42 protein-coding genes and 3 pseudogenes are annotated in these 43,012 nt (G+C 32.6%); 43 read left to right on the top strand and 2 right to left on the bottom strand.

Annotation, left to right across the window (positions count from 1 at the left end; translation table 11 throughout):
* From HKO22_RS08920 to HKO22_RS08800, 25 genes and pseudogenes are all read left to right on the top strand, one after another.
* Positions 1-587 (top strand): DNA topoisomerase (locus HKO22_RS08920; protein WP_235932846.1); only part of this gene is annotated, 587 nt, incomplete at its 5' end.
* Positions 580-1,545, top strand: a complete 966-nt coding sequence (locus tag HKO22_RS08915; RefSeq protein ID WP_169970126.1) for a DNA cytosine methyltransferase — start codon at positions 580-582, stop codon at positions 1,543-1,545. The genes HKO22_RS08920 and HKO22_RS08915, both read left to right, overlap by 8 nt.
* A 1,786-nt stretch (positions 1,546-3,331) precedes the next feature.
* Positions 3,332-7,744, top strand: a pseudogene (locus tag HKO22_RS08910) (Eco57I restriction-modification methylase domain-containing protein); the annotation flags it as partial.
* Between the two features lie 111 nt (positions 7,745-7,855).
* Positions 7,856-8,068: a helix-turn-helix domain-containing protein gene (locus HKO22_RS08905; RefSeq protein ID WP_008902116.1), complete on the top strand. Its 213-nt coding sequence runs from the start codon at positions 7,856-7,858 to the stop codon at positions 8,066-8,068.
* Positions 8,069-8,070: 2 nt separating this feature from the next.
* Positions 8,071-9,801, top strand: a complete 1,731-nt coding sequence (locus HKO22_RS08900) for a site-specific DNA-methyltransferase (RefSeq protein ID WP_211660234.1) — start codon at positions 8,071-8,073, stop codon at positions 9,799-9,801.
* Positions 9,798-12,002, top strand: coding sequence for a DEAD/DEAH box helicase (locus HKO22_RS08895; RefSeq protein ID WP_169970121.1), 2,205 nt, complete (start codon positions 9,798-9,800; stop codon positions 12,000-12,002). Before HKO22_RS08900 ends, HKO22_RS08895 begins: the two co-directional genes overlap by 4 nt.
* Before the next feature lie 12 nt (positions 12,003-12,014).
* On the top strand, positions 12,015-12,632 hold the full coding sequence (locus tag HKO22_RS08890) for an SAP domain-containing protein (RefSeq protein WP_169970119.1): 618 nt from the start codon (positions 12,015-12,017) through the stop codon (positions 12,630-12,632).
* A gap of 185 nt (positions 12,633-12,817) precedes the next feature.
* Entirely contained in the window at positions 12,818-13,198 is a 381-nt protein-coding gene (locus tag HKO22_RS08885) for a GntR family transcriptional regulator (protein ID WP_328700355.1), read from the top strand.
* Positions 13,195-14,073 carry an ABC transporter ATP-binding protein gene (locus tag HKO22_RS08880; protein WP_169970117.1) on the top strand — a complete coding sequence of 293 codons (879 nt, stop codon included), beginning with the start codon at positions 13,195-13,197 and terminating at the stop codon, positions 14,071-14,073. Before HKO22_RS08885 ends, HKO22_RS08880 begins: the two co-directional genes overlap by 4 nt.
* 3 nt (positions 14,074-14,076) lie before the next feature.
* A complete protein-coding gene (locus tag HKO22_RS08875; protein WP_169970115.1) occupies positions 14,077-14,721 on the top strand; it encodes an ABC-2 transporter permease in 645 nt (214 codons plus the stop codon).
* 217 nt (positions 14,722-14,938) lie between these two features.
* Positions 14,939-15,229 (top strand): DUF3847 domain-containing protein, encoded by a 291-nt coding sequence (locus HKO22_RS08870; RefSeq protein WP_169970113.1) that lies wholly within the window; start codon positions 14,939-14,941, stop codon positions 15,227-15,229.
* A gap of 344 nt (positions 15,230-15,573) precedes the next feature.
* Positions 15,574-17,208 carry a MobQ family relaxase gene (gene mobQ / locus HKO22_RS08865; protein WP_169970111.1) on the top strand — a complete coding sequence of 545 codons (1,635 nt, stop codon included), beginning with the start codon at positions 15,574-15,576 and terminating at the stop codon, positions 17,206-17,208.
* Between the two features lie 73 nt (positions 17,209-17,281).
* Positions 17,282-17,455: a hypothetical protein gene (locus tag HKO22_RS08860; protein WP_169970109.1), complete on the top strand. Its 174-nt coding sequence runs from the start codon at positions 17,282-17,284 to the stop codon at positions 17,453-17,455.
* Positions 17,456-17,638: 183 nt separating this feature from the next.
* Entirely contained in the window at positions 17,639-18,166 is a 528-nt protein-coding gene (locus HKO22_RS08855; protein ID WP_169970107.1) for a PcfB family protein, read from the top strand.
* A gap of 102 nt (positions 18,167-18,268) precedes the next feature.
* Positions 18,269-19,012 (top strand): phage replisome organizer N-terminal domain-containing protein, encoded by a 744-nt coding sequence (locus tag HKO22_RS08850; protein WP_169970105.1) that lies wholly within the window; start codon positions 18,269-18,271, stop codon positions 19,010-19,012.
* Between the two features lie 157 nt (positions 19,013-19,169).
* Positions 19,170-19,331 carry a hypothetical protein gene (locus tag HKO22_RS08845; protein WP_019213949.1) on the top strand — a complete coding sequence of 54 codons (162 nt, stop codon included), beginning with the start codon at positions 19,170-19,172 and terminating at the stop codon, positions 19,329-19,331.
* 78 nt (positions 19,332-19,409) lie between these two features.
* Positions 19,410-21,029, top strand: coding sequence for a recombinase family protein (locus tag HKO22_RS08840; protein ID WP_060457848.1), 1,620 nt, complete (start codon positions 19,410-19,412; stop codon positions 21,027-21,029).
* A 20-nt stretch (positions 21,030-21,049) separates the two neighbouring features.
* Positions 21,050-22,522, top strand: a pseudogene (locus HKO22_RS08835) (DNA helicase); the annotation flags it as partial.
* Between the two features lie 43 nt (positions 22,523-22,565).
* Entirely contained in the window at positions 22,566-23,222 is a 657-nt protein-coding gene (locus HKO22_RS08830; RefSeq protein ID WP_062810424.1) for a hypothetical protein, read from the top strand.
* A gap of 145 nt (positions 23,223-23,367) precedes the next feature.
* Positions 23,368-23,577 carry a helix-turn-helix domain-containing protein gene (locus HKO22_RS08825; RefSeq protein WP_062810425.1) on the top strand — a complete coding sequence of 70 codons (210 nt, stop codon included), beginning with the start codon at positions 23,368-23,370 and terminating at the stop codon, positions 23,575-23,577.
* Positions 23,570-24,691 (top strand): methyltransferase domain-containing protein, encoded by a 1,122-nt coding sequence (locus HKO22_RS11235; protein ID WP_178085409.1) that lies wholly within the window; start codon positions 23,570-23,572, stop codon positions 24,689-24,691. Before HKO22_RS08825 ends, HKO22_RS11235 begins: the two co-directional genes overlap by 8 nt.
* Before the next feature lie 32 nt (positions 24,692-24,723).
* Positions 24,724-25,587: an aminoglycoside nucleotidyltransferase ANT(6)-Ia gene (locus tag HKO22_RS08815; protein ID WP_002294505.1), complete on the top strand. Its 864-nt coding sequence runs from the start codon at positions 24,724-24,726 to the stop codon at positions 25,585-25,587.
* A gap of 43 nt (positions 25,588-25,630) precedes the next feature.
* Complete coding sequence (locus HKO22_RS08810; protein WP_002294507.1) at positions 25,631-26,158, top strand: phosphoribosyltransferase family protein; 528 nt, start codon at positions 25,631-25,633, stop codon at positions 26,156-26,158.
* 131 nt (positions 26,159-26,289) lie between these two features.
* Complete coding sequence (locus HKO22_RS08805) at positions 26,290-27,099, top strand: ANT(9) family aminoglycoside nucleotidyltransferase Spw (RefSeq protein ID WP_002294509.1); 810 nt, start codon at positions 26,290-26,292, stop codon at positions 27,097-27,099.
* 217 nt (positions 27,100-27,316) lie between these two features.
* Positions 27,317-27,568, top strand: coding sequence for a hypothetical protein (locus tag HKO22_RS08800; protein WP_002294510.1), 252 nt, complete (start codon positions 27,317-27,319; stop codon positions 27,566-27,568).
* 50 nt (positions 27,569-27,618) lie between these two features.
* Here the strand turns inward: HKO22_RS08800 and HKO22_RS08795 are convergent, their stop codons facing one another.
* Positions 27,619-28,077 (bottom strand): hypothetical protein, encoded by a 459-nt coding sequence (locus HKO22_RS08795; protein WP_169970103.1) that lies wholly within the window; start codon positions 28,075-28,077, stop codon positions 27,619-27,621.
* Positions 28,078-28,138: 61 nt separating this feature from the next.
* On the opposite strand from HKO22_RS08795, the gene HKO22_RS08790 reads away from it, so the two are divergent.
* The 18 genes from HKO22_RS08790 (at position 28,139) to HKO22_RS08705 (ending at position 42,693) form a co-directional block, all read left to right on the top strand.
* Positions 28,139-28,723, top strand: coding sequence for a recombinase zinc beta ribbon domain-containing protein (locus HKO22_RS08790; protein WP_002294511.1), 585 nt, complete (start codon positions 28,139-28,141; stop codon positions 28,721-28,723).
* 442 nt (positions 28,724-29,165) lie between these two features.
* Positions 29,166-30,650, top strand: a complete 1,485-nt coding sequence (gene lsa(E) / locus HKO22_RS08785; RefSeq protein WP_002294513.1) for an ABC-F type ribosomal protection protein Lsa(E) — start codon at positions 29,166-29,168, stop codon at positions 30,648-30,650.
* 53 nt (positions 30,651-30,703) lie between these two features.
* Positions 30,704-31,507, top strand: a complete 804-nt coding sequence (gene lnu(B), locus HKO22_RS08780) for a lincosamide nucleotidyltransferase Lnu(B) (protein ID WP_002294514.1) — start codon at positions 30,704-30,706, stop codon at positions 31,505-31,507.
* 840 nt (positions 31,508-32,347) lie between these two features.
* Positions 32,348-33,016 carry a zinc ribbon domain-containing protein gene (locus HKO22_RS08775; protein ID WP_002303394.1) on the top strand — a complete coding sequence of 223 codons (669 nt, stop codon included), beginning with the start codon at positions 32,348-32,350 and terminating at the stop codon, positions 33,014-33,016.
* 142 nt (positions 33,017-33,158) lie between these two features.
* Positions 33,159-33,383 carry a helix-turn-helix domain-containing protein gene (locus tag HKO22_RS08770; protein ID WP_002303393.1) on the top strand — a complete coding sequence of 75 codons (225 nt, stop codon included), beginning with the start codon at positions 33,159-33,161 and terminating at the stop codon, positions 33,381-33,383.
* A gap of 14 nt (positions 33,384-33,397) precedes the next feature.
* A complete protein-coding gene (locus tag HKO22_RS08765; protein WP_002303392.1) occupies positions 33,398-34,267 on the top strand; it encodes a nucleotidyltransferase domain-containing protein in 870 nt (289 codons plus the stop codon).
* Positions 34,248-34,982 carry a class I SAM-dependent methyltransferase gene (locus HKO22_RS08760; RefSeq protein ID WP_000662263.1) on the top strand — a complete coding sequence of 245 codons (735 nt, stop codon included), beginning with the start codon at positions 34,248-34,250 and terminating at the stop codon, positions 34,980-34,982. The genes HKO22_RS08765 and HKO22_RS08760 overlap by 20 nt, the downstream gene beginning before the upstream one ends.
* A gap of 32 nt (positions 34,983-35,014) precedes the next feature.
* The gene (locus HKO22_RS08755) at positions 35,015-35,923 is read left to right on the top strand and encodes an aminoglycoside nucleotidyltransferase ANT(6)-Ia (protein WP_001255864.1); all 909 of its coding nucleotides are present in this window, start codon (positions 35,015-35,017) and stop codon (positions 35,921-35,923) included.
* Positions 35,920-36,462: a streptothricin N-acetyltransferase Sat4 gene (sat4, locus tag HKO22_RS08750; RefSeq protein ID WP_000627290.1), complete on the top strand. Its 543-nt coding sequence runs from the start codon at positions 35,920-35,922 to the stop codon at positions 36,460-36,462. The genes HKO22_RS08755 and sat4 overlap by 4 nt, the downstream gene beginning before the upstream one ends.
* A gap of 92 nt (positions 36,463-36,554) precedes the next feature.
* Positions 36,555-37,349 (top strand): aminoglycoside O-phosphotransferase APH(3')-IIIa, encoded by a 795-nt coding sequence (gene aph(3')-IIIa, locus HKO22_RS08745; RefSeq protein ID WP_001096887.1) that lies wholly within the window; start codon positions 36,555-36,557, stop codon positions 37,347-37,349.
* Between the two features lie 275 nt (positions 37,350-37,624).
* Complete coding sequence (locus HKO22_RS11230; protein ID WP_001079938.1) at positions 37,625-38,197, top strand: helix-turn-helix transcriptional regulator; 573 nt, start codon at positions 37,625-37,627, stop codon at positions 38,195-38,197.
* Positions 38,198-38,220: 23 nt separating this feature from the next.
* Positions 38,221-38,577, top strand: coding sequence for a WYL domain-containing protein (locus tag HKO22_RS11225; RefSeq protein WP_000374054.1), 357 nt, complete (start codon positions 38,221-38,223; stop codon positions 38,575-38,577).
* Positions 38,578-38,687: 110 nt separating this feature from the next.
* A complete protein-coding gene (locus HKO22_RS08730; protein ID WP_000802831.1) occupies positions 38,688-39,347 on the top strand; it encodes a dihydrofolate reductase family protein in 660 nt (219 codons plus the stop codon).
* 661 nt (positions 39,348-40,008) lie between these two features.
* Positions 40,009-40,260: a recombinase family protein gene (locus HKO22_RS08725; RefSeq protein ID WP_000582200.1), complete on the top strand. Its 252-nt coding sequence runs from the start codon at positions 40,009-40,011 to the stop codon at positions 40,258-40,260.
* Positions 40,261-40,378: 118 nt separating this feature from the next.
* Complete coding sequence (locus HKO22_RS08720; protein WP_235932845.1) at positions 40,379-40,663, top strand: hypothetical protein; 285 nt, start codon at positions 40,379-40,381, stop codon at positions 40,661-40,663.
* Entirely contained in the window at positions 40,632-41,306 is a 675-nt protein-coding gene (locus tag HKO22_RS08715; RefSeq protein WP_169970101.1) for a hypothetical protein, read from the top strand. Before HKO22_RS08720 ends, HKO22_RS08715 begins: the two co-directional genes overlap by 32 nt.
* Positions 41,307-41,317: 11 nt before the next feature.
* On the top strand, positions 41,318-41,839 hold the full coding sequence (locus tag HKO22_RS08710; protein WP_062810429.1) for a hypothetical protein: 522 nt from the start codon (positions 41,318-41,320) through the stop codon (positions 41,837-41,839).
* Complete coding sequence (locus HKO22_RS08705) at positions 41,836-42,693, top strand: Kiwa anti-phage protein KwaB-like domain-containing protein (protein ID WP_062810430.1); 858 nt, start codon at positions 41,836-41,838, stop codon at positions 42,691-42,693. The genes HKO22_RS08710 and HKO22_RS08705 overlap by 4 nt, the downstream gene beginning before the upstream one ends.
* A gap of 19 nt (positions 42,694-42,712) precedes the next feature.
* Here the strand turns inward: HKO22_RS08705 and HKO22_RS08700 are convergent.
* A pseudogene (locus HKO22_RS08700) lies at positions 42,713-43,012 on the bottom strand (relaxase/mobilization nuclease domain-containing protein); the annotation flags it as partial.

Here is a 43,012-nt window from a genome sequence, read left to right as displayed (position 1 = left end):
CATGTTCGGGTAACTTAAAGGAATCTAGTAGAAAAATCAGATATGAATATGATAAATTTAACTTCAATGCAAGTGGCAAGACTGTAATCGATGAAGGTTATACAAAGTATCTAAAGACTTATGGAAAAGAAAAACAGGAAAATGAATTACCAGATATAAAGACTGGAGATAAAATTAAGCTAACTTCTAAAAATCTATCTGAGAAATTCACCAAAGCTCCAAGTCATTATAATGAAGATACACTTTTAAAGGCTATGGAGAGTGCAGGAGTAGAATCCTTGGATAAAGATGTAGAAGTGGAGAGAAAAGGCTTAGGAACACCAGCTACAAGAGCAGGAATTATTGAAAATCTTATCCATAAGGATCTTATAAGAAGAGATAAGAAAAATCTACTTGTAACAGAAAAAGGCAATAGGCTTGTATCGATTGTAGAGGATAAGTTTAAATCAGCAGAAACAACTTCTGAATGGGAAATGAAACTTGCAAAGATTAGCTCTGGAGAAGTAGATAAAGAAGACTTTTTAAGAGAAATAGAAAATAATATAAGGGAGCTTGTAGATAGGTACAAGAATAATCTAAATGAATAAGGTGAAGATATTAGAGCTTTTCGGTGGCATAGGTGCTATTAGAAAGGCTTTTATTAATTTGAAGATACCTTATGAAGTTGTTGATTATGTAGAAATAGATAAGGCTTGTGTTAAATCATATAACGCTCTTTATGGAGGAGAATATAGAGCAAAATCAGTAGTAGGATATAAAGCTCCTAATGAAAAGATAGACTTAATTATGCATGGAAGTCCTTGCCAAGACTTTTCAAGAATTGGAAAAAAGCAGGGAGGAGTAAAAAACTCAGGCACTAGATCAAGCTTACTATTTGAAACAATTAGAATAATTAAAGAAATGAAAGAAAAACCTAAATGGATAATTTGGGAAAATGTAAAGGGAGTTCTTGATAGAAATATGAGGGACTCCTTTTTTATTTATCTAAAAGAGCTAGAGAGTCTAGGATATGAAAGCAAGTATAAAATCTTAAATGCAATGGACTTTGGCATACCTCAAAAAAGAGAAAGGATATTTGTTGTTTCATGTCTTGGAAAAAATAACTTTTCTATTAATAAATTGGAGAGGAAAGAAACTAGACCACTAAGTGAATTTTTAGAAAAGGATGTAAGTGCACTTTATACAATGACCCAACCTTATATGCTGAAATTTTTAAATAAAGGCATAGATAACAGTTTTAGAGGGCGATTAAAAGTGATTAAAGCTTTTTCTTATACTATTTCTACAAAACAGATGAGAGTTCCTAATTCTGGAATAATAGATATTGGAAATGGTAAATATAGGTATTTAACAGAAAGAGAATGTTTAAGACTCATGGGTTTTGATGATAGTGATATAGATAAATTAGAGGAAGTACATCCAAGAAGAAAAAATTGCACTTCAAGCAAACTATATAAGCAGGCAGGCAATTCTATTGTGGTTGATATTTTAATGGCTATTATAAAAGAAATTCATAGAATGGAGGTAGGAAATGCAAGTAAATGATTTTAAGAATATACAAGAAGCAATAAAGTATGAGGTTTTACAAGATGAAAAAGAATATTTAAAACTCTTAAAAGTTATAGGTAACAATCAAAAATATGATTTTTCTAGCCAACTAAGTATATACAACAAAGAACCTGAAGCTAGAGCTTGTGCGACTTTTGATATGTGGAAAAAATATTTTGGTCGAGTTGTTATGAGAGGGGAGAAGGGTATTCCAATTTTAGTTGGAAGTGATGTAAACAAAAAAGTTTCATATATTTTTGATATTAGTCAGACCACATCAATGGATAGGAATATTAATGAGGTTAGCTTATGGCAGTTTGACCACGAAAATCATAAGGAGGCTTTAAAAGAAATAATAAGAGATTCTTCATTTGAAGCTAGTGATTCACTCAATGAAAATATATTTTCTTTGAGCCGAATTTATGGAGATGAATACATTAATTTGGCACTTGCTGATTTGAGAATAGATATAGAGGATAGACTTAGTTTTGAAAAGTTTATGAGAGACTCAATATCCTATGCGGTAGCTAATAGGTTTAATACAGTCTATCCTATGGATATGGAAAATTTAAAAAATAATTTTTCTAGGATTAATACAATTTCTTTAGAGCAGATAGGTCTTGTAATATCTAGGGTTAGTGAAGATATTATAGATAGCACAATAGAAAAATCTAAGGAAGTAGATCGCGCTAGGCTGCTGACAGAAAGGGCTGGTGGCGACTATAATAGAGATATAGAAAATACAAATGAAGATAGAGGAGGTCAAAATGATTTATATAGACGAGATGATAGGTCAAGAAGTAGAGATGGACGAGTTTTCACAGATGGAAGCGACAGAGGAAATAGCAATGAAGATCGAAGAGAAAACCTTGGACATGATGGAGAAGGATCTGGAATTTATGGAGAAATTTCCGAATCCGACTTACGCAGTTCTAAGACTGTCTTACCTGGTAGGGAGCGAGGACATGGAGAATTGGAAGAAACTTCAGGAAATGTACGAGGAGAAAACACTTTTGAACCACCTGAAGGAAATTCAGACTCAGGCAGTGGACTATATCAAGAGAGAGAAAGTCAAGATGATGAAAGCACAAGGATTGACAGAGAAGATGATGAGAGAGAATCCAGAGGAATACCAAGGACAGATGAACAACTTGATGGCAACAGTGAAGAGAATGGCAATCAAGGAATACGTGGAAGCTTAGAAAATGAAATAAGCCAAGAAAAGGAAGCTGATGAAGCTTCTTTTTTTGATGGCAAAAACACTGAAAATAGAAAAGATTACTGGATTGTAGAATTTAATGAAAACCACGAATTAGTTCCCGATTATAGTGGGCAGATAGTAACCAAAGAATTAATAAATGTCCTAAGACAAAAAGATATCAATGTTAAAGACCATAATCAAACTCTTGGAGAAAATGAATTTGGAGAAATGACTGATGATTATATCGGATATTTCAAATTCTATTTTGACCATTATGTAGACGGCGAAGTTGTCGAGCATTATAGGCTTGACCTTGGTGATGGTGAAGAAGTAAATGAGCGTGAATTTTCATATTTAGAAGAACAAGTTGCACTAAGTGAGGAAAAATCTTTACAAGAAGAAGTTAAGGAAAAGATAGAGCCTAAATTTAAAATAGGTGATCAGGTTAGATATAAGGATAAGGACTTTACCATTACAGATTTTGATGAACTAAGTGGCGGACTTAAAACTGTCACTATCAGAGATAATATGGAATATATGGGAGGTATGATTAGGGGTTCGGAAGTAATTCCATATAGAAACGATTCATATCTTGAAGAAATCTTTGAAAATCTAAGTCAAACACCAGAAAAACTAGCAGTAAAAGTTGGTAAGGAATTTATTTTAGAAGATGAGAATACCTTTGATAGAATTAACTTAATTGAAACAGGAACTTATGTAGAAATTAATGGGGAAGAATATCCTTTATATAAGGGTGAAACATTTGAAGAAAGTAGGAAGATTGATGACCTTTTAGATAGTGGAAACTATGAGATATATAATTTATCTGAGCATGAAAAACAAATTGAAAGACAAGTAGAACAAGAAAGCTTTATTGATGACCACAATCCTGAAATTGATCAAATGATGGATAGATACAATGTCCCAAGAGAAGCAGCCGAAAACTTATTGAGAGGTAAAGAAGATTTAAAGAATCTAGGCTATGAACCTAATAAGGAAAGACTAAGTTTTGCTAGAAATTATGACTTGAAAAATCATATTTACTTAGAATACCTAACACCATCAGAAAGACTAGATAAAAATATCAAAGCTATTAAAATGCTAAAAAGACTTGAAAATGAAAATAGGAGTCCAAGAGAATATGAACAAGCCTATCTTGCTGATTATCTTGGTTGGGGTGGTCTTGCTGATGTCTTTGATGAAGAAAAGGGGGGTCAATGGCTTGAAGCAAGGAATATTTTAAAGGAAAATCTAACAAATGAAGAATATATGAATGCTAAAGAGTCTACCTTAACATCGTTTTATACACCTAGAGAGGTAATGGATGGAATATATAAGACTCTAACAGATATGGGTTTTAAGACTGGGAATATCCTTGAACCGTCTGCAGGAGTTGGTAACTTCATTGGTAATATGCCAAGTGAAATGCAAAGCTCTAAAGTCTATGGAGTAGAAAAAGATAGCCTAAGCGGAAGAATAGCAAGAGAGCTCTATCCTGAAGCAAATATTCAAATTAAAGGCTTTGAAGAAACAAACTTCTCAAACAATTTCTTTGATTTAGTAATTGGGAATGTTCCCTTTGGAGATTTTAAAGTTAACGATCGTAAATATAACAGAAATAAATTTCTGATCCACGATTATTTTTTTGCAAAGTCAATAGATAAGGTTAGGAATGGAGGAATTATTGCATTCATAACTTCATCTGGAACTATGGATAAAAAAGATGAATCTGTTAGAAAATATATTAATGCAAGATGTGAGTTTTTAGGAGCTATGAGGCTTCCTAATACAACATTTAAAGGACTTGCTGGTACAGAAGTTACTTCAGATATTATTTTATTAAAAAAGAGAGATTCAGTTATAGAAAGAGATGACGATTGGATACACCTAGCAACTGATAAAAATGGTTTGACATACAATAAATATTTTGTAGATAATCCTCAGATGGTATTAGGGAATATGAAAGAAGTATCTGGTAGATTTGGCAATACTATTACTTGTGATGAAAAAGAAGATGAAAAGTTAAAAGACTTAATGGATATTGCAAGTAAGGAAATATCTTCAAATTCAAAATATGAAGAGGTCGAACTATTGGAAGATGAAGAATTAAGTCTTCCAGCAACAGATGATGTTAAGAATTTTTCTTACACTATTATTGATGAAGAGGTCTACCTAAGAGAAAACTCAGTCTTAATCAAGCAGAATATATCAGATAAAAATAAAGAAAAGATAAAAGATTATCTTGATGTAATGAATGCTTTAAAAGATGTAATAGAAAAACAAAAGGACGATTTTTCTGATGAAGAAATAAAAGAGTCACAAGCAAAGTTAAATGAAGTATATGATAATTTTTCAAAGAAACATGGCTTTATTAACTCCTTATCAAACACTAGAGCCTTAAAGGAAGACTCAAACTTTCCTTTGGTATCATCAATAGAAATACTTGATGATGAGGATAATTTCAAAGCTAAGAGTGATATATTCTCAAAAAGAACAATAACAAAGGCAAAAGTAGTAGACCACGTAGATACTTCCCTTGAAGCTTTGGTTTTATCAGTTTCACAAAAAGGATATGTAGACTTTGAATATATGGAATCTATCACAAATAAAGATAGGGACACCTTGATTGGTGAGCTTGAGGGCGAGATATTTTTAGATATTAAGGATACAGACCTAATAAATAACAGAATGCCCTTTGAGAACTTTGACAATGACGATCCATTTCGTTTTTCATATGTATCGGCTGATGAATATTTAAGTGGTAATATCAGAGAAAAAATTGGCTACCTCAATTCATATATCGGCGAAATTGAAAATGTAATAGATTTAGCACCTTCTGAAAAGAAAGACACATTATTAAACGAGTTAGGCAAACTCAAATATCAAAGAGAAAAATTACAAGAAGTTATGCCTGAAGAACTCACTGCTTCTGACATAAATGTAAGGTTAGGAGCAACATGGATACCTCAAAAAGATATAGAAGACTTTACTTTTAATCTTTTAAAAACACCAGGTTATGATAGGTGGAATATAAATATTAGGTTCTCACCACATACAAGTGAATGGAATATTGAAGGTAAAAGTGTTGACTCAACTAATGACCTTGCTAACATGACTTATGGTACAAGTAGAGTAAATGCCTATAAGCTAATTGAAAATGCCCTTAATCTAAAAGATACAAAGGTATTTGACCAAGTAATAAATGATGATGGTTCTAAGACTTCTGTATTAAACAAAAAAGAAACTATGCTTGCAAGTCAAAAGCAAGAACTGATTAAAGAAGAATTTAAGAATTGGATATTTGAAGATCCTGATAGAAGATATAGGCTAGAAAAGATTTATAATGAAAAATTCAATTCAATTAGAAATAGAGAATTTGATGGTTCTAACTTAACTTTTGATGGAATGAATACTGAAATCAGACTACGAGAACATCAGAAAAACGCCATAGCAAGGACTCTTTATGGTGGAAATACACTACTTGCCCATGTAGTAGGAGCAGGAAAAACTTTTGAAATGGTAGCTTCTGCTATGGAATCTAAAAAGTTAGGACTTGCAAGTAAGTCATTATTTGTAGTTCCTAACCATCTAACTACTCAAATTGGTAGAGAGTTTATGCAGTTATATCCGTCAGCAAACATTATGGTGGCCGATAAAAAAGACTTTCAACCCAAAAATAGGAAAAGATTTATTGGTAGGATTGCAACGGGAGAATATGACGCAGTCATCATAGGACACTCTCAATTTGAAAAAATACCAATGTCTAAGGAATACCAGGTAAGGCATATACAAGACCAAATAGATGATATAGTTTCCTTTATTGATGAGAATAAAAGAAATAGAGGAGAAAATTTCACAGTAAAACAACTGGAAAAGACAAAGAAGAAACTCCTGGTAAGACTTGAAAAACTAAATGATGATTTTAAAAAGGATGATGTAATAACCTTTGAAGAACTAGGAGTAGATAAGTTATTTATAGACGAAGCTCATAATTACAAAAACTTATTCTTGCATACCAAGATGAGAAATGTTGCGGGTATCGGTCAGAGTGAAGCCTTTAAGTCTTCAGATATGTATATGAAATGTAGGTATATGGATGAAATGACAAATGGCAAGGGAGTTGTATTTGCTACTGGTACACCAATATCAAATTCAATGACAGAGCTTTACACCATGCAAAGATACCTTCAATATGACGATTTAAAGGCAAGAGGATTAGAACATTTTGACGCTTGGGCTTCTACTTTTGGAGAAACAGAAAACACCTTTGAATTATCTCCAGAAGGCACAGGATATAGGCAAAAGACAAGATTTTCAAAGTTTTATAACTTGCCAGAACTGATGAGCATGTTTAAAGAAGTAGCAGATATAAAGACCTCAGATATGTTAAATTTGCCAGTGCCAGAAGCAAATTTTGAAGTTATTAAAACAAAACCTACTGAGGAACAAAAAGAAATATTAGAAGCTATTTCAGAAAGAGCTGACGCAGTTAGAAATAACCAAGTCGAGCCAACAGAAGATAATATGCTAAAGATTACAAATGATGGTAAAAAACTTGCCCTTGACCAAAGGTTAATAAATCCACTACTTCCCGATGATCCTAATTCAAAGGTAAATGTATGCGTTAAAAACATCTTTTCGATCTGGGATAAGACAAAAGAAAATTCATCGACCCAATTAGTATTTTCAGATATGTCCACACCAAAAGGAGATGGAGAATTTAATATCTATGATGATATTAGAAATAAGCTAGTGAATATGGGAATACCTAAAGAAGAAATAGCCTTTATCCACGAAGCAGATACAGACAAACAAAAAGATGAATTGTTCTCCAAGGTAAGAAGAGGAGAAGTAAGAGTCTTGTTAGGATCTACTCAAAAAATGGGAGCAGGTACAAATGTACAAAACAAACTGATAGCCTTACACGATTTAGACGTTCCTTGGAGACCGTCTGATTTGGAGCAGTTCCAAGTGGGACAAGTAAAAAAACAAGGACTATCTCAATAAATACTAACGCAAGCACAAGTATAAAATAGGCTAAAGTGACTTATCAGCCTATTTATGATATAATATATCTTAACAATAAAACGGATAAGGGGTAATAATATGGCAATTTCTTATAAACCATTATGGCACTTATTGGTAGAAAGAGAAATGAACAAAGAAGACTTAAAGAGAGCTGCAAACATAACAAGTAACATAGTTTCAAGAATGAGCAAAAACTCTTATGTGAACTTAGAGTCACTAGAAAAGATTTGCTTGGCATTGGATTGCAGAATTGAAGATGTTATAGAAATTCATAGAAATGAGGTGGAATAAAATTGGGAAATCTATCACAAATCAGAAGAGCTGAAATGCTTGAATACCTAAATCATCTAAAAGAAATTCATACAGATGATGAGAGTAGGATTGCACTTGGAAAGATTGAAACAGCATTAACTGAGAAAAAATATGGATTAGTTTGGGAAGAACACGAAGAAGAAGTCGATAAAAAGCTCGTTCACAACATACCAGTGTTTAGAGAAATAGAAGATAAAAAAATAATTGGAGATAATACCTCTGATTTTAATTTTATTTTAGAGGGGGATAATCTACATTCCCTTAAATTATTAAAAAAGACTCACATGGGCAAAATTGATGTTATCTATATTGATCCACCTTATAATACAAAAAATAAAGAATTTATTTATAACGATACAAGAATTGGAGAAGATGACACATATAGGCATTCTAAATGGATCTCATTTATGAGTGAAAGACTTGTTATTGCAAAAGAGTTGTTATCTGATGAGGGAGTTATTTTTATTTCCATTGATGATAATGAGCAAGGACAACTCAAGCTATTGTGTGACCAAATTTTTGGAGAGAAAAATTTTATTGCTAATATAATTAGGAATACAAACTCATCAAAAAATCAGAGTCTTTATGTTTCTGTAAGTCATGAATACTGTTTAATATATTCTAAAGACTATGAAAAGCTTCAAGTTAGACACAAAGATAATAAATGGGAAACAGAAAAAAATAATATAGATGAATATGAGAAAAAAGTAAAACAATTACAAAAACTAGGCTTATCACATGATGAAATTACGGAAGAACTAAAAGAATTAACTAAATATCCAAGATTTATAGATTTTACAAATTATTGGTATTTTGATGATAGGGGACTATACAGAAAAGGAGATTTAGGGGGAGTAAAAAATGGAAATAAGACTCCCATTATAAATCCTTTAACAAATGAGGAAGATCCAGTTCCACCAGGAGGGTTCAGATATAATAGTGAGAAATTAAATGAGCTAATAGCAGAAAATAGAATTCATTTTCATACAGATGGAAGCTTACCTACAATAAAAAGATATTTATCAGAGAATAGAAATCAAAGACCAAAGTCTATAATGAGTGATGACCAAAGACCAGACTACACTTTATTAAAAAATATGGATATAGAATTTGATAACCCTAAACAAATGGCTTTTATGAAAAGAATATTAAGTATCTTTGATAATAATAGCTTATATCTTGATTTTTTTGCTGGCAGCGGAACAACGGGGCATGCAGTGATAGAATTAAATCATGAAGATGATGGAAAAAGAAAATTTATACTTTGCACTAATAATGAAAATGGGATAGCAGAAGATGTCTGTTACAAAAGAATTAAAAAAGTTATTAGGGGATATAAGTACACAAGTAGAAAAAAAGAAATAGAGGTAGAAGAACTTCCTAGTAATCTTAAATACTATAAAACAGAATTCATACCAAAACTTTCAGAAGATGAAGAAATTCTATCTTCTAAACTTCTTGATTATATCAAAGAAATGGTCGAGCTTGAAAATATGTGTGAGATTGATGGGAATAGTAGGAGAATCATTTTGTCTGATGAAGATTTAAATATAGCACTTTCTGAAATGGAAGGAAGTGGTGTTTTATATATTCCATCATTCATCTTACTAACCAATGAAATCAAGGATAGTATCGAAGAAAGGAAACTTGAAGTTGTTACTATCCCAGATTATTATTTCACAGAAGAATTAAGAGAGGTGAACGAATTATGATGTTAGATTTATTTGATTTTCAAACAGACGCCAAAAACTATCTTTTGGATAAAACAACAGATCCAAATGCAAAAAGAAAAATCATTGTAAAAAGTCCGACCGGGTCTGGCAAAACAATAATTCTACTTTCTTATATCTATGATTATCTTCTATGGCAGGACCCTAATAAGGTATTTATCTGGCTTACTCCAGGCAAGGGAGATTTAGAGGAACAGTCAAAGGAAAAAATGGACGACTTTATTCCTCATGCAAAATCTGCTAATATACATGATGCCTTACTTCAAGGTTTCAAGGGTGGTTATACCTATTTTATAAACTGGGAAATGATAACTAATAAAAAGAATAATGCACTTAAAGATGGTGAGAAGAAAAATCTTTTTGAAAGAATTGCAGAAGCACATAGGGAACAACTTTCTTTTATCACAATTATTGACGAGGAGCATTTGAATAACACATCAAAAGCAGATGATATTTTGTATGCCCTTGATTCTGATAGAGAAATACGAGTATCGGCAACAACTGTTAAAAATCCGATGGCAGAATTTTATGAAATACCAGAAGAAGAGGTAATAAATTCTGGTCTTATAACAAAGGCACTTTATATTAATCCTGGTATTGAAGCAGACGAGATGGACGACCTTGAAAGTGAAACTATTTATCTAATACAAAAGGCAGATGAAAAGAGAAAAGAAATCAAAGCTGAGTATGAGAAAATAGGAGAAAAAATCAATCCTCTAGTTATTATCCAATTTCCAGATACGAGTGAGTCCTTAGTTACTTTTGTAGAAGAACATTTAACAAATATGGGTTACACCTATAAAAATAAAATGCTTGCTAAATGGTTAAGTGAGGAAAAAATAAATACACTTGATGTTACAGATGAAGACTCCAAATCAAACTTCTTGATTATGAAACAAGCTATATCAACTGGTTGGGATTGTCCGAGAGCAAAGATACTTGTTAAACTTCGTGAAAATATGACAGAAACCTTTGAAACGCAAACAATAGGACGCATAAGGAGAATGCCAAGAGCAAGGCACTATGACAATGACTTATTAGATTTTTGCTTCCTCTATACATTCGATGAAAAGTACAAAGAATCTGTTATACAAGGTGGAAACGCCTATGAAGTTAAGAGGTTATTTTTAAAAGACAAGTGCAAAGATTTTGAACTTGTAAAAGAATATAGAAATAAAGACTATCAGTTTGTAGATGAAGTATTAGTTCGAGATAGAGCTTATGACTATTTTAAAGAAAAATATAAACTAACCAACATTAAAAAGGATAATGAAAAGTTATTAGAGTCTTATGGCTTTATAATGGGAACAAAAGTTATATCTACCTTTAGGACTGGTAAGTTTATAAAACTCAAAGATATTGTTGATGAAAAGCAAGGTGAAAATAGAGAGATAGCCTATGAAGTATCAACTCACGATCATGGAATTGATTGTTTGCACGCAGTTGATATGATAAAAAAAGTTACTGGTGTACCATCTAACAAAATGAGGGCAATTCTTCAACATCTTTTCCATAAAAATATACCATCAAGCAAGAAGTTGTTAAATCTTTCTAATCGTGAGTGGTACGCTTTTATGATTAATAATGCTTATAAACTTAGAGATGACTTTTTAGATTTAGCTGCAATTTCTAATGCAAGACAAATGCAAATCTTGGATAAGAAAACTGAAAAATGGAAAATGCCTTTAGAAGATTTCTATAAGTATCTTCCGTATGAAACAGAAGTAGTCGAGTATGAGAAAAATGCTTATAAAGAATACAACACATCTATGACAACATCTCAATTTAGATCAACTTCAGAACAACTCTTAGAAAACTATCTTGAAAGTAGAGATGATGTAGATTGGTACTATAAAAATGGAGATACAGGGCAACAATATCTATCAGTTATTTACGGTAATAATCTAAGCAAAGAATATCTTTTTTATCCAGACTATATAATCAAAAAGAAAAATGGAGAAGTATGGATAATTGAAACTAAGGGTGGAGAAAGAAAAGGTGTAAGTAAAAATATTGATAAGCAGATCGAAAATAAATTCTATGCTTTTAAGGATTATGCTGATAGGCGTAAAATAAATTGGGGGTTTGTTAGAGATAAAGATACAAGACTTTATATTAATAACACAGACTACACAGAAGAAATGAATAATGAAAATTGGAAAAGACTAGAAGACTTATTCTAAGGAGATAAAATATTGATAGAAAGTAGACCTAAGTTTGATAAAATCACTTCGTTTGATGAGTTTAATAAATACTATTGGTATCGTGAAGAACTTTCACAGATATGCAAGTTATTAGGATTAGAATATAGAGGTACAAAACAAGAACTCACTTATATTATTGAGCAGTACTTTAAGGGTGATATGATTAAAAAGTCATCAATAAAAAACATAAAGAAACAAGTTGATTATATTACTTTAGATATGCCTTTACTTGAGTGTGGATTTTCCTTTAATTCAAAATTCAGAGAATATTTTTCTGTTGTAACAGGTGTTTTGCCTTTCAAATTTACTGCAGATATGGCAACGGCTTGGAGAAAAGTGAAAAGACAAAATGATTTGAGTTTTACAATTCAAGATATGCTCAAAGTTTATTATGGAAAATCAGATTATGCTAAGTATGATAATTCGGTTTGTCAATGGAATCAATTTTTAAAGGATTTTTGTGCAGACGAAAATAGTTGTAACTACTCTAATAAAATACAAGTAGCTGCAATTCTTTGGAAAGAAGTCAGAGATTCAAAAAACAAAAAAGTTTATTCACGAGAACTTATAAAAAAATATGAGGATAAAATAGAAGACTATCACAAGTAAACAGAAACTATTTTTTTGAATGAAAAAAATTAATACAGATAGATGTTAGGCGATAGAAATTAAAAAACTCTATCGTCTTTTTTTATATTCAAAATTAGGAAATTAAGGGGGTTGAAAAAACTTTTTGTTGGTGGTATTATTAAATTGGCAAGCACACATAAGTACACTTCTGGAACAGGAGGTGCATTATAAATATTATTATAAATACCGATTCTAGTAAGCCAATTTATGAGCAAATCGAAAATCAGATAAAAAAACAAATTATGAATGAAGATTTGAAAACTGGAGATTCTATACCATCTATGAGAGTATTAGCTAGAAATCTTAAGGTAGCTGTAATTACAGTTCAAAAGGCTTATGAAAATTTACAAAAAGATGGATTTATTGAAACTATTCATGGCAAAGGCAGTTTTATATCAGCAAGAAATATTGAATTACAAAAAATAGAAACATATAAAGAAGTGGAAGATTTAGCAAAGAAAATTGTCAAGAAAATACAATCAAGTTCAATTTCAATAGAGGATTTGATAGATTTAATAAAAAAGATATATGAGGAGGGGCAATGATGGATTCATATGAAAATGAATTAGCATTAAAGGTATCTGGATTAAATAAAAAGAGTAAAACAAATGATTTTTCTTTGAAAAATATAAATATTGAAGTACCTTATGGATCTATTGTAGGAAATATAGGAAGAAATGGAGCAGGAAAAAGTACTACTATTTCTTGTATACTTGGAATGTTTCAAAAAGATGAGGGAAAAGTAGAGATATTTGGTACTGAATATTGTAATCAAATAGATATTAAAAAACACATAGGTGTTGTTTTAGATGACCCTAACTATTCATTATTATTAACACCTAATGAGATAAATGAGGTAATGAAATTTAATTATAGTAATTGGGAAGAAGATAGTTTTAAAAATTATTTGAATAGATTTAATTTACCAATAGACAAGAAGACTAAACAATTTTCATTTGGAATGAAGAAAAAGTTATCGTTGGCTATAGCATTGTCTCACGAAACAAAACTTCTCATATTAGATGAAATTACTTCAGGGTTAGATCCAGTAAGTAGAGATGAAATTTTATGTATATTGTTAGAATTCATAGAAAATCCAGAACACTCGGTATATATATCATCACACATTACAACAGATTTGGAAAAAATAGCTGACTATATAGTTTTCATGGATGATGGTAGGGTTGTGTTAAGTGAAGAAAAGGACGAATTATTATATAACTATGGGATACTTCGATGTACTGATACAGAACTAGAAAAAGTGGAAAAAACGGACATAATCTCATACAGGAAGGAACTTGGAAGGGTAGATATTTTAGTAAAAGATATATCGAAGATAAAGAATAAGTATAAAGAATTTGTTTTGAATAAACCAAATTTTGATGAAATGTTATTAATATTAACAGGGAAGGAGGACTAATATATGAAAGGTTTATTGTTAGAAATATATTATAAAAACATTAAAAACATTTTTATAATGAATGCATTTTTAATTTTAGCATGGATTCTAATAAATTTATTTGCTGACATACAAATGGTTGTTTTTGCGTATTTTGCAGTAGTAATCTTCGCTAACAGTTTGTTGATCCTTTTATCTCAAAGAAAAGATTATGATTTAAAATTATATAAATATGAATTCATGCTACCAATAAAAAGTAAAAATATAATACTATCAAAATATATAAGTCAAGTAGTTATTATTCTCTTTTCTATATTGATGTTGATTATTTTGAATTATATATCAATTTATCTAGGTAAGCATTATTTTGATTATGGATCTTCAGACTTAATAACTTTGTTAAATGTTCTATTAGGTCTTATTTTGCAATTAATATCAATCTTCTACTTAGCCATGTACTTTATTGATTTAGAGAAAGGTGATTTGTGGATGGTTTTAGGCTTGATTGGGTCTATAATGCTAGTATCAATAGAAATATTTACATTAAATAGGCTTGGATTTTCTAAGTCAGGTGGAAATGTTGCACTTTGTGTAATATATTCGGTAATATTTTTATTGTCTTTTGCATTGAACTCAAAAAAAATGGAGAATCTAAAATTAGATATTTAGGATGAATGATGATATATCTGTATTAGATATAGAATTAACAAGTATAATAAGTGATTATATTAAGATTCAGAGTTTCTGAAACTAAAATATGGTCTTGTGGTAAGGATATAAAAACTTATTAAATTAGAAAAATGTTAAAACATTAAATGATGAATATCCTAGGCGATAGAAAATAAAAACTCTATCGTCTTTTTTTATTACAAGAAAGGAGTTATGTATGAAAAAATTAGATCAAATAAGACAAGAGTCAAAAGAAATAAAAGATAAAATAGACGATACAGAACAGAGATTAAGGCAACTAAAAAATCAAGAAAAGAAGATATTAAAACAAGACATATTGAAAAAAAGAAAAGAAAGAACACATAGGCTTATAACAAGAGGAGCAATCTTAGAAAGCCTTATAGAAAATGCAGAAGAACTAACAGATAAAGAAATAAAAATCCTACTAGAAGAAGCAACAAAGACAAAAGAATTTAAAGAAACACTAAAAATAATCAGAGAAAATTAAGAAAAAATAAAGGGGTTTGTAAATAATCAAATCTCCCTTAGATTTCTAAGGGCGCAATTATACACCCTAAAGGGTGCTTGCGTCCTGCGGAGCCAAACCCTTGCAGGGAGCAATAACCATTCGCTTTTTAAAAGTCAAGGGTAAATAAACTCGCTAAGGCTCGCCCTTGACTTTTAAAATTTGAAATGAAAGTAACAATTAAGCCGACATACTGAAACAACAAAAAATAATTCAGTAGTCGGCTTTTTACATTCTATCATTTCAAAACGCTCATTCACAAAGAGGATATAAAAAATCTATTAAGCCTCCACCTAAAACAACAAAAAAGAAAGGAAGTGATAAAAATGGCAGACAGTTTTCATTTTTCAGTAAACATAATATCAAGAGGAAAAGGCAAAAGTGCAGTAGCAAGTGCAGCATATATAAGTGGAGAAAAAATAAAAAATGAATGGGACGGAGTAACCCATGACTATACAAGAAAAGAAAAAGTATTAGTAAAAAATATAATATTGCCTGATCATATACCAAAAGAATTTAATGATAGGTCTACCTTATGGAATAAAGTAGAAATGGCAGAAAAAAATTCTAATGCACAACTAGCAAGACAATTCATAATAGGACTACCAAAAGAATTAACTTTAAGTAAAAATAAAAGCCTGGTCGAAAGATTTATAAAAGAAAATCTAACATCACAAGGAATGATAGTAGATTATGCAATTCATGATGAGAGTCAAGATAAAAATGGAAATATCCATTGTCATATAATGACCATAATGCGACCCATAAACGAAAAAGGAGAGTTCTTAGCTAAGTCAAAAAAAGAATATATCCTAGATGAAAAAGGAGAAAAAGTATTAAACAAAAATGGAAAACCTAAGACAAGAAAAGTAGAACTAACAACCTGGAACGATAAAGGCAATGTAGAAAAATGGAGAGAAAATTTTTCAGACCTTTGCAATGAATATCTAGCAAAAAACAAAATAGAAAAAAGAGTAGACCATAGGAGTTTTAAAAGACAAGGTATAAAACAAATACCTACAATACATTTAGGAGCAAGTGCTAGTGCAATGGAAAGAAAAGGAATAAGAACAGAAAAAGGAGATATAAATCGTGAAATAAAAAAACAAAATGAACTATTAAAAAACATAGGCAATGAAATAAAGAAAATAACATCTTGGTTAGCAGGCTTCAAAGAGAAGCTAAAAGAATCATACAAGGAATATAAAGACCAAAGTAAAAAGCAAATAGAAAATGAATCAGGACTCTTTAACCTCTATGAATATTTAAGCTTCTATCAAGAAATGCAAGAAAATAATAGAGCTGAATTATCATTTTATGGCAAAAGAAACAAGGCAATCTATGATCTAAAAAGATATGCGAGTGGAATAAATTATCTAAGAGAAAACAAAATAAAAACCATATCAGACCTACAAGGACATATAAACACCCTAAGAAGTAAAAACTCTGAAATATATAAGAACATAAAAGAAAACAGTCAAAAGATAGAAGACCTTAATAAATGTTTAGCCTATTCAAAGACTGTAAGAAAAACAAAAGCAACCTATCAAGAGTATGAAAGCAAGAAAATATTCAAAGAAAGCTTCTACAAGAATAATCAAAAGGAAATAGATCAACATATAAGGGCAAGAAACTTAATTGAAAAAATCAGTGGAAAGAAAAATTTAAGAGAAAAAGAATGGTTAGGAGAAATTAAAAACTTAGAAGATGAAATCAGTAAATTAAATACAGAGTCAGAAAAGATAAGGGAAAGGTACAAGGAAATAAATCATATTAAATATGCAGTAGAAGTAGTCAATAAAGAATATGGTATCGACCTATCAATAGAAATTGACAAGGCGATTAAGAGAGGAGAAAAAGAAAGTATCATAGAAAAGATAAAAGAGTATAAGAAAGATAGTGATAAGTTTAATAAAAAAAGACAAATGACTAAAGACTACTACAAAAATCAAGAAAGATAAGACCTGGTAAAAATATCTTATCCAAGCTATAATATGACCAAGAAAATAAAGGCAGATCTAGGAGGTAATAGAGATGAATAAAAGGCAAGAGCTAATAGATGAACTCATAAAAGCAGATCAAGATGGAACATACAAAACATATAAAAGCACAGAAGAAATAAAAGCGATGAACAATGAGGAAGTGCAGATTATATATTCCAACATGAAAAACTATCTATCAGATAAAAGAACACACACAAACTACTAAAGGTGGAAAAGCAAAATAAGAGCAGAAAAATAATAAAAGGTACAAATACCTAAGAAATATATAAAAACATCAAAATAAAGCATTCCACCACCAAGAACAATAAAATAAAAACAAGCAAAGGGAAGTATAGAAAAATTAAAGTATATACTTCCCTTTTTTTAATTCAAACAAAGGAGATAAAGCATGATAAACGAAGAAATAAGCAAAGAAGCAGGTCAAGCAGCACAAACCATAATAACATACACAATAAAAGCAGCAAAAGAATCAATCAACCTTGAAAAAGAAATAAGAAAAAAGATGAATAATACTTTAGAAAAAGCAAACGGAAACCTAAAAAGCCTTATGGGAGATGAAATGAAACTAAAAGACCTCTACAAAAAAGGGCAACTAGAAAATATAAGCATAGATCAAAGCGACCTCAAAGACTTAAAAAAAGAACTAAACAAACTTGGAGTAAGTTTCTCAGTAATGAAAAACAAAGAAACCCAAAACTATGAGATATTCTTCCAAGCCAAAGACATAAAAGTAATGGAATATGCCTTTAAACAAGTCATAGCCAAGGAAAATAAAAAAGAAAAAGAAAGTATTCTAAAGCAAATAAAGAAATACAAAGACCTATCCAAGAACAAGGATAAGACAAAAGAGAAAGTAAAAAGAAAAGTAAAAGAAAAAGTAAAACCAAGTAAAAAAGATATGACCAGAGAAATCTAAGGGAGTAACGAAAAGTTACACCCTTAAATAACCATAATAACAAGACTTCCGAAAATCGGAAATCAAGAATTTCGATTATCGAAAATCAAGAAAGGAGCAGATATGTCAACAAACAAAAGATATTATTGGATAAAGTTAAAAGAAGAATTCTTCACAGACAAAAGGATAAAAAGATTAAGGAGAATATCTGGAGGAGATACCTATACGATAATCTACCTCAAACTTCTACTACTGAGCCTAAAAGATGAGGGCAAACTCTATTATGACGGAGTAGAAAGTGATTTTATAAAAGAGTTAGCACTAACCATAGATGAAACAGACGATGATGTAATGGTTACAGTTAATTATTTAATCAATCAAGGCTTATTAGAAGTTGTAACAGAAAATGATGAATACTACCTAACTGAAATACCAAACTTAATCGGATCAGAAACGGCTTCTACAAGGCGTTCAAGAAAGTCTAGAGAATTAAAAATGTTGCAATGCAACACCAATGCAACACATAAGCAACAAAATTGCAACGGAGAGATAGAGATAGAGAAAGATATAGAGATAGATAAAGAGAGAGAGGGAGAGATAGAAAAAGATAAAAAGTCCACCCCCATCTTTTATGGAGAATACAAAAATGTAAGGTTAAGCCAAGAAGAATATAAAAACCTAAAAGACAAGCTGCAAGGACATACCGAAACAATGATTGAAAAGCTATCAAGATACATGGAAAGCAGTGGTAAGACCTATCAAAACCACTATGTGACAATCTTAAAGTGGTATGAAGAAGATAAAGAAAAACTAACACATAAAGGTTTAAATAAAAAAATGAACTATGATGTAGGAGAATCTTTATAGATAAAAAGAGGTGGAAAGGTATTATTAAAGACTTTAAGTCTAAAAAGGTATCAAAGTATGCCAGAGATAATAAAAATGTAAATATGACACTTAAAAGGCGATTAGAAAATTAAAAATCTAATCGCCTTTTTTTATTGCAACAAAAGGGAGAAATTTTATGGAATTAAAAAAGAAAAAACGAAGTGGAAAAATCAACTATGAAATAAAGCGTGTATATGTAGGTAAAAAGCCGATTGAAGAAGTATTTGAAGATATTATCGAGCATGTAGTCGAAAGAAACTTAGAAAAAGACAGAGAAAATAAACAAACGCAAGCGTAAGTATTGATTGACTAAACGGGAGTATTTTAGTATAATTAAATTATTGAGATAGTCCTGTTTAGGGAAAGGAGATTGAAATTGAGCAGGACTAAAAAATATGTAGCAGGACTTTATTGTAGACTATCAAAAGATGATGGAAACTCAGTTGAGAGTATGAGTATATGGTCACAAAAAGTAATGTTAAAACAATTTGCAGAAAGTAACAGTATCGCTATTTATGATTATTATGTAGATGATGGTTATTCGGGGACAAACTTTGAAAGACCATCATTTAAGAAGATGATTACTGATATTGAAAACGGAAAAATAAATTGTGTTATAACAAAAGACTTATCAAGGTTAGGAAGAAACTATCTTCAAAGTGGAGCGTATATCGAAATGTACTTTCCACAAAAGAACATAAGATATATCGCAGTAACTGATGGTATAGACACATTAAATAGCAATCAAAATGATATTATGCCATTTAAAAACATTCTCAATGAAATGTACGCAAAGGATACTTCCAAAAAAGTTAAGAGTGCAATTCAAAGCAGAATGAGAGAGGGAACATATATAGGCTCTAAAGCTCCATTTGGTTACCTAAAAGACCCTAATAATAAACGCAGATTAATCATAGATGAGAAAACTAAACCTATAATAGAACTCATTTATAAATTGTGTTTAGAGGGTAAGGGTACTCAACTTATTAGCCAGGAGTTGATGAAGAGAAAAATTCCAAGACCAAGTGCTTTTGTTGAAAACGCTGAAAAACTCTATGGACTAACTGAAGAAAATAAATATCAATGGTCACATAGAATGGTGTTAAATGTTTTACGAGATCCAGTTTATTGTGGAAATATGGCAAGAAATAAAAGACCTACCTTATCATTTAAGAACTCAAAAAGAATGTATATTCCTAAAAGCGACTATATTTATGCTAGAAATACCCACGAGGGAATAGTCAGCGAGGAAATATGGGAACAAGTTCAAACAATGGTTGATAAGAGGAAGTGCAACAATAAAAAGGGACTTTATTATGACAACATTTTTCAAGGACTTGTAAGATGTCCTAAATGTGGTTATGCATTGACACCAAAAACTGATTATAGGCTTAAAAAGAAAGAACTCATAGACTTTGTTCACTTTTCTTGCTCCACATATAAAAAATATGGAGTAAGTGCTTGTTCATCACACAGAATTGAAGCTAGGGATCTATATAATATTGTTCTTGAAGATATACAATATCATGGAAGTATGGCACTATCTGATAAAGAAGACTTTGTAGAAAAGATAATAGAAAAGATTGAAGTAGAAAAAATTGACGAGGGAAAAGAACTATCTAACAAGCTGGAGCTTAAAAAGAACCAATTAGCAGAATTAGACAGAAGCTATGAACAGTTATATGAAGATAGGTTAGAGGGAAATATAACCGAAAGAAACTTCAATCTAATGAATGTGAGCATATCTAAAAAACAAGACAAGTTAATCGAGGAAATCAAAGTCTTAGAGGGCGATATAGAAGTGTCTTTTGAAACTGAAGATAACTACAAGAAATTCATGAACAATATTAGCAAGTACGCTAAGATAAAATCGCTAAACAGATATATCCTAAATCAAATAATAGATAAGATATATGTCTATGACAAGGAAGAAATAGACGGTCAAATTAGCCAAAAGGTTGAAATTCACTACAAGTTTATAGGTAAATTAAATTGACCACTTCGGACTACTCACCAGACCTAGAGCAAAGAAGTGGTAGAATTGTTCGTCAAGGTAATGAAAATGATAAGGTAAATATCTTTAGATATGTAACAGAAAATACCTTTGATGCCTATTTGTGGCAGACAATAGAGAATAAACAGAAATTCATTTCTCAAATTATGACAAGCAAGACACCTGTGCGTGTTGCAGAAGATGTTGATGAAGCAAGTCTATCTTATTCAGAAATTAAGGCTTTAGCTACTGGTAATCCTCTAATTAAAGAAAAAATGGATTTAGATAACGAAGTTACAAAACTAAAAATGCTGGAAGCAAACTACAAGTCTAATAAATATAAGCTTGAAGATAAGGTAAATAAAATTTATCCTCAAAGTATTTTAAAAACTGAAATGGAAATACAAGCAGTTAAAGAAGATATTGCAAATGTTGAGAAATTAGGAGAAGGAGATAGCAAATTCACTTCAATCAGTCTTGGGACAAATAAAATTTTAGATAAGAAAGAAGCTGGAGAGAAGCTATTAGAAGAAATAAAAAAGGTAAAGATAAATGATAGCAAGGTCATTGGTAAATATAGAAATTTAGACTTACAAGTTTCATTTAACTTTATGACTAATACTCACACCTTTAAACTCCTAGGAAAAGCAGAATACTTCGGAGAGTTATCAAACTCTACTGACGGTAATATAACAAGACTTGATAATGCCATTGAAAAAATGCCTTCAAGGCTTGAAAGATTAAATCAAAATCTTGAAAACTATAAAGAATCTTTAGAAAATGCTAAAGTAGAATTGACCAAACCATTTGAAAAAGCAGATGAGTTAAGGGATAAGACTCTAAGACTAGCTGAGATTAATAAACTTTTAGATATGGGAGAAGTAGAAGAATTAGAAAACCAATCACCATTATTAGAAGATTTAAAGAGAGCGATAGTAGATTATTCTAACTATGAGTTTTCAGAATCTAATAGTTATGAAGACTTTGACAAACTATACCCTCATTTAAGCCATATAGGACTTGCCTATACAGAAACACCTGACGGTAAGCACTCGATTCAATATGAGGTAAATTTGGAAGAAAAAACATGGACTCAGTATGTAGATAATGTAGCTATTAGAACAGAATCTTTTGTAGAGGAAGATATATCTAACTCACAAGCTATTAAAGATATGACCGAAGCCATAAAGATGTCAAGTTTTGATGATCTGGTAGCAGTAGATGAAGAAGATTTGAAACAAGCTCTAGGCTTAGAAATAGATGATGACGGAAACTTCTATGATCCACTTGCAAAAGATCTTGATAATGATGGAATACCAGATAGGTATGACAATGATTTTAAAGATAGTGATTACTTTGAATCAACTTATGATGTGGAAGATAATCTTCACGCAAGGGAAGAGAAACCATCAATATTAGGACAAATATCAAAATTCAAGTCAGAAGAAGAAAAAGATAAAAATCAAGAAAAAAGTGAAAAAGGACAAGAAAGATAGAGGAGGGCTAAAAGCTCTCCTTATTTAGTACAAGGAGGAAATTATGAAATACAAAGATATTAGAGAAAACTTAGAAGAAATGATGAATGATAACTACAAGGACTTTATAAAAGCACTTGTGAGCATAGAAAAGGGTGTTAATGATGAAAAAGCACTTGAAGAAGTCTATGTTTTATATATGAACAATGACACAACAGGTCTACTAAGTGATGACTTTGACTATATGATTGATGACATGAAAGAACAAGGTAAGATTGTTGAAAATGTCAGTGATATTGAAGCAAAAGATGATCTTATAAATCTTGTCGGTAATATAGCTGGTCAAGTAGAAAATCTTGAAAGGGAGAATGCTAATGGAGAAAAGTTCAAAGTAAGTAATTTTTCTCTTGTTTCAAAAGATAACGATGGGAATAAAGTTTATACCAATTGTTCAGCCTATGGAGATAAGACAAAAGATTTAGAGAACTTAAAGCAAGGAGATTTTGTTAAAATATTTGGACAAGTAAAAACAAGTATTGATAACAACGGAAAGGAACATAAGAATGTTCGTATGTTGTCTTCTAAGCTCTTAAAAGCAAAAGAACAAGTAAAGAGTCAAGACAAGGATAAAAAGTCAATATTAGGGCAAATAAAAAGCTTTAAGACAGACGATAAAACTAAATTTAATAAGAAAGACCATAGCAAAGGCGCAGAGAGATAAATATCGGCAGTCTTCGGACTGCCGTTATTTTTTTGCTCAGTTTAACGCAGTAAATCATATAATTGAAAGGGATATGTGTTATATGCTATAATTAGGTAGTTAATCTATACATTTAGAAAGGTAAAATATAGAATTGGAGAATGATATGGGATTTTCATATAATAAATTATGGAAGTTATTAATAGATAAAAATATGAAAAAAACAGACTTACAATGTGCAATAGCAACAACACCCAAGACAATAGCAAAAATGGGAAGAGACGAAAATGTAAGTTTGGAAACATTAGGAAAGATTTGTGAGTATTTTCAATGTGATATTGGAGATATTATTGAATATAGGAGAAAAAATGACTAAAGAGAATTTAGACTTTATAAATAATAATGGGGAAAAAGTTCTTCAATTAAATGATGATATATTTAAGAACATTTATGCACCACAGATGGTTGAATTTTATGATAAAGTTGAACAAAAAAATAATAAAATAAAATTAAAGTATGAAAGTAAATCACTAAATATGGATAGAAGTATAACATCAAAAAATATTATAGGTGTTAGTATGTTTGCTGGTGCGGGAGGTTTAGATATAGGTGCTCATCTTGCAGGAATTAATATAAAATATGCATCTGATATCAATGAGGATTGTGTCAAAACTTTAGAATCAAACGATATTTTTGATAATTCTATAAAAGAAGCAATAGATATAAATGACATAGATGTTTCTTCAATAAAGAAAAAATTACAAGATGAAGATTATGATAATATATTTTTTCAAAAATACAGTCAAATGAGTCGCTCGCAGAAAGGACTGGCTGGTGCGGGAGAATGGGAGACTTTGAAAAAGATGCTACCTGATTTTAAGGGTAAGCGTGTGCTTGATTTAGGATGCGGCTATGGATGGCACTGTATATATGCGATGGAAAACGGTGCTTCCTCTGTAGTAGGTGTTGATATTTCTCATAAAATGCTCGAAGTAGCAAAAGGAAAAACCCATTTTCCACAGATTGAATATGAATGCTGTGCCATAGAAGATGTGGATTTCCCAGAGGAGAGCTTTGATGTAATACTAAGTTCGCTTGCGTTTCATTATGTAGCAGACTATGAGAATTTAATAAAAAAGATATATAGGATGCTGAAGGCTGGTGGCAATTTAGTTTTTACAGTTGAACATCCTGTTTTTACTGCTCATGGAACACAAGACTGGTATTATAACGAAAAAGGAGAAATACTGCATTTCCCGGTGGACAATTATTATTATGAGGGCAAACGGACAGCTATGTTTTTGGAAGAAAAGGTTACAAAATATCATAGAACACTGACCACATATCTAAATACACTGCTTTCAAATAGTTTTATAATAAATCAGATTGTGGAGCCACAGCCGCCAGAGAACATGATGGATATTCCGGGGATGGCGGATGAAATGCGACGCCCAATGATGCTGATTGTATCGGCAAAAAAGAAGATGTAATAATATAGAAAAAATAAACGAGGAGTATGTAAATGAGATCAGAAAAAGAAATGATGGATTTAGTACTTTCTTTAGCAGAACAGGATGAACGTATTCGAATTGTGACCCTTGAGGGGTCACGCGCAAATATTAATATACCTAAAGATGAATTTCAGGATTATGATATTACATATTTTGTAAGTGATATAGAACCGTTTATATCTAATGATGACTGGCTTAATCAATTTGGGAATATAATAATGATGCAAAAGCCGGAGGATATGGAATTATTCCCACCTGAAGAAAAGGGATTTTCCTATCTTATGCTATTTGATGATTACAATAAAATTGATCTTACCTTATTGCCCTTGGAAGAGTTAGATAATTACCTAAAGGGCGATAAATTAATAAAGGTTCTAATTGATAAAGATTGTAGAATTAAAAGGGACATAGTTCCGACTGATATAGATTATCATGTAAGAAAGCCAAGCGCAAGGGAGTATGATGATTGCTGCAATGAATTTTGGAATGTAACACCTTATGTTATTAAAGGATTGTGCCGCAAAGAGATACTGTTTGCAATCGATCATCTGAACCAGATTCTACGGTTTGAACTACTTAGGATGATGTCGTGGAAGGTTGGGATAAAGACAGAATTTTCATTAAGTGTTGGGAAAAATTATAAGTATATTAACAAATACATTGATGAAGATCTATGGAATAGATTATTATCTACATATCGCATGGATTCCTATGAAAATATTTGGAAGTCATTATTTATATGCCACCAATTGTTCAGGGAAGTGTCCAAAGAGGTAGCAGAACTACTGGGGTTTGATTATCCAGAGTATGGTAAGAACATAACAAGATATACCGAGGACATGTATAAAAAATATGTTGAAAATGACTATTTTTAAAGATTAGCAAAGATTATTAACCATAAGCAAGGGGTGTAAATGTATGGAAAGTACTGATGTTATAAATGAAATTAGAGGTATATTACCTCGTAACTCAATTGGAAAATATGATTTACTAACTATTTTTACACATAAAACCGTTTTTGATAAAATTGTAAAAGTACTATCATTGGATTTTCAAAATAAAGTAGATTATGTGGCTGCCCCAGAAGCAATTGGATGGATACTAGGCACTGCCATAGCCAAAGAACTTGGAGTGGGGTTTATTGGAGTAAGAAAAGGTGATAAGCTGCCATACGCAAAAGAAGAGATTATTTCGACACATTTTACCGACTATTCAGGTCAAGATAAAAGCTTTGAAATATCTAAGAGTTCTATTGTGAGGAACAAAAGAGTTTTGATTGTAGATGATTGGATAGAGACAGGTTCTCAAATGAAGGCTTTAATAGCTTTGTTAGAGAAATTGGATTGCAGCATTATTGGGTTGGCTACTATTGGGATTGATATAAATGAGGTTACTCAAAAATGGATAGACAGCAGTTTTGTAGCTTATATTGGCTCAAACATATAATAAACCGAAAGAAAATCTTGAATCAAAATTTTGGATGGCGTTAATTTACAATACAACGAAAGATGTTTACTCTTTTTTTATAAATTTTAAGAGGCGTTAAAAAACAGTTTTCAGACGAAAGGAGATCGAAGTTGAGTATAGATTTAAGTAACAAAAAAATTCCGAAAGAAGCAATTCAAGCATTAAAAACTATAGCGGAACTACTTGATAATATGTTAATTGGGGTGTATTTGTATGGTTCGGCAGTAATGGGTGGTTTACGTATGAATAGCGATGTAGATATTTTGGTAATAACAAATCAAAGTTTATCTGAAAAAACTCGAAGGAATCTTACAAATAGGTTAATGCTTATATCTGGGAAAATAGGAAACATAAAAGATATGAGGCCTCTTGAAGTTACGGTCATAAATCAAAAGGATATTGTCCCTTGGCATTTCCCCCCCAAATATGAATTTATGTATGGCGAGTGGCTAAGAGAGCAGTTTGAAAAGGGAGAAATTCCTGAGTCGACTTATGATCCGGATTTAGCAATACTTTTAGCACAACTAAGAAAAAATAGTATTAACCTTTTGGGACCAAAGGCAACAGAAGTAATTGAGCCTGTGCCAATGACAGATATTCGAAAAGCAATTAAAGAATCGTTGCCCGGGTTGATAGCTAGCATTAACGGTGACGAACGCAATGTGATTTTAACTTTAGCCAGAATGTGGCTGACAGCATCTACTGGTGAAATTCGCTCAAAAGATCTGGCAGCTGAATGGGCGATACCTCAATTACCCGATGAGCATGCTACTTTACTCAACAAAGCGAGAGAGGCTTATTTAGGAGAGTGTGTTGACAAGTGGGAAGGAATGGAATCTGAGGTGGCTGAACTCGTTAATCATATGAAAAAGTCTATAGAGTCTTCCCTTAATATCCAATTACCTTTTCGAATAGTTTAAATATAACAAAGACTAGTTGTTAATGTGCATTATTGATTGCTTCGATATGTTCCCCCATATATCAGTTTCTTAAAAAATAATCAAAATACCGTTGATACGTTCCCGCGAACGAAAGGGTTAAAAATCAGCTTAAGACATCAATGCCATCAACTCGAGCCACGTTGAGACGTGTGTTTTATTGTCCCACAAAAGTGCAGACGATTTTATCAGTGTAAAAATGGAGTACGCAGACGACCGAAAAATCCAGCCAGATCGTATCACCTACAGGCTTATTCAGGAGTATATCGAAGAAAAGTACGGCTTCAAAGTTCACACTGCAAACATTGCAGAGGTCAAAAGAAACTTAGGCCTGCCGATGTACGACGCACCAAACGCAGTTGAAGAACTAAAACGCCCATATAAACCAGCACCAGAATATAAAGTAGAAGCTATTAAAGACGCATTAAGGCACTTCAAGGTCATAGATTAAAGTAAAGTACCCTTTCAGCAGATCATTACTGTTGAGAGGGTCTTACTTTTTCAGAAGCCGGTCAATGTAAGGATAGCCCTACAAGATTGCGGGTCTTTCTCTTCGAGCCATGTTTCCAGATTGCTTATAGCGATATCCTTTTGAATATGGATGCTCTCTTCAAATCGATATTCGATTGCACATGTAAGGATATCAACAGGTTCATCAAGAACCTTACCGCCAAGAACTGGGTATTCGTCAATTACAATCCAGTCAGGTGGGAGACCATCAAAGAGAGCCTGCGGATACAATTCCCTAAAGTGAATCTCAATTTCCATAGCTTCGATCTCACCTTGTTCTTTATCTGGGTAACAAGTGGCATAAGATACATCGAAGCCTCTAGTGAGCAGCATCTGAACGACATTGATGAGTTCAATATCAACAGGAATGGTCTTATCGGCGCATTTACAACAAGGCTTCGACCAAATTTCACTGTATAGCTCTAAACATCGTGGACACATCGTCATCATACAATCACTTCCTTCACCAGTTTATAGAAAGTAGTTCTTTTAAGATTAAGTGCCTGCATAGTTGCAGTTGCAGTTTGCTCGCCAGTGCGGTGATATTTACCGCCGGGTACACTGGAATAACCGAGGTTACAAGTCTATTGTTTGGAGATGCGTCAGCCGTTTGGAGGAAAAAGGATCTGAATGTACTGCCCCTACCATAAACGAGGAAACATTGCAGACAGCAGTGGTCAAGGCTATTAACGAACTTTTGGCTAACAAAGAACCCTTCCTCCAGGCGTTGCAGAAAAACATAGCTACTATACTTAATGAAGAAAATGATAATGCCACCAATGATATTGATAGCAAATTGGAAGAATTACAACAACAGCTTCTTATCCAAGCAAAATCCAAGAATGACTATGAAGATGTGGCTGATGAAATCTACCACCTTCGAGAATTGAAGCAAAATGCACTTGTTGAAAATGCAGAGCGTGAAGGAAAAAGGCAACGAATCGCTGAAATGACTGATTTCTTTAATGAACAATCCTGTGAGTTAGAGGAATATGATGAGCAGTTAGTAAGGAGGCTTATAGAAAAAGTTACGGTATTTCATGATAAGTTCGCCGTTGAATTCAAATCAGGAGTCGAGATTGATGTAGAAGGGTAATCTTTAGAAAGAGAACAGAAGAATTATATTGGATTTTTAAAGATAATATGATATAATAAAACGACTTGGAGGTGGAAGAATGTATAACTTTTCTTGCTAATTATATGATGCATAATAAGATATTTAAAGAAACGGCTATAGAACCGTTTGTTTTGTTATGCAAATTGCAAGAAAGTTAAGTATTCTACACTCAATAATACATTACAGTAACCTTATGTTATGTATAACAAAAGGTAATAATAGTATTTGTTTTTGAGCCGTAAGAATTTACTTTCTTGCGGCTTTTAATATTTGTAAAAGAAAGGAAGATAAACGTGATAGACAATGATACTATGTCATTCATGACAAAATCCTTGCAGAGTTGGATAACATTATAGAGTAATTAATGCCGAAAACCGACTTTGCTTATAAAATTTTTATAATGTAAAGGAGGAAGAAATATATGTCCTTAATAAATGTTTCAAATCTAACTTTTTCATATGAAGGAAGTTATGACAATATTTTTGAAAATGTAAGTTTTCAGATAGATACAGATTGGAAACTCGGTTTTATTGGAAGAAACGGACGCGGTAAAACTACTTTCTTAAATTTACTGCTTGGCAAATATGCGTATTCCGGCAATATAAGTTCTACAGTTAAGTTTGAGTATTTTCCTTATGATGTGGAAGATAAGAGTCTATATACAATTGAAGTAATGAAGAGTATTTGTACGGAATGTATGGATTGGGAGATTTTTCGTGAAATATCATTGCTTGATGTTCAAGAAGATGCTTTATATCGTCCGTTTAATACATTGTCAAATGGTGAGCAAACGAAGGTCCTTCTTGCAGCTTTATTCCTTACAGCGAGTTGTTTCCTGCTTATTGATGAACCTACAAACCATCTTGACATCGATGCACGTAATGTAGTGCAAAACTATTTGAAACGCAAGAAGGGGTTTATTTTGGTATCTCATGATAGAAGCTTACTTGATCAATGTGTTGACCATATACTATCTATCAATAAAACGAATATCGAAATCCAAAAGGGAAATTTTACTTCTTGGTGGGAGAACAAAACGTTACAAGATAATTTTGAACTGGCAGAAAACAAGAAACTCCTTAAAGAAATAGGAAGGTTGTCTTATGCAGCAAAACGTAGTTCAAACTGGTCAAATAAAGTAGAAAAAAGTAAATATGGAACAACAAATTCTGGTTCAAAACTGGATAAGGGTTATGTTGGACATAAGGCTGCAAAAGCGATGAAACGTGCCAAAAATATTGAGTCAAGACATCAGGAAGCCGTTTTACAAAAATCAGAACTGCTCCACAACATTGAACAATATGATGACTTAAAAATTTCACCACTTGAATTTCACAAAGAGTGCTTAATAGAAGCGAATGATTTATCATTGTCTTATGGAGATAAAGAAGTATGCAGTAATCTTAATTTCAGAGTCAATATTGGTGATAGAGTTGCCATTATCGGAAAAAATGGGAGTGGTAAGTCTAGTATCCTAAAATTGATTAATGGAGATGATATTAAATTTACCGGAAATTTTATGCTAGCAAGTGGACTAAAAATTTCTTATATTTCGCAAGATACTTCATATTTAAAAGGTAATCTATCTGAATTTGCCTATAATAATAAGATCGATGAAACTCTATTTAAAACGATTCTTCGTAAACTGGATTTTAATAGAGAGCAGTTTGATAAGAACATGGTGGATTTTAGTGCTGGTCAGAAAAAGAAAGTACTAATTGCTAAAAGCCTTTGTGAAAGTGCACATTTGTATATATGGGATGAGCCATTGAACTATATTGATATTTTTTCACGTATCCAAATTGAAAAAATGATTTTGGAATATTGTCCTACACTATTGTTTGTGGAGCATGATGATGCTTTTTGCAATAACATTTGTACGAAAAATATTAATTTAGGTTTGTAGAGATTTTGAGTTGCCACAATAACTAAAAGATATTTACATGAAAGGGTGAAGAAATGTTAAAACAAAAAGAATTAATTGCAAACGTTAAGAATCTTACTGAGTCAGATGAACGAATTACAGCTTGTATGATGTATGGATCGTTTACCAAAGGAGAAGGTGACCAATACTCTGATATAGAGTTCTATATATTTTTGAAAGATAGTATAACCTCGAACTTTGATTCATCCAACTGGTTGTTTGACGTAGCTCCGTACTTGATGCTTTATAAAAATGAGTACGGAACAGAGGTAGTTATTTTTGATAATCTTATACGTGGGGAATTTCATTTCCTTTCTGAAAAAGATATGAACATAATCCCCTCGTTTAAAGATTCAGGTTATATTCCTGATACGAAGGCTATGCTTATTTACGATGAAACAGGGCAATTAGAAAATTATTTATCAGAGATAAGTGGTGCAAGACCAAATAGACTTACTGAAGAAAATGCTAATTTTTTGTTGTGTAATTTCTCTAATCTATGGTTGATGGGAATCAACGTTCTAAAAAGAGGAGAATATGCTCGTTCATTAGAACTCTTATCACAACTTCAAAAAAATACACTACAACTTATACGTATGGCAGAAAAAAATGCTGATAATTGGCTAAACATGAGTAAAAACCTTGAAAAAGAAATTAGCCTTGAAAATTATAAAAAATTTGCAAAGACCACTGCTCGATTAGATAAGGTAGAATTATTTGAAGCCTATAAAAATTCTTTGCTATTAGTTATGGATTTGCAAAGTCACCTTATTGAACAATACAACTTAAAAGTTACACATGACATTTTAGAAAGATTGTTGAATTACATTAGTGAATAGGAGAGTAACGTTATTCACAGTATTGGGTACTGAAAATTAACAGCATACCTCAGTTTTTCAAAAAACAGCGAAGCCTATGGATATGTTCCCGTCTACCGATAGTGCAAAAAGTGTCGTGGATATGTTTCCGAGAACGGACATACACAAATGACATTCATTCTGTCCTCTCAATCCATGTGGAAGCAGTATGTCTGTTAACAAGAAAATAATTATTGTTCGTCCTGACGAGTTGTTAGACTCGAAAAGGATAAACATCATTTTTAGAACCGGTAGCCGATTTTTGGCTAGCGGTTTTTTGGGCTCTTTGGCAAATAGTGGTGATTGAATCTCGCGCTATCCTATGGAAAACCGCCTTGTGTGAGGGGCTGCGAGACCGCTTCGATCCTAGAATTGCTGAAGCACGAATCTAGCGTCACTCACATTTCATCTTTTGACGTAGCTGAGACAAGGTGTTTTTCTTCGATCCGCTAGTGGTTAATCTCTTTTTGGTGCAAATATGGTTTAGAATTTCTTTGCATGGCTTAAGGGAGTGGAGAATCGGATATTAGTAGGATTTACATCCACAGATAAAAATAGGCTTGATTTTAACAGCGAAACTAAAATACCCTACTTAAATGAAGTGATAGATTAGATGTTGGGTTGTTAGGAGATGCTTAAAAATCCTATGCAATCAATAGTTTTTAGTGTTTGTTGACTTGATCCCTAAATCGCCTGAGTACTAAACGTTGAGTGTGTCTGCTTACTGTCACTAGCCAGTAAGTGAGACTGTAGTTAATCTCTCATTTTCCCCAGTATTATGTTGAAAATAGCCATGAAGCGATTATTTCTAAAGAGTTATTTTTGCAGGCTCAAGAAGAAATTTATCGGAGAAGTAATATCTACACAGGAGAAGGCAAGAACAAAAGAATTTATAGTAGCAAGTACGCTTTAAGTGCCATCACCTTCTGTGGATATTGTGGCGATATTTATAGGAGAACCTATTGGAATATTCATGGCAGAAAAGAATTTGTCTGGCGATGCGTGACTAGAATCGAGCAGGGTCCCGAGGTATGTAAGAACCGAACCGTAAAAGAAGATGAACTCTATGGTGCGGTAATGACCGCAATTAATAAGCTACTTGCTGGTGGCAACAATATGATAAAGACACTGGAAGAAAATATTCATGCTGTGATTGGAGAAACCACAGAATACCAAATTTCAGAGATTAATACCCTACTAGATGAAAAACAAAAAGAACTAATCAAGCTGGCCAATAAAGGTCAAGATTATGAATACCTGGTAGATGAGATCGATGAGATGCGAGATAAGCGTCAGACTCTTTTAGTAGAAGATGCCTCCCTCAGTGGCGAGAACGAGCGCATCAATGAGTTGATTGAATTTATCCGCAAGAACAAATTCCGCACCTTAGAATATGATGATAAGCTTGTAAGGAAGATAATCCAGAACGTTAAGGTCTATGAAGACCACTTCGTCATAGCCTTCAAACCAGGTATCGAAATGGAAATATGAAAACCAGAAGTAAATAGCCCATGACTCTGAAGTAGAGTTGTGGGTTTTCTTTTAATTGCTGATTATAATAATATTTTAATGACTATTGCATTTATCAACCAAATGGTTTATGTTATTCTTAGCATAAACTTGGAGGTGCTGTATGACTACGGCAGAAATGATTAAAGAACTGTGTGAGCAAATGAATATAAGTGTTTCCGAACTTGCTAGACGTATTGGCCAGACTCCACAGAATTTCAATAAAAAATTACAACGAGAAACAGTAACCTTGGATGAGTTGAAGGCCATTGCTGATGTGCTAGGTGTCAAGTTTGTGCAGGCATTTATTTTACCAGATGGAGATGAAATAAAAATATCTAACGAATAAAGGAGGATGTTTATATGGTAGGTAATGTTATTCAAATAGTAACAGAGAAATTATCATCTTTGCCTTTTATAGAAGGCATTGTATTAGGGGGCTCACGTGCAAGAAGCACCCATACAGAAAATTCTGATATAGATATCGGAATCTATTACAATTCAGACTCATTTGACCTGACAGCGATTAATCAAATTGCTACAGAGTTGGATGATGAGAATAGAAACAACCTTGTTGTACCTCCCGGAGCGTGGGGTGATTGGGTTAATGGCGGTGGATGGTTAGTTATAAACGGGTGTCATGTTGACTTGATATTACGTGATATAAAACGGGTGGAACAAATAATCAAAGATACGGAGCAAGGAATTGTTACTGCCAATTATCAGACCGGGCATCCCCATGGTTATATAAGTGCTATGTATCGTGGAGAATTAGCGATTAGTAAAATACTATATGCTAAGAACGAAAGCTTATGCGAATTAAAAAAGCAGGCAGAAATTTACCCTACTGCTCTAAAGAAAAGCTTGATGAACTTTTTTATATTTGAAGCTGAATTCTCTTTAATGTTTGTAAAAGCAAATGCGGGGGCAGAGGATAAATATTATATTGCAGGCCATGTTTTTCGTATTATTTCATGCTTAAATCAAGTACTATTTGCATGTAATAATGCTTATTGCATTAACGAAAAGAAAGCTATAAAACTGCTTGAAACTTTTGAATATAAACCTGAAAAATATGCCGAAAGAGTTAATCATATTTTTGAAGTACTCGGTCTTTCTCTTTTTGAATGCTACGACATGACCGAGAAACTTTATAAAGAAGTGAATGAAATTGTATCGGAGATAAATAACTTTTTAAACGAGGAGAGTTCAGATGAAAGAAAACAAATATGATGATAATATATTTTTTCAAAAATACAGTCAAATGAGTCGCTCGCAGAAAGGACTGGCTGGTGCGGGAGAATGGGAGACTTTGAAAAAGATGCTACCTGATTTTAAGGGTAAGCGTGTGCTTGATTTAGGATGCGGCTATGGATGGCACTGTATATATGCGATGGAAAACGGTGCTTCCTCTGTAGTAGGTGTTGATATTTCTCATAAAATGCTCGAAGTAGCAAAAGGAAAAACCCATTTTCCACAGATTGAATATGAATGCTGTGCCATAGAAGATGTGGATTTCCCAGAGGAGAGCTTTGATGTAATACTAAGTTCGCTTGCGTTTCATTATGTAGCAGACTATGAGAATTTAATAAAAAAGATATATAGGATGCTGAAGGCTGGTGGCAATTTAGTTTTTACAGTTGAACATCCTGTTTTTACTGCTCATGGAACACAAGACTGGTATTATAACGAAAAAGGAGAAATACTGCATTTCCCGGTGGACAATTATTATTATGAGGGCAAACGGACAGCTATGTTTTTGGAAGAAAAGGTTACAAAATATCATAGAACACTGACCACATATCTAAATACACTGCTTTCAAATAGTTTTATAATAAATCAGATTGTGGAGCCACAGCCGCCAGAGAACATGATGGATATTCCGGGGATGGCGGATGAAATGCGACGCCCAATGATGCTGATTGTATCGGCAAAAAAGAAGATGTAATAATATAGAAAAAATAAACGAGGAGTATGTAAATGAGATCAGAAAAAGAAATGATGGATTTAGTACTTTCTTTAGCAGAACAGGATGAACGTATTCGAATTGTGACCCTTGAGGGGTCACGCGCAAATATTAATATACCTAAAGATGAATTTCAGGATTATGATATTACATATTTTGTAAGTGATATAGAACCGTTTATATCTAATGATGACTGGCTTAATCAATTTGGGAATATTATAATGATGCAAAAACCGGAGGATATGGAACTATTCCCGGCTGAAGAGAAAGGCTACTCCTATATAATACTTTTTGATGATTATAATAAAATAGACCTTACCTTATTGCCCCTGGAAGAGTTGGGAAACTACCTGAATGACGATAAATTGATAAAGATTATTCTGGATAAGGATGGAAGGATTCAGCAAGCTGTAGTTCCGACCGACATGGATTATCATATAAGAAAACCCAGTGCCCGGGAATACGATGACTGCTGCAATGAATTCTGGAACACCACTACCTATGTGGTTAAGGGACTGTGCCGTAAGGAAATTTTATTTGCTATTGATCATTTTAATCAGATTGTTCGCCATGAGCTGCTGAGAATGATATCATGGAAGGTCGGCATCGAAACAGGCTTTAAATTAAGTGTAGGCAAGAACTATAAGTTTATTGAAAGGTATATATCCGAGGATTTGTGGGAGAAACTTTTGTCCACCTACCGGATGGATTCCTATGAAAACATATGGGAAGCATTATTTCTATGCCATCAATTGTTCAGGGCGGTATCCGGTGAGGTGGCGGAAAGGCTTCATTATGCCTATCCGGAGTATGATAGGAATATAACAAAATATACCAGGGACATGTATAAAAAATACACTGGTAAAACCGGCTGCCTGGATAGCACATATGCCGCTGATATAGAAGAGAGGCGGGAACAGTGATTACAGAAATGAAAGCAGGGCACCTGAAAGATATCGATAAACCCAGCGAACCATTTGAGGTGATAGGTAAGATTATACCGAGGTATGAAAACGAGAATTGGACCTTTACAGAATTACTCTATGAAGCGCCATATTTAAAAAGCTACCAAGACGAAGAGGATGAAGAGGATGAGGAGGCAGATTGCCTTGAATATATTGACAATACTGATAAGATAATATATCTTTACTACCAAGACGATAAATGCGTCGGAAAAGTTAAACTGCGAAAAAATTGGAACCGGTACGCTTATATAGAAGATATCGCCGTATGTAAGGATTTCAGGGGGCAAGGCATAGGCAGCGCGCTTATCAATATATCTATAGAATGGGCAAAGCATAAAAACTTGCATGGACTAATGCTTGAAACCCAGGACAATAACCTTATAGCTTGTAAATTCTATCATAATTGTGGTTTCAAAATCGGCTCCGTCGATACTATGTTATACGCCAACTTTGAAAACAACTTTGAAAAAGCTGTTTTCTGGTATTTAAGGTTTTAGAATGCAAGGAACAGTGAATTGGAGTTCGTCTTGTTATAATTAGCTTCTTGGGGTATCTTTAAATACTGTAGAAAAGAGGAAGGAAATAATAAATGGCTAAAATGAGAATATCACCGGAATTGAAAAAACTGATCGAAAAATACCGCTGCGTAAAAGATACGGAAGGAATGTCTCCTGCTAAGGTATATAAGCTGGTGGGAGAAAATGAAAACCTATATTTAAAAATGACGGACAGCCGGTATAAAGGGACCACCTATGATGTGGAACGGGAAAAGGACATGATGCTATGGCTGGAAGGAAAGCTGCCTGTTCCAAAGGTCCTGCACTTTGAACGGCATGATGGCTGGAGCAATCTGCTCATGAGTGAGGCCGATGGCGTCCTTTGCTCGGAAGAGTATGAAGATGAACAAAGCCCTGAAAAGATTATCGAGCTGTATGCGGAGTGCATCAGGCTCTTTCACTCCATCGACATATCGGATTGTCCCTATACGAATAGCTTAGACAGCCGCTTAGCCGAATTGGATTACTTACTGAATAACGATCTGGCCGATGTGGATTGCGAAAACTGGGAAGAAGACACTCCATTTAAAGATCCGCGCGAGCTGTATGATTTTTTAAAGACGGAAAAGCCCGAAGAGGAACTTGTCTTTTCCCACGGCGACCTGGGAGACAGCAACATCTTTGTGAAAGATGGCAAAGTAAGTGGCTTTATTGATCTTGGGAGAAGCGGCAGGGCGGACAAGTGGTATGACATTGCCTTCTGCGTCCGGTCGATCAGGGAGGATATCGGGGAAGAACAGTATGTCGAGCTATTTTTTGACTTACTGGGGATCAAGCCTGATTGGGAGAAAATAAAATATTATATTTTACTGGATGAATTGTTTTAGTACCTAGATTTAGATGTCTAAAAAGCTTTAACTACAAGCTTTTTAGACATCTAATCTTTTCTGAAGTACATCCGCAACTGTCCATACTCTGATGTTTTATATCTTTTCTAAAAGTTCGCTAGATAGAGTTCTATATTAGAGATGTAAAGAGTTTTGGTGAAGAGGTTTGTGAGTATGGCTTTTATAACCAGGGTGCAATGAGAAGCACTAACAGCAGCTAGCTTAAGAACGCATAGGATATACTTTTTATGGAAGTCACAGAGGAGGAATAAAATTTGAACAGGATTAACAGAGTAACCTCTATTCTTATTCAGCTGCAATCAAAAAAAATAATTCCTGCCAAAGAAATTGCACAGCGATTTAATATAAGCTTAAGGACAGTTTACAGAGATATCCGGACACTTGAAGAAGCCGGAATACCAATTGGATCTGAGGCCGGAAAAGGATATTTTCTTGTAGAGGGCTTCCTACTTCCGCCGGTAATGTTTACAGCGGCGGAAGTGGGTGCATTGATTACAGCAGGGAAATTTTTAAATTGCCATGGAGATGAATCATTTATAAAGGATTTTGATTCAGCTATGTATAAAATCAAATCTATTTTGAAGCATGGTGAAAAAAACTATGCACAGGAGTTGGAGAACAGTATTAACGTGTACAGCACATCTGGACAGAAAAATACATTGGCGGATAACGTTATTGCAGCAATTCAGACTGCAATCTGCAATAAAAGGGTAATATCAATTCAATATCCTGCATCAGGAGGGCAAGAACCGGAAAGCAGAATGATAGAGCCTATATCACTGGGGTTTTATGAACAGAACTGGTACTTAATCGGTTTTGCAGGCTAAGAAATGAATATAGGAATTTTCGTGTGGATCGGATTAAAAGCATTTGCATAGAAGAAGAGCTCTGTCAAAGCCATGATGGCTCTTTGGAACAAATATTAAAACAAATGCTTTCATATAAAAAACTATATAATGTAATTCTTAGAGCTGAAAAAGGGGAGACATACAATTCTATCAAGAACAGGTATTCTCTCGGCTTCCTTGAAGAAACCGATTTGGGAAGTAAAATGGAAATCGAATTCCAGACAGATTCCTTTGAGATATTGAGCAAGCAGCTGATTGAATATGGATCAGGCATTGAAATAGTCCAACCTGATGAATTAAAATGCATAACCCGTAAACACCTGGCACAAATTACGAATCACTGCCTAAACTTGATTTAGAGAAAGCGATTGGTCTGTTATGTATTTTTTGTAAGGTTTCATATCCCCTGCTGACATACAGCTGTCAGTGTATTATGATATTCTACTATCAAAAAGGAGGATTGAAAAATATGAAACCAAAGATAATTATGCACACACAAATTAGCCTTGATGGCCGCATTAAAGGCTTTGATAATCCGGAAGTTTACTACCAGGTTGCCGGGGGAATTCATTCGGATGCGGTGCTGTTTGGGTCCAATACTGTTTTTACTGCATTTGAAAAATATCCTGCTGAAACAGAGGCTGATTTTGAGAAAATCATAACAAGCCCGGAGGACCCCAGACCAATAGGAGTCATACCTGACAGCAGAGGTATCTTGAGAAGTCTTCATTGCTTAAGAAATCTTGGATATCTGAAGGAAATTGTCATTCTGGTATCAACTGCCACTCCGAAGGAATATTTGAATTATTTGGAGGAAAGGCATTACCCATATATTGTGTCAGGAAATGATCATGTGGACTATGAAAAAGCCTTTCAGATCCTGCATGAGCAATATGGGTGTAAATACATGCGGACAGACAGTGGCGGTGGATTAACCAACAAATTATTAGAAAACGGACTTATTGATGAAATCAGTCTTGTGATATCACCATGTTTTGTAGGTAATAAAGAAAAACAACTATTTGATAACCTTCTGTTATCTGAAAAAGTTAATTTGGAATTGCAGGGAACAGAGAATGCAGAACATGGCTGTCTGTCATTGCGCTATGCTGTGAAAAATAAGGATTAGTGCAGCATACTTTAAAAAGTGTCTGTTGGGACAGTGTCCTAAAGGAAGCATAAGCTCATGGCTAGCGGCGGTGTTAAAGTAACGGCACTCGGCCCCAATATATAGTTGATATGCCCCTAAGCCTTTGAGGGCAAGGCGGTCAACCGCGCCTTTTCCGGTCCGCATACAGTCGTTCAATGAGGGTATCAAGCTCGGCAATGCGGCGGTGCTTCTCGGTGGTTCGTTTCTTCGCCGCCGTTTTCGGCTAATTCTAATTGATCCGAACTGTAAGGATAAGCAATTATCCGGGGCTAGTTAAGTATCTTAGAGAGGAAGATAAAGATAAGTAAACCAATTTTAAAGTTGTACCGAATAAAGCCTTCAAGAGGACAACATGCTTTTGAAGGCTTTATTGCTTACAATTACTTGGATTGTAACGCAAAAGCAGGCACCAAATCAATGAAAAATAGCCTATCCAGGCGACTGTTTCAGAAATATGGGCTTCCGCCAAGGGGATACCAGTGGGGTGCGACATCTTTTTTGCCCACTCAAGGCATGTAGAGTCCATTGTTCTGTTGCGAAAAAGATAAAAAATCAAATCAGTTTTATAGAGATGTAAGTTGTTGATGATAACTTGCATCTTTTTCATATGTTAAGATTGGAGTGATAAGGATGATAAAAAATGATACATGTAGTGAAGATACCAGTTAAAAATAAAACGAAAGAAGTAGTAAGAATTACAGTATATTGTAGAGTAAGTAAAAATATAGAAGAACAACGTTCAGGTTTAAATAGTCAAATTGCATATTTTAAAGAACTTTCTAACAAAGTAATAGAAATCGATTTAGCTGAAGTGTATCACGATGTTGGAAGAAGTGGGTTAATAAAGAATGGAAGAACAAGCTATAAAAAAATGATTGTAGATGGATTATAAGGCAAATTTGATTACATTATTACAAAATCAGTTAGTAGGTTTATAATAAAGCATTGTAGTAAAATAAAAAAATATGATATATTTAGATTAGTGATAATAAAAAAAAGGAGCTAAAAATATGAGTTGTCATAGTATTGGGCATGGATTAAATTCAGTGTCTAAAAAGGTATTAGAGTTGTATGATGAAGGGAAAATTGAATTTAGTGTTGCGAAAGATTTATTATACACCACAAGAAATGCTGTACATTATTGTGATGGAAATACGTATGAAGCGATTGCATGTTTTGATGGATGTAGATGTGCTAGATGTTTAAAGAAAACAAATGAGTTATATGGTCTTTATGATGCATTAGATGAGTGTAGAGAGTATTATGATATTTTTAGCAATAAAAAAAAGCTATAAAAGTCGATTGTTTGATAACTTAGATTTCGTTATAAAGAATTTAAAGAAAATCAAAAATGACTATTTTAAAGATCATGAGAAATATTTAATTCAGGGACTTATAGATTATTTAAGCTGGAAAAGTTCTAATTCTAATAATGTAAAACTTCTAACATTGAAGTTTGAAGATTATTGGGAAAAAATGATAGAGGTATATCTTAATAAAAATTTTGAAAATTATATAGATGATAAAATAATATGGGGAGATAATCCAGGGTTTAAATTTTATAAACCAGATAAACTCTATGTAGAAAATAATATTGCAGAAAAACTAGAAAATGAGATGTATAGGTGTTTTAAAGTTGAGTTTGACCATTATTGCAAAGTGAAAGATAAAATTTATATTTTCGATTCTAAATATTTTGGAAATTATGATATAGGCTTAAACTATAAACAACTATTCTATGAGTATTTTTTAAGGCAAAAATATAATAAAGCTATAATAGTTAATGGATTGTTAATTCCTACAAATAAAAAATATTCCACTAAGATTCATATAGATAGAACAGATCTTGATGGAGTAAAAATAATTGAGCATTATATAAATCTTGAAGATGTTATGGATTGTGCTTTTGATAATAGAAAGTTGTTAAAATTTAATTAGTAGAGGTATTTATGTTAAATAAGCTTTCTCATGTATTTTTCAACTCATCAATTATTATTCCTTATATACTTGCGATTGGAGTGTCTTCGTTGATGTCTAAGGAATCAATAGTCGGATTGATATGTTTATTGATATCCATTATATTAGCGATATCACAAATAATATTTATTAAATATTTAAGAAATAATTTACAAGTATTTAAAGTTAATGTAACTAATGTTGATGATGAGGGAAATAATTGGTATATAGCAAGCTTTTTATCGTATTTTTCTCCATTTATAAAAAATTTATTAAGAAAAGAAATAGATAATTACTCTTGGATTTTAATGGGTATTGCAGCTATTTTATTGGTATTAGGAAATAAAACAACAAACAATCCAATACTGAGGATAGTAGGATATAACTCATATAAAATTAGCACGGAACAAGGAAAAGATTTCACTTTATTAAGCAAGAGAAATATTAGAAAAAGCAATGACGTTAGAAAAGTGATACGTATTTTCGAAGATATATTAATGGAGGTAGAATATTGATTTATGTTTTGGAAAATGCAGGTAGAGATTCAACATCTGTAAAAATGATAGAGACCCAAAGAGAAGACGATGCAAGTATCAAAAAATCACTTACTAAAAGTATAGAAGGGTACAAAGATAACACAATTGAATTTGATGGTTCATATAAGCCTGAGAATGATGAGAGTTTAGTAATAAAAAATTTTGATCTGCCAAATGAAATAACTGAAGCTATAAATAATCCTCTGGGAGTGAGTCAAGTTTCTGTTAACTCCGATAATGAGCTAGATCTTAAAGCTATCTTTGTGCCTATTTCAGATGATGATGATTGCGAAAAAATAATTTTTCAAAGGTTGCCTAACAGACAGATACTGAAGAGCCATAATTTTACACTTTTTTTTAATAAACATACATTTTCATGTGAAAATAAACCAGGTATTGTTATAACTGATTGTATAGACGCATACTACGAATATGGTAATCTATATTTTAAATCGTATTATTGGGCGAATCAAATATTTAATCTAAACAAATATTATAGAGAAGCAACAACTGATGATATAAAAGATTTTTGCTCTAACGAGTGCTTCTCTATAGATGATATAGATTCTGTAGCTGAGTCTTGTAATAACTGGACTAGAAGAAAAATTGCATATATATTAGATTCTGGAGTTCTTGAGAATAATTCTGTAGATGAAATCATTAAGTCTGCAAAAAATTTAAACTTAAAAATTGATATTAATGAAGAAAATAAAATAATTTTCCCTGACGACAAGGATTCACAAAAAGAACTACTATCTTATTTAGCGGAAGAAATATATAGAGGAAACTTGACAGACGGTGTTTATTTAACCAACTCCAAGAGACCTTTATAGAAAATATTCTAAGGGTTTATTAAGTTCTCTCCACTTCTTTTCCATAATAATTTTCATAGTTTTTCCTATACTGAACAAGGTCAGAAAATTGTTCTTTATTTAAAGAATACTCTTGCATAAGGGTGTTCTTTTTTTCTTGCAGTTTATCGAGATTGGATAGTATTTCTTTTGTATTTGGTAGTTTGTTATAGTTTTCTAAGATCTCTTTAGCGGCTATTTTATAGACGGAAAGTTCACTATAATATTCTTCTGCAAATTGCTTATCTTCAGGATTTTTCTTGTGGTATTTATAGATTTCACGATACTTATTTATAGTATT

The organism is Peptoniphilus faecalis (assembly GCF_012976305.1).
In the GTDB taxonomy this organism is placed as follows: Bacteria; Bacillota; Clostridia; order Tissierellales; family Peptoniphilaceae; genus Peptoniphilus_A; species Peptoniphilus_A faecalis.
This window is presented reverse-complemented; position numbering and strand designations above follow the sequence as displayed.

Bases quoted from the DNA above. Each gene is read 5' to 3' on its own strand.
- HKO22_RS08720 (WP_235932845.1), top strand. From the start codon at position 40,379: ATGAGTTGTCATAGTATTGGGCATGGATTAAATTCAGTGTCTAAAAAG.
- HKO22_RS08855 (WP_169970107.1), top strand. From the start codon at position 17,639: ATGATAAACGAAGAAATAAGCAAAGAAGCAGGTCAAGCAGCACAAACC.
- HKO22_RS08765 (WP_002303392.1), top strand. From the start codon at position 33,398: ATGGTAGGTAATGTTATTCAAATAGTAACAGAGAAATTATCATCTTTG.
- HKO22_RS08760 (WP_000662263.1), top strand. From the start codon at position 34,248: ATGAAAGAAAACAAATATGATGATAATATATTTTTTCAAAAATACAGT.
- HKO22_RS08800 (WP_002294510.1), top strand. From the start codon at position 27,317: ATGGAGTACGCAGACGACCGAAAAATCCAGCCAGATCGTATCACCTAC.
- HKO22_RS08770 (WP_002303393.1), top strand. From the start codon at position 33,159: ATGACTACGGCAGAAATGATTAAAGAACTGTGTGAGCAAATGAATATA.
- HKO22_RS08895 (WP_169970121.1), top strand. From the start codon at position 9,798: ATGATGTTAGATTTATTTGATTTTCAAACAGACGCCAAAAACTATCTT.
- HKO22_RS08850 (WP_169970105.1), top strand. From the start codon at position 18,269: ATGTCAACAAACAAAAGATATTATTGGATAAAGTTAAAAGAAGAATTC.
- HKO22_RS08860 (WP_169970109.1), top strand. From the start codon at position 17,282: ATGAATAAAAGGCAAGAGCTAATAGATGAACTCATAAAAGCAGATCAA.
- HKO22_RS08830 (WP_062810424.1), top strand. From the start codon at position 22,566: ATGAAATACAAAGATATTAGAGAAAACTTAGAAGAAATGATGAATGAT.
- HKO22_RS08870 (WP_169970113.1), top strand. From the start codon at position 14,939: ATGAAAAAATTAGATCAAATAAGACAAGAGTCAAAAGAAATAAAAGAT.
- HKO22_RS08810 (WP_002294507.1), top strand. From the start codon at position 25,631: ATGGAAAGTACTGATGTTATAAATGAAATTAGAGGTATATTACCTCGT.
- HKO22_RS08905 (WP_008902116.1), top strand. From the start codon at position 7,856: ATGGCAATTTCTTATAAACCATTATGGCACTTATTGGTAGAAAGAGAA.
- HKO22_RS11235 (WP_178085409.1), top strand. From the start codon at position 23,570: ATGACTAAAGAGAATTTAGACTTTATAAATAATAATGGGGAAAAAGTT.
- HKO22_RS08880 (WP_169970117.1), top strand. From the start codon at position 13,195: ATGATGGATTCATATGAAAATGAATTAGCATTAAAGGTATCTGGATTA.
- HKO22_RS08725 (WP_000582200.1), top strand. From the start codon at position 40,009: ATGATACATGTAGTGAAGATACCAGTTAAAAATAAAACGAAAGAAGTA.
- HKO22_RS08845 (WP_019213949.1), top strand. From the start codon at position 19,170: ATGGAATTAAAAAAGAAAAAACGAAGTGGAAAAATCAACTATGAAATA.
- HKO22_RS08730 (WP_000802831.1), top strand. From the start codon at position 38,688: ATGAAACCAAAGATAATTATGCACACACAAATTAGCCTTGATGGCCGC.
- mobQ (WP_169970111.1), top strand. From the start codon at position 15,574: ATGGCAGACAGTTTTCATTTTTCAGTAAACATAATATCAAGAGGAAAA.
- HKO22_RS08755 (WP_001255864.1), top strand. From the start codon at position 35,015: ATGAGATCAGAAAAAGAAATGATGGATTTAGTACTTTCTTTAGCAGAA.
- HKO22_RS08795 (WP_169970103.1), bottom strand. From the start codon at position 28,077: ATGATGACGATGTGTCCACGATGTTTAGAGCTATACAGTGAAATTTGG.
- HKO22_RS08875 (WP_169970115.1), top strand. From the start codon at position 14,077: ATGAAAGGTTTATTGTTAGAAATATATTATAAAAACATTAAAAACATT.
- HKO22_RS08825 (WP_062810425.1), top strand. From the start codon at position 23,368: ATGGGATTTTCATATAATAAATTATGGAAGTTATTAATAGATAAAAAT.
- HKO22_RS08815 (WP_002294505.1), top strand. From the start codon at position 24,724: ATGAGATCAGAAAAAGAAATGATGGATTTAGTACTTTCTTTAGCAGAA.
- HKO22_RS08715 (WP_169970101.1), top strand. From the start codon at position 40,632: ATGATATTTTTAGCAATAAAAAAAAGCTATAAAAGTCGATTGTTTGAT.
- HKO22_RS08710 (WP_062810429.1), top strand. From the start codon at position 41,318: ATGTTAAATAAGCTTTCTCATGTATTTTTCAACTCATCAATTATTATT.
- HKO22_RS08915 (WP_169970126.1), top strand. From the start codon at position 580: ATGAATAAGGTGAAGATATTAGAGCTTTTCGGTGGCATAGGTGCTATT.